The sequence below is a fragment of the Micromonospora sp. NPDC023633 genome (genome assembly GCF_040640035.1).
GTDB lineage: Bacteria > Actinomycetota > Actinomycetes > Mycobacteriales > Micromonosporaceae > Micromonospora.
Genome location: NZ_JBFABB010000044.1, coordinates 1 through 51613 on the forward strand (window position 1 = coordinate 1; position 51613 = coordinate 51613).

At 71.1% G+C, this 51613-nt stretch carries 44 protein-coding genes and 1 pseudogene; 27 read left to right on the plus strand and 18 right to left on the minus strand.

Translation table 11 applies throughout. From position 1 onward, the window contains the following. Together AB0G13_RS15835 and AB0G13_RS15840 are read right to left on the minus strand one after the other, a co-directional pair. The coding region (locus AB0G13_RS15835) for a hypothetical protein (RefSeq protein ID WP_357874479.1) at positions 1 to 296 on the minus strand (296 nt) is incomplete at its 3' end. Between the two features lie 163 nt (positions 297 to 459). Further along, a complete protein-coding gene (locus tag AB0G13_RS15840; RefSeq protein WP_357874482.1) occupies positions 460 to 1617 on the minus strand; it encodes a citrate/2-methylcitrate synthase in 1158 nt (385 codons plus the stop codon). 68 nt (positions 1618 to 1685) lie between these two features. On the opposite strand from AB0G13_RS15840, the gene AB0G13_RS15845 reads away from it, so the two are divergent. Continuing rightward, the gene (locus AB0G13_RS15845; protein WP_357874485.1) at positions 1686 to 2885 is read left to right on the plus strand and encodes a citrate/2-methylcitrate synthase; all 1200 of its coding nucleotides are present in this window, start codon (positions 1686 to 1688) and stop codon (positions 2883 to 2885) included. 20 nt (positions 2886 to 2905) lie between these two features. On the opposite strand, the gene AB0G13_RS15850 is transcribed toward AB0G13_RS15845, so the two are convergent. Beyond that, the gene (locus tag AB0G13_RS15850) at positions 2906 to 3397 is read right to left on the minus strand and encodes an FBP domain-containing protein (RefSeq protein WP_357874488.1); all 492 of its coding nucleotides are present in this window, start codon (positions 3395 to 3397) and stop codon (positions 2906 to 2908) included. A 71-nt stretch (positions 3398 to 3468) separates the two neighbouring features. Between AB0G13_RS15850 and AB0G13_RS15855 the strand changes: the two genes are divergently transcribed. After that, positions 3469 to 4038, plus strand: a complete 570-nt coding sequence (locus AB0G13_RS15855; protein WP_121398575.1) for a TetR/AcrR family transcriptional regulator — start codon at positions 3469 to 3471, stop codon at positions 4036 to 4038. Positions 4039 to 4053: 15 nt separating this feature from the next. Here the strand turns inward: AB0G13_RS15855 and AB0G13_RS15860 are convergent, their stop codons facing one another. Then, positions 4054 to 4797, minus strand: coding sequence for an N-acetyltransferase (locus AB0G13_RS15860; RefSeq protein ID WP_357874491.1), 744 nt, complete (start codon positions 4795 to 4797; stop codon positions 4054 to 4056). Positions 4798 to 5280: 483 nt separating this feature from the next. On the opposite strand from AB0G13_RS15860, the gene AB0G13_RS15865 reads away from it, so the two are divergent. After that, positions 5281 to 5634, plus strand: coding sequence for a hypothetical protein (locus tag AB0G13_RS15865; protein WP_357874493.1), 354 nt, complete (start codon positions 5281 to 5283; stop codon positions 5632 to 5634). 101 nt (positions 5635 to 5735) lie between these two features. Here the strand turns inward: AB0G13_RS15865 and AB0G13_RS15870 are convergent, their stop codons facing one another. Together AB0G13_RS15870 and AB0G13_RS15875 are read right to left on the minus strand one after the other, a co-directional pair. Then, complete coding sequence (locus AB0G13_RS15870) at positions 5736 to 5993, minus strand: GlsB/YeaQ/YmgE family stress response membrane protein (RefSeq protein ID WP_357874592.1); 258 nt, start codon at positions 5991 to 5993, stop codon at positions 5736 to 5738. Between the two features lie 160 nt (positions 5994 to 6153). Then, a complete protein-coding gene (locus tag AB0G13_RS15875; RefSeq protein WP_357874496.1) occupies positions 6154 to 6765 on the minus strand; it encodes a TetR/AcrR family transcriptional regulator in 612 nt (203 codons plus the stop codon). Positions 6766 to 6856: 91 nt separating this feature from the next. On the opposite strand from AB0G13_RS15875, the gene AB0G13_RS15880 reads away from it, so the two are divergent. Next, on the plus strand, positions 6857 to 7903 hold the full coding sequence (locus AB0G13_RS15880) for an aldo/keto reductase (protein WP_357874499.1): 1047 nt from the start codon (positions 6857 to 6859) through the stop codon (positions 7901 to 7903). Positions 7904 to 8096: 193 nt separating this feature from the next. Here the strand turns inward: AB0G13_RS15880 and AB0G13_RS15885 are convergent, their stop codons facing one another. Continuing rightward, entirely contained in the window at positions 8097 to 9359 is a 1263-nt protein-coding gene (locus tag AB0G13_RS15885) for an FAD-dependent oxidoreductase (RefSeq protein WP_357874501.1), read from the minus strand. A 137-nt stretch (positions 9360 to 9496) separates the two neighbouring features. Here AB0G13_RS15885 and AB0G13_RS15890 point away from each other — a divergent pair, with 137 nt between their 5' ends. Further along, positions 9497 to 11074: a helix-turn-helix domain-containing protein gene (locus tag AB0G13_RS15890; protein WP_357874504.1), complete on the plus strand. Its 1578-nt coding sequence runs from the start codon at positions 9497 to 9499 to the stop codon at positions 11072 to 11074. 86 nt (positions 11075 to 11160) lie between these two features. Here the strand turns inward: AB0G13_RS15890 and AB0G13_RS15895 are convergent, their stop codons facing one another. Beyond that, on the minus strand, positions 11161 to 13365 hold the full coding sequence (locus AB0G13_RS15895; protein ID WP_357874507.1) for an ATP-dependent RecD-like DNA helicase: 2205 nt from the start codon (positions 13363 to 13365) through the stop codon (positions 11161 to 11163). A gap of 283 nt (positions 13366 to 13648) precedes the next feature. Here AB0G13_RS15895 and bla point away from each other — a divergent pair, with 283 nt between their 5' ends. After that, positions 13649 to 14608, plus strand: a complete 960-nt coding sequence (bla, locus tag AB0G13_RS15900; protein WP_357874510.1) for a class A beta-lactamase — start codon at positions 13649 to 13651, stop codon at positions 14606 to 14608. On the opposite strand, the gene AB0G13_RS15905 is transcribed toward bla, so the two are convergent. The 5 genes from AB0G13_RS15905 to AB0G13_RS15925 form a co-directional block, all read right to left on the minus strand. Further along, the gene (locus AB0G13_RS15905; RefSeq protein WP_357874512.1) at positions 14605 to 15048 is read right to left on the minus strand and encodes a hypothetical protein; all 444 of its coding nucleotides are present in this window, start codon (positions 15046 to 15048) and stop codon (positions 14605 to 14607) included. The two genes, bla and AB0G13_RS15905, sit on opposite strands and share 4 nt — an antisense overlap. Then, positions 15045 to 17573 (minus strand): AAA family ATPase, encoded by a 2529-nt coding sequence (locus AB0G13_RS15910; RefSeq protein ID WP_357874514.1) that lies wholly within the window; start codon positions 17571 to 17573, stop codon positions 15045 to 15047. Before AB0G13_RS15910 ends, AB0G13_RS15905 begins: the two co-directional genes overlap by 4 nt. 333 nt (positions 17574 to 17906) lie before the next feature. Beyond that, positions 17907 to 18725 carry an RNase H family protein gene (locus tag AB0G13_RS15915; RefSeq protein WP_357874517.1) on the minus strand — a complete coding sequence of 273 codons (819 nt, stop codon included), beginning with the start codon at positions 18723 to 18725 and terminating at the stop codon, positions 17907 to 17909. A gap of 34 nt (positions 18726 to 18759) precedes the next feature. After that, the gene (locus AB0G13_RS15920; RefSeq protein ID WP_357874519.1) at positions 18760 to 19524 is read right to left on the minus strand and encodes a hypothetical protein; all 765 of its coding nucleotides are present in this window, start codon (positions 19522 to 19524) and stop codon (positions 18760 to 18762) included. A 92-nt stretch (positions 19525 to 19616) separates the two neighbouring features. Then, a complete protein-coding gene (locus tag AB0G13_RS15925) occupies positions 19617 to 20150 on the minus strand; it encodes a DUF4352 domain-containing protein (protein ID WP_357874522.1) in 534 nt (177 codons plus the stop codon). 106 nt (positions 20151 to 20256) lie between these two features. Here AB0G13_RS15925 and AB0G13_RS15930 point away from each other — a divergent pair, with 106 nt between their 5' ends. The 8 genes from AB0G13_RS15930 to AB0G13_RS15965 all read left to right on the plus strand — a co-directional run bounded on the left by AB0G13_RS15930 (position 20257) and on the right by AB0G13_RS15965 (position 33017). After that, positions 20257 to 22194: an N-6 DNA methylase gene (locus AB0G13_RS15930; RefSeq protein ID WP_357874525.1), complete on the plus strand. Its 1938-nt coding sequence runs from the start codon at positions 20257 to 20259 to the stop codon at positions 22192 to 22194. Positions 22195 to 22310: 116 nt separating this feature from the next. Continuing rightward, positions 22311 to 24272 carry a class I SAM-dependent DNA methyltransferase gene (locus AB0G13_RS15935; RefSeq protein ID WP_357874528.1) on the plus strand — a complete coding sequence of 654 codons (1962 nt, stop codon included), beginning with the start codon at positions 22311 to 22313 and terminating at the stop codon, positions 24270 to 24272. Positions 24273 to 24304: 32 nt separating this feature from the next. Continuing rightward, a complete protein-coding gene (locus AB0G13_RS15940) occupies positions 24305 to 25531 on the plus strand; it encodes a restriction endonuclease subunit S (RefSeq protein WP_357874530.1) in 1227 nt (408 codons plus the stop codon). A 65-nt stretch (positions 25532 to 25596) separates the two neighbouring features. Continuing rightward, positions 25597 to 28575: a type I restriction endonuclease gene (locus AB0G13_RS15945; protein ID WP_357874533.1), complete on the plus strand. Its 2979-nt coding sequence runs from the start codon at positions 25597 to 25599 to the stop codon at positions 28573 to 28575. Positions 28576 to 28633: 58 nt separating this feature from the next. Beyond that, positions 28634 to 29524 carry a hypothetical protein gene (locus tag AB0G13_RS15950; RefSeq protein ID WP_357874536.1) on the plus strand — a complete coding sequence of 297 codons (891 nt, stop codon included), beginning with the start codon at positions 28634 to 28636 and terminating at the stop codon, positions 29522 to 29524. A 42-nt stretch (positions 29525 to 29566) separates the two neighbouring features. Beyond that, a complete protein-coding gene (locus AB0G13_RS15955; RefSeq protein WP_357874539.1) occupies positions 29567 to 31180 on the plus strand; it encodes a protein kinase in 1614 nt (537 codons plus the stop codon). After that, positions 31177 to 32334 carry a hypothetical protein gene (locus AB0G13_RS15960; RefSeq protein ID WP_357874541.1) on the plus strand — a complete coding sequence of 386 codons (1158 nt, stop codon included), beginning with the start codon at positions 31177 to 31179 and terminating at the stop codon, positions 32332 to 32334. The genes AB0G13_RS15955 and AB0G13_RS15960 overlap by 4 nt, the downstream gene beginning before the upstream one ends. Then, positions 32331 to 33017: a DUF6308 family protein gene (locus tag AB0G13_RS15965; protein ID WP_357874544.1), complete on the plus strand. Its 687-nt coding sequence runs from the start codon at positions 32331 to 32333 to the stop codon at positions 33015 to 33017. The genes AB0G13_RS15960 and AB0G13_RS15965 overlap by 4 nt, the downstream gene beginning before the upstream one ends. Here the strand turns inward: AB0G13_RS15965 and AB0G13_RS15970 are convergent. Genes AB0G13_RS15970 through AB0G13_RS15980 form a run of 3 tightly spaced genes read right to left on the minus strand, consistent with a single transcriptional unit; the run spans position 33001 to position 34339 of the window. Beyond that, positions 33001 to 33198, minus strand: coding sequence for a hypothetical protein (locus AB0G13_RS15970; protein ID WP_357874548.1), 198 nt, complete (start codon positions 33196 to 33198; stop codon positions 33001 to 33003). The two genes, AB0G13_RS15965 and AB0G13_RS15970, sit on opposite strands and share 17 nt — an antisense overlap. A 57-nt stretch (positions 33199 to 33255) precedes the next feature. Then, on the minus strand, positions 33256 to 33459 hold the full coding sequence (locus AB0G13_RS15975; RefSeq protein ID WP_357874551.1) for a DUF397 domain-containing protein: 204 nt from the start codon (positions 33457 to 33459) through the stop codon (positions 33256 to 33258). After that, a complete protein-coding gene (locus AB0G13_RS15980; RefSeq protein ID WP_357874554.1) occupies positions 33452 to 34339 on the minus strand; it encodes a helix-turn-helix transcriptional regulator in 888 nt (295 codons plus the stop codon). Before AB0G13_RS15980 ends, AB0G13_RS15975 begins: the two co-directional genes overlap by 8 nt. Positions 34340 to 34661: 322 nt before the next feature. Between AB0G13_RS15980 and AB0G13_RS15985 the strand changes: the two genes are divergently transcribed. The 11 genes from AB0G13_RS15985 to AB0G13_RS16035 all read left to right on the plus strand — a co-directional run bounded on the left by AB0G13_RS15985 (position 34662) and on the right by AB0G13_RS16035 (position 47937). Further along, complete coding sequence (locus AB0G13_RS15985; RefSeq protein WP_357874555.1) at positions 34662 to 34949, plus strand: DivIVA domain-containing protein; 288 nt, start codon at positions 34662 to 34664, stop codon at positions 34947 to 34949. After that, complete coding sequence (locus AB0G13_RS15990; RefSeq protein ID WP_357874558.1) at positions 34946 to 35197, plus strand: hypothetical protein; 252 nt, start codon at positions 34946 to 34948, stop codon at positions 35195 to 35197. The genes AB0G13_RS15985 and AB0G13_RS15990 overlap by 4 nt, the downstream gene beginning before the upstream one ends. 73 nt (positions 35198 to 35270) lie before the next feature. Further along, entirely contained in the window at positions 35271 to 36827 is a 1557-nt protein-coding gene (locus AB0G13_RS15995) for a hypothetical protein (RefSeq protein WP_357874561.1), read from the plus strand. Further along, entirely contained in the window at positions 36824 to 39337 is a 2514-nt protein-coding gene (locus AB0G13_RS16000) for a hypothetical protein (protein WP_357874564.1), read from the plus strand. Before AB0G13_RS15995 ends, AB0G13_RS16000 begins: the two co-directional genes overlap by 4 nt. A gap of 21 nt (positions 39338 to 39358) precedes the next feature. Further along, the gene (locus AB0G13_RS16005; RefSeq protein WP_357874567.1) at positions 39359 to 40015 is read left to right on the plus strand and encodes a hypothetical protein; all 657 of its coding nucleotides are present in this window, start codon (positions 39359 to 39361) and stop codon (positions 40013 to 40015) included. Between the two features lie 143 nt (positions 40016 to 40158). After that, positions 40159 to 40617, plus strand: coding sequence for a hypothetical protein (locus tag AB0G13_RS16010; protein WP_357874570.1), 459 nt, complete (start codon positions 40159 to 40161; stop codon positions 40615 to 40617). Next, positions 40614 to 43478, plus strand: a complete 2865-nt coding sequence (locus tag AB0G13_RS16015; protein WP_357874573.1) for a M48 family metalloprotease — start codon at positions 40614 to 40616, stop codon at positions 43476 to 43478. The genes AB0G13_RS16010 and AB0G13_RS16015 overlap by 4 nt, the downstream gene beginning before the upstream one ends. A gap of 611 nt (positions 43479 to 44089) precedes the next feature. Continuing rightward, the gene (locus tag AB0G13_RS16020) at positions 44090 to 46555 is read left to right on the plus strand and encodes a nitrate- and nitrite sensing domain-containing protein (RefSeq protein ID WP_357874576.1); all 2466 of its coding nucleotides are present in this window, start codon (positions 44090 to 44092) and stop codon (positions 46553 to 46555) included. Then, a complete protein-coding gene (locus AB0G13_RS16025; RefSeq protein ID WP_357874578.1) occupies positions 46548 to 46970 on the plus strand; it encodes a roadblock/LC7 domain-containing protein in 423 nt (140 codons plus the stop codon). Before AB0G13_RS16020 ends, AB0G13_RS16025 begins: the two co-directional genes overlap by 8 nt. Before the next feature lie 69 nt (positions 46971 to 47039). Continuing rightward, positions 47040 to 47366: a DUF742 domain-containing protein gene (locus tag AB0G13_RS16030; RefSeq protein WP_357874594.1), complete on the plus strand. Its 327-nt coding sequence runs from the start codon at positions 47040 to 47042 to the stop codon at positions 47364 to 47366. Next, positions 47347 to 47937, plus strand: a complete 591-nt coding sequence (locus tag AB0G13_RS16035; RefSeq protein WP_357874581.1) for an ATP/GTP-binding protein — start codon at positions 47347 to 47349, stop codon at positions 47935 to 47937. The genes AB0G13_RS16030 and AB0G13_RS16035 overlap by 20 nt, the downstream gene beginning before the upstream one ends. A 335-nt stretch (positions 47938 to 48272) precedes the next feature. Here AB0G13_RS16035 and AB0G13_RS16040 read toward each other — a convergent pair whose 3' ends face one another. Then, on the minus strand, positions 48273 to 49508 hold the full coding sequence (locus AB0G13_RS16040) for a LuxR C-terminal-related transcriptional regulator (RefSeq protein WP_357874585.1): 1236 nt from the start codon (positions 49506 to 49508) through the stop codon (positions 48273 to 48275). Positions 49509 to 49625: 117 nt separating this feature from the next. On the opposite strand from AB0G13_RS16040, the gene AB0G13_RS16045 reads away from it, so the two are divergent. After that, the gene (locus AB0G13_RS16045) at positions 49626 to 50711 is read left to right on the plus strand and encodes an S-(hydroxymethyl)mycothiol dehydrogenase (protein WP_357874587.1); all 1086 of its coding nucleotides are present in this window, start codon (positions 49626 to 49628) and stop codon (positions 50709 to 50711) included. After that, the gene (locus tag AB0G13_RS16050) at positions 50708 to 51340 is read left to right on the plus strand and encodes an MBL fold metallo-hydrolase (RefSeq protein WP_357874590.1); all 633 of its coding nucleotides are present in this window, start codon (positions 50708 to 50710) and stop codon (positions 51338 to 51340) included. The genes AB0G13_RS16045 and AB0G13_RS16050 overlap by 4 nt, the downstream gene beginning before the upstream one ends. A 33-nt stretch (positions 51341 to 51373) precedes the next feature. Here AB0G13_RS16050 and AB0G13_RS16055 read toward each other — a convergent pair. Beyond that, positions 51374 to 51613 (minus strand): annotated as a pseudogene (locus AB0G13_RS16055) (2-isopropylmalate synthase); the annotation flags it as partial.

Sequence of the window (51613 nt, forward strand, 5' to 3'; positions counted from 1 at the left end):
GCCGCCGCCGCGCCGCCGAACCTCGTCGAGGCCGCCGCCCCGGCCACCCCCGGCGAGCCGGCGGCGTGGGCGACGGGCACGGCGACGTCGGGGGCCGGTGTGCCGGCGACGTCCACCAGGGGCGACGTGATACGGGTACGCGCGCCGATCAGGACGCCGGAACCGGTCTCGACCGGCGGTGTCGCCGCGCCGGCGCTTCCCTCGACGGCGCCGGCGACGGCACCGGTGCCCCCGCCACCCCGGACCAGTCGTCCGGCCCCGACCGCCACCCCGGCCCCCGCGACCCCGGCTCCCACCACCCCTGCCCCCGCCAGCGAACCGGCTTCACCGCAACGGCTCACAGTCGACCTTTGCGTCGACGTCGCGCTGGTGCCACTGGTGCGGTGGCTCACCTGCCCGCGGGACGATCGTGACGGCGGCGCTCCGCCCAATCCTGGGTGACGCGCAGCCGCGCCCCGCCTAGACCAGGGGCGGTGCGGCCTCGGTCGGCAGCGGTTGGGGCGCGTGCGGGCCCACGTAGCGCGAGTCCGGCCGGATGATCTTCGAGTCCTCGGCCTGTTCCAGCACGTTCGCGCACCACCCGATCACCCGACTGGTGGCGAACGTCGGGGTGAACATCTCCCGGGGTAGCCCGCACAGGTGCATGACCACGCCGGCGTAGTACTCCACGTTGGTGTGCAGTTCCCGGCCCGGCTTCAGTTCCGCCAGCAGCGACAGGACCCGCTCCTCGACGGCCACGGCGAAGTCCACCAGATCGCCACCGAGAGACCGGGCGATCCCCTTGAGCAGGCGCGAGCGCGGGTCCTCCGTGCGATAGACGGGGTGCCCGAATCCCATGATCCGCTCGCCGTTGACGATGCGGTCGCGCAGCCACGCGTCGGCCTGGTCGAGGGAGCCGATGGCGTCGAGGGTGTCGAGGGCCCGGCTGGGGGCGCCGCCGTGCAGCGGGCCGGAGAGCGCGCCGAGGGCGGCGCCGACGCAGGCGTGGATGTCGGCGCCGGTGGAGGCGACGACGCGGGCGGTGAAGGTGGACGCGTTGAAGCCGTGGTCGACCGTCGCGATCAGGTAGCGCTCGATCGCGCGGGCGTGCGGTGCGGACGGCTCCTCGCCGGTGATCATGTACAGGTAGTTCGCCGCGTGCGACAGGTCGTCGCGAGACTCGATCGGCTCCAGCCCCGCCCGCAGCCGGAACAGTGCGGCCAGCAGGCTGGGCGTGAGGGCGCAGAGCGCCATCGCCTGCGCCCGCCGTTCTGCCGGCGGGGTGTCGTACAGCGGGCGGGCCCCTGCGGCGAGGCCGGCGACGGCCAGCGCGGCGCGCAGCCCGCCCATCGGGTCCGGCGACGTCGACGCCGCGGCGATGTCGGGCAGCACGGCGGCGACGGCGGGCGGGATGCGGCGCAGCGGCGCGATCTCCCGGCGCAGCGCGGTGGGATCGGCGGGCAAATGACCGTCGAAAAGCAGCGCCCAGACGTCCTCCAGGGTGCGGTGCTCGGCCAGGTCGATGGCGGAGTACTGCCGGTAGTGGTAGAAGCCCTCGGCGCCGCGGACGCGGCCGATCGTGGTGTCGGTGACCACGACCCCGGCGAGCCCGCGCGGAGCGGTGATGGTGTCAGGCATGCGGGCAGCGTCACGCCGCCCGACGGGCGCAGTCAACGTTGATCCAGTCAACATGAGACCATGCCCACATGTCCGGGGAACAGCTGCTGACGACCGCCGAGGTGGCGCTTCGCCTGCGCGTCAAGCCGGAGACGATCTACGCGTACGTCAGTCGCGGGCTGCTCGCCCGGGTCAGGGTCCCCGGCGAGCGGATTAGCCGGTTCCGGCTGGCCGACGTCGAGCGGCTGGCCGCCCGCACGCAGGCGACCCGGCCGGACCGCGACGCCGCCCCGGCGATGCGGACGGCCACCACGTTGATCGCGTACGGGCGGCTGCACTACCGGGGGCTGGACGCCGGGAAGCTGGCACCGGCAACGGCGTTCGAGGAGGTCGCGCACTGGCTGTGGACGGGGGAACGGCACCGGGGCGCCTTCGCGACGTCTCCCGAGACCCTCGACCGGGCCAGGCTGGCGAGCGGCCACCTGCCCGCCCGGGCGCGGCTGTTCGACCGGCTGCCGGTGATCGTCGCCGTCGCGGCCGCGATGGACCCGCTGCGCTTCGACCTGGCCCCCGCGACCGTGACGGCCCTCGCGCCGGCGCTGCTGTCCACCATGGTCGACGCCCTGCCCCTAGCCGGGCAGCCTCCCGCCGACGAGCGCCTCGCGGCCCGCCTCTGGTCGCGGCTGACGGGCGCGGCACCGTCCGCGGCCGGTCTCCGGGCGCTCAACGGCGCCCTCGTCCTGCTCGCCGACCACGACCTGGCCGCGTCGACCATCGCGGTACGCGTCGCGGCCTCCACCCGGGCGAACCCCTACGCGGCGGTGCTGGCGGGCCTCGGGGCGCTGGACGGGCCGATGCACGGAGCCGCCGGCGGCGGCGTCCACCGGATGATCGAGGCCGCCCGGCGGGACGGGGCGTCGGCCGCGATCGCCGAGTGGCTGCGGGCCGGCGGCCTGCCCGGGTTCGGGCATCCGCTCTATCCGGCGGGCGACCCGCGTGGCGCGACCCTGCTCGACCTCGTCGCGGACCTGCCGGTCGAGGGTGATCTGCGGCGGGTCGTGGACGACCTGACGGCGACGGCGGCGCGGCGGGGGGCCCTGCCCAACGTCGACTTCGCGGTCGCCGTGCTGGCGCACGCGGCCGGCATGGGGCCGGGTGCCGCCGAGGTGATCTTCTCGGTCGCCCGGACGGCGGGTTGGCTCGCGCACGTCAACGAGGAGTACGCCCAGCCGGCCAACCGGTTCCGCTGGAACAGCGGCTACACCGGGCCGCCTCCCGCCGCGCCGTGAGTGCGGATCGTCGCACCGGATCAGGCGGTCACGTTGGCGACGAACGCGGCGACGTTCGCCACGGTCCGCTGGATCTTCTCCTCCAGGGTGAGGGACTCCTGCAGCCGTGCGCCGGCGCCCGCGTCCTTCTTGCCCCGTACGTAGAGCGAGCAGGCGAGGTCGCTGCACACGTAGGTGCCGACCGTGTTGCCCTGCTGCCCGGCCTTGCCCGCCCTGGGCGCGACCATCAGGGAGACGCCGCCGCTCGGGGCGGTCAGGCACATCGAGCACATGCCGCGCCGTGGCTGCGCGGGGGTGGGGCTGGGGCAGCGCAGCGCGAGGGCTCTCGGCCGGCCGTCCAGCTCGGCGACGAGGTAGGCCCGGTGGGAGGCCTGGGGATCTCGCCAGCCGAGGTAGTCGAGGTCGTCCCAGGGGTGCTCGGCCAGGTCGCGGGGGACGGACAGGCGCTTCGCCTCGCCCTTGCTGCAGTTCACGAAGGCGGCGCGGATCTCCTGCTCGGTCAGCTGCTTCATGCGAGGCAGGCTAATTTGCCTAAAGACATTAGGCAAATGCATAATCGGTTATGCCTAGTGGGCGGAGGAGCATGGCACGGGCAGGACTGACCACGGAACGCCTGACCCTGGCGGGGGCGGAGCTCGCCGACGAGGTCGGCTTCGACCAGGTGACCGTCTCGGCGATCGCCAGGCGGTTCGACGTCAAGGTCGCGAGCCTGTACTCGCACCTGAAGAGCTCCCAGGACCTGAGGACCAGGATCGCCCTGCTCGCCCTTGAGGAGCTCGCCGACCGGGCCGCCGACGCCCTGGCGGGGCGCGCCGGCAAGGACGCCCTGACCGCCCTCGCGAACGTCTACCGCGACTACGCCCGGGAGCATCCCGGCCGCTACGCCGCGGCCCAGCTCAGGCTCGACCCGCAGACGGCGGCCGCCAGCGCCGGCGGCAGGCACGCGCAGATGACCCGGGCGTTGCTGCGCGGCTACGACCTGACGGAGCCGGACCAGACGCACGCGGTCCGGCTGCTGGGCAGCGTCTTCCACGGCTACGTCAGCCTGGAGCTGGGCGGCGGGTTCAGCCACAGCGCCCCCGACACCGAGGAGACCTGGACACGGGTCCTGGACGCCCTCGACGCCCTGCTGCGCAACTGGCCCGCGCCCTGAGCGCGGCGCGACGACCTAGAGCCGGTGCCTGACCCAAACGTTGGGCTCGACGTAGACGGCGTGGTCGTGCGCCACGTCGCAGTGCACCGGCACGAGGGCCCCGGGCACGTGGACCGGCCCGCTGGTGTCGAACGGCAGGCCCGTCCAGCGACGCCAGTCGGCGAGGGTCCCGGCGATCGTCATCGACCGGGTGGCGACGCGTTCGATGCGTCCGCCCGCGCGGACGTGCACCCGCAGCCAGGGGTCGACCGGCAGGCCGTCCTCGCGGACCTGCGCCGCGTACTGCGTCATCGGCAGTTCGGGCCGGGTGTGCTTGCCGCTCGGTCGGACGGGCGCGACCAGCGTGTCGTAGCCCAGTTTCGCGACGGCCTCCCGCATCGCGGCGAGCATCACGGCGGACAGCCCGGTGCCGCGCCGGTCGGGCCGGATGCAGATCTCCAACGCCGAGACGATGTTCGTGTCCGCGCCGGTCAGGCGGTTGAGGGTGGACCGCTGGACCACCCGGTCCCAACCCCCGTCGGGAAGCTCGGGTTCCGTCCAGCGCAGCGGCACCGCGTACGCCCGGGCGACCGCGCGTGCGGGATCGGCGGGGTCGACGGCGGCGAACACGAACTCGGGATACAGGTCGTGGGCGACGCCGTAGTACAGCGCGCCCATCGGGTCCCACAGCATGAACGGCGGCCACGCCCCGTCGAAGTCTTCGTCGAGCGAACGGGCGAGGTCGGGGCGGTCCGCGAGGCTTACGATGTCGAGGGTCACGGCCGAAAGGTAGAGCGCCGGGGCCGGCGCGCGCACGTCAGTTTCGGGGCCTGTGCGACGCGTCACGTCCGCCCCGGCCGACCCGGCAACCCCACGACGAGGCCCCGAGGCTGCGGACGCTGGCCGGTGCGCGGGCGTTCGGTCTATGGTGACGCCGTGATCGCCCCCGGCCCCTCCCGGCAGCCCCGCACCGCGGCGCACCAGGACCTTTCCGCGCCGTCGCGTACGGCCGCGACGGTCGGGCGGCGGACCCGCCTTGTCGCGGGCGCGATCACCCGTCGCCTCGTCGTGCCGTCGGTCGTCCGCGCCCGCCGGGGCGCCGTCGCGCCGATCGTCGCGCCGCCGACCCGGCGGGCGCCTCGCCAGGGCCGCCCGCCGCCACCCGGTCGAGATCCACAGGACCGGCACACGGCGGGCGGAGCGCATCAGCGCTCCGCCCTTTCTTTTCGTTGCGAGCAGGGAGAAGGACCGATCGTGTACGTCGTGAACAGGCAGGACGAGCTGGGGGTGCTCCGGATCGTCCTGGAGGAGCAGTACGAGCGGCACAGCACCCAGTTGGCGCTGCTGGACCGGCAGGCCCGCCAGGTGCGCTCCGACGGCGCCGATCTCGAGGCCGCCGCCGCGTTGACCGCCGCCACGCGACGGGCCCTCGGTGACATCGCCCGGGCGCTGCACTACCTGGAACAGGGCCGCTACGGCACCTGCGAGGGGTGCGACCGCGACATCCCGATCGAGGAGTTGGCGCACCGCCCGTCGGCCCGGTACTGCGCCACCTGCCGGCCCGCGCCCCACCGGCGCGCCGCCCACGGCCGCACCTGCTGCGACTGTCGTAGCTAGGCGCGCCGCCTGTCCTCGCCGGCGCGGTCCTTCGGGCAGCGCGGCGGACAGGACGGCGCCGGCCCATCGCGAGGGTGGGCCGGCGCCGTCGGGCGCGCAGGTCAGCGGATACGTCGGCGACCGTAGGCGCCGGCGGCGATGACGACGCCGATCGCGGCGAAGACGACCTGGAGGGCCAGCTCGATCCAGTCGATCCCCCGGGTGTCGTCGACGCCCAGGGCCCCGGCGACGAGGGTGCCGAGGACCGCCGCCACCACACCGATGAGCAGCGTGAGCCAGATCGGGATGTTCTGCTTGCCCGGTACGACCAGGCGGCCCAGCGCCCCGATGCGTCGAGCCGGCCGCCGCCCGGCGGGGATGCGGTGCCGCGCCGGTCACGGAGCGTAGGCGGGCGTCTCGTCGCGCCGGGCGCACCTCAGGCCGGGCCGAACGAGGACCTCGTCCCTTTCGTGCCGCCTCGGGTCCGGCAGCGGGCGCGGCGGCCCGCCTCGGGCGCGGCAGCCGAGGGGTGGCGCACCGTCAGTTGCGACCGTTGGTCGGCGTGTAGACGCCGGCACGGGCGGCGGCCGCCGCCCCTTCGGCAGCCCGGTCCGCCGCGGCCTCGTCGACGGGATCTCCGCTGACGAGCAGGCGGTAGTAGAGCGGTGCCGAGACGGCGCGGATGACTTCGGCCGCATCCGTGCCAACGGGCAGCTCGGCCCGCTGCACGGCCTGATCGACGCAGGGAGCCCACTCGGCGATGCGTACGGCGTAGAAGCGATGCAGCGCCTCGGCGGCACGGGGGTCGCAGGTCGCGGCGACGATGACCGCCCGGAACAGTGCGCCCTGGCGCGGATCGACCAGGGTGCGCTGCACGAGCCGGGCATTGGCCCGCAGGTCCTCGATCAGCGAGCCGGTGTCGGCCCGGGGCGACGACTGCTCCGCCATGTCCGCCAGCAGGTCGGCGACGAGGCCGGCGACCGTACCCCAGCGGCGGTAGACCGTCGTCTTGCCCACCTCGGCGCGGCGCGCCACATCGGCGAGGTCGAGACGGTCGAAGCCATGCTCGATGAGCGCGTCACTGGCGGCTCGGAGCACGGCGGCGCGTACCCGGGCGGTCCGTCCTCCGGGCCGGATGGCACCGACGGTCATAACGGGTCTCCAGTTCCCTTAGCTGCGGATGGCTGCTATCGTACTCACCAGCTTAAAGGAACCACAGTTCCGTTAACAGAGGGGTGTGATCGTGGAGTACCGACGACTGGGGGCATCCGGCCTCACCGTGTCCGCACTGAGCTTCGGCGCCGGCACCTTCGGCGGCTCCGGACCGCTGTTCGGTGCCTGGGGCAACACGGACGCGCGCGAGGCCAGGCGCCTCGTCGACATCTGCCTGGACGCCGGGATCACCATGTTCGACACCGCGGACGTGTACTCCGACGGCGCGTCCGAGGAGGTGCTGGGGCAGGCGATCAGGAGCCGTCGCGACGCCGTCCTGATCTCCACCAAGAGCGGCCTGCCGACCGGCGACGGACCGAACGACGCGGGGACCTCACGGGCCCGGCTCATCCGATCGGTCGACGCGGCGCTGCGCCGACTCGGCACCGACTACATCGACCTGTTCCAGCTGCACGCCTTCGACGCCGCGACGCCCATCGAAGAGGTCGTGGCGACACTGGACGACCTGGTGCGGGCCGGGAAGATCCGCTACGTCGGCGCCTCCAACTTCGCCGGCTGGCAACTCATGAAGTCCCTTGCGGTCGCCGACCGGGACCACCGTTGCCGGTACGTGGCGCACCAGGTCTACTACTCGCTCATCGGCCGGGACTACGAATGGGAACTGCTGCCCCTGGGCCTCGACCAGGGCGTCGGAGCCGTCGTGTGGAGCCCGCTCGGCTGGGGACGACTCACCGGCAAGATCCGCCGCGACACCCCGCCACCGCCCGCGAGCCGGCTGCACGCCACCGCCGCCTTCGGCCCGCCGGTCGACGACGAGCACCTCTTCCGCATCGTGGACGTCCTCGACGAGCTGTCCCGCGAGACCGGCCGGGCAGTGCCGCAGATCGCGGTCAACTGGCTGCTGCGACGACCCACCGTGGCCACCGTCATCATCGGCGCCCGCAACGAGGAGCAACTGCGGCAGAACATCGAAGCCGTCGGCTGGTCACTCACACCCGAACAGATCGCCCGGCTCGACACCGCCAGCGCCCGCACCGCGCCCTACCCGTACTTCCCTTACCAGCGGCAGGAGGGCTTCGCCAGGCTCAACCCCTCGCCGATCGCGACCGCCTCCTGATCTCCGCACCTCGTCGACCACCAGGGCTTCCTCGACGGGCGCCGGAAGCGCTGGGCTGCTGGCACGTCCGGCTGTGCTGGTCCGGTGGCCGCGGGCGGGAGACGGGCGGCTCGCCCGTCTCCCGCCCGCCCGCGGCATCCGTCCGGGTGCGGCGAGGCCCAGCCGGCGGCTCGTCGGTTCCGGGCGGCGCCCGTCAGCGCAGCGGGTCGAAGGGGCGCAGCTCCACGGGCTGCCCGCCGCCGGTGATCTGCTCGGCGAGCAGCTCGCCGGTGAGCGGGCCGAGGGTGATGCCCCACATGCCGTGGCCGCCGGCGGCGAAGACGCGCGGCGACCTGGTCCGGCCGATCAGGGGAAGGCCGTCCGGGGTGCAGGGTCGCGAGCCGACCCACTCGTCGGTGCGGGCGTCCAGGTCGGCGCCCCGCAGCAGCGGTCGCGTGGCCTCGGCGATGGCCGAGATGCGGCGCCGGTCCAGCGGCGCCTCGGCGCTGCGGAACTCCATCATCCCGGCGACGCGCAGCCGGTCGCCCAGCGGCGTGCAGGCCACGCGCTGCGCGGGGAAGTAGACCGGACCGGCCGGCAGGTGCTCGATCGCGACGCTGAAGCTGTAGCCGCGACCGGCCTGCACGACGGTACGGACGCCGAAGCGCCGGGCCAGTTGGCCGAGCCAGGTGCCGGTCGCCAGCACCACGGCGTCGTAGCGCTCGTCGGTGCCGGCGGAGGTCGCCACCCGGACCGCGGTTCCCTCGTCGCGGACGTCCACGACGTCGACCCCGGCCACGATCGCTCCGCCCCGCGCGCGGACGGAGTCGGCCAGCGCGTGCACGTACTGCCCCGGGTTGACGTAGCGCTGGTCATGCAGGCGGATGGCGGCGCCGACCGCGTCCGACAGCGAGGGCTCCACCTCCCGGGCCTCGGCCCCGGTCAGGACGTCGAACTCGATCCCCTGACCCGCGGCGTGGATGTGCGCCAGCTCGTCGAGCAGGACCGACCGGTCGGCCTCGGTCCGGTACGCCGCGAGGAACGACTTCGCCTCGTGTGTCGGCGCCGCGACCCCGCCGGTTGCCAGCGCGTCGAACGCCGCCAGCGCCCGCCGGTTCATCGGGATGAGGGCCCGCATCGCGGCCTGCCACTTCGACGCCGTGCTGTGCCGCGCGAAGCCCGCCAGGAACCGCAGGAGCCGGGCGTCCGCGCGCGGCGGCACGTAGACCGGCGAGGACGGGCTCAGCACGGCGCGCACCCCGTAGCGCAGCACGGCCGGTTCCGGTAGGGGAGTGGTGATGCCGGGGGTGAGCCAGCCGGCGTTGCCCCATGACGCGCCCGCTGCCACCCCCATACGGTCGAGCACGGTGACCCGGAGCCCCCGCTCCTGCAGGAACCAGGCGGTGGCCAGCCCGACCATCCCCGCGCCGACGACGGCGACGTGCTGGGGGGCGGGCACTGACTCGACGGGGGACATGTCGTTTTTCTCCTTCAGGCGCAACCGGGATTGCGGCCAATCCTGTCCCCGCCGGGCCGAGAGGTCATTGTCCGTTCCGACCAAGGATCGCCCCGACGGTTGGCCGGGACGCACAAGGCCGAGGCACAATCGCGGGCATGCTCACCGTGGCTGGCGTGGTGGACGCGGCCGGCGCCGCGCTGCTCAAGGTCGTCGTCCCCGCCGACGAGGCGGAGGTACGCGACGTGACCGTCGCCGAACTCGACGACGCCACGACCGGCCAGAGCGGCGACCTCGTCCTCGGCGCGGGCATCGCGACCGCCGAGCAGGCGCTGTCCGTCGTCGCGCGCTGCGGCGAGGCGGGGGCAGCCGGCCTCGTCCTCAAGCCTCCGCTGGCCGCGCACCCCGACGTGACGGCGGCCGCCGCCCAACGACGCCTCACCCTGGTCGAGCTGCAGCGCCACGGCTCCTGGGCCCAGCTCGTCTGGCTGCTGCGCGGGATGATCGACCGGGCCGTCGCGCCCGGCTCGCCGGAGCCCGGGGAGCCCGGCGTGTACGACGAGCTGTTCGCCCTCGCCGACGCGACCGCCGCCGTCGTCGACGCGCCGGTGACGATCGAGGACGCCCAGTCCCGGGTGCTCGCCTACTCGTCGCGCCAGGACCGCACCGACCCGGCGCGCGTGTCGACGATCGTCGGCCGCCGCGCCCCCGGCAACGTGATCGCCCACTTCCGTTCCCGTGGCGTCTTCCGCAAGCTCGCCACGGGCAGCGAGCTGATCTTCGTACCGCAGGGCCCGGACGGGACGCTGCCCCGCCTCATCATCCCGATCCGCGCGGGCGGCGAGCTGCTCGGCTCGATCTGGGCCGTCGTCGAGGGCCCGGTGCCGGACGGGCGGTTGCGCGACCTGCAGGGCACGGCGTCCGTGCTGGCCCTGCACCTGCTCCGCCTGCGCGTGCAGGCCGACGTCGCGCGCCGGGTGTCGGCCGACCGGCTGCGGGCTGCCCTGCGGGCCCCCGGCAGGATGGGTCGGGAGGAACTGGCCCTGCCCGAGGGGCCGTGGCGGGTCGTCGCACTCGGCGCGCACGGCGGGACGGGGGAGATGGTCGACAACCTCGCCCTGTGGGAGTCGATCACCCGCCGGCACGGCTGGCGCCAGCCCCTGCTCGCCGACGTCGGCGACGTCCTGTTCGCCGTCCTGGTCGACGACGGCGCCTCACCCGGGTCGCGGCGGTGGATGGAGAAGCTGATCCACGACGTCGCCGTGCAGGACCCAGGGCTGTACGCCGCGTCCGGCGGTGTCGCCCGGACCCTGACGGACCTGCCGCGATCGCGCGCCGAGGCGGCGGAGCTGCTCGCGTTGCGCGGCCCGGCCGGGCAGCGCGGCCCGGTGTTGCGCTTCGAGGACCAGTGGGCCGAGGTGGTCGTGCACCGGGTGGTCGGCGCGGTGCCCAGCGTCGACCTGCTGGTGGGCGGGCCGCTGCCCCAGCTCATGGCCCACGACCGGGAGCACGGCACCGACTACGTCGCCACGATCGCCGCCTGGCTCGACCAGCAGGGCGACCCGAACAGGGCCGCGCGGCAGCTGCACGTGCATCCCAACACGCTGCGGTACCGGATGCGTCGCCTCACCGAGGTCGTCCCCGTCGACCTCGCGTCGCCGCGCACGCGGCTGGCGTTGCAGATCCAGCTCGCGGCGCTGGGCCCCGCGCCGGCCGCGCTCCGCCCGCTGGCGTAGGACCGCCCCGCGCCGGTCGCGGTCCCCACCGCCGGAGGGCAGGGGCAGGCGGGACCCGGGCCGGCGGTGCGGGGGCGGCGGGCCGCTCAGGCGAGGCGGTGGTCGAGGGCGGTGTGGCGGCGCCCGGCGCCGACGGTACGGACGGCGGCGGCGAGGGCGCGGCGGGAACCGACCAGGACGACGAGCTTCTTGGCGCGGGTGACGGCGGTGTAGAGCAGGTTGCGTTGCAGCATCATCCACGCGCTGGTGGTCAGCGGGATGACGACGGCGGGGTACTCGGAGCCCTGCGAGCGGTGGATCGTCATCGCGTACGCGTGGGCGAGTTCGTCCAGCTCGTCGAAGTCGTAGTCGATGCTCTCGTCCTCGTCGGTGCGTACCGTCAGGGTCTGCTCGTCGGTGCTCAGCGCGGTGACGATCCCGACGGTGCCGTTGAAGACGCCGGCCTGGCCCTTGTCGTAGTTGTTGCGGATCTGGGTGACCTTGTCGCCGACGCGGAACACCCGTCCACCCAGGCGGCGCTCGGGTTGCCCGTCGCGTGCCGGTGTGAGCCGCTGCTGGAGCAGCGTGTTCAACGCCGCCGCGCCGGCCGGGCCGCGGTGCATGGGGGTGAGGACCTGGACGTCGCGGCGCGGGTCGAGGCCGAAGCGGGCGGGGATCCGGGTGCAGGCGACGTCCACGGTCAGCGCGGCGGCGGCCTCGGTGTCGTCGCAGGCGAACAGGAAGAAGTCGCTCAGACCCTCGAGCAGGGGCGGCCTGCCGGCGTTGATGCGGTGGGCGTTGGTGACGACCCCGGACTCCGCGGCCTGGCGGAAGACCTGCGTCAGCCGGACCCGGGGGATGGCCGGGGCGGCGAGCAGGTCCCGCAGCACCTCGCCGGCGCCGACGGAGGGGAGCTGGTCGACGTCCCCGACGAGCAGCAGGTGCGCGCCCGGCGGGACGGCCTTGACGAGCTTGTTGGCCAGGATGAGGTCCAGCATGGAGGCCTCGTCGACGACGAGCAGGTCGACGTCGAGGGGGTTGTCCCGGTCGTGGCTGGCCTCCCCGCCGGGGCGTAGCTGCAACAGCCGGTGCACGGTGGCCGCCGGATGCCCGGTCAGCTCCGACAGTCGCTTCGCGGCGCGGCCCGTCGGCGCGACGAGGGTGACCTTGGCCCGCTTCGCGGCGGCGAGTTCGACGATCGAGCGGACGGTGAAGCTCTTGCCGCAGCCGGGCCCGCCGGTCAGCACGGCGACCCGGGAGGTGAGGGCCAGGCGGACCGCCTGTTCCTGCTCGGGGGCGAGGTCGGTGCCGGTGCGGGCCTTCAACCAGGCCAGCGCCCTGCCCCAGTCGACGCCGGTGAAGTGGGGCAGCCGGTCGGCGCGGTCGCGCAGCAGCCGCAGCAGGGATCCGGCGAGGGACTGCTCGGCACGGTGGAACGGCACCAGGTACACCGCCGTCGTCGGCTCGCCGTCCGGCCCGGGCAGCGTCTCGCGGACCACGCCCTCCTCGCCGACGAGTTCGTCGAGGCAGGCGGTGACGAGGTCGCCCGGCACGTTGAGGATCTTGATGGCGTCGTCGACCAGCTGCGGGCGGGGCAGGTAGCAGTGCCCGTCGTCGGTGGCCTCGGACAGGGTGTGCTGCAGGCCGGCCTTCACCCGCTGGGGGCTGTCGTGCGGGATCCCGACGGCCTGCGCGATCGTGTCGGCGGTCTTGAAGCCGATGCCCCACACGTCGGCCGCCAGCCGGTACGGCTCGTTGCGGACCACGGTGATGGAGGCGTCACCGTACTGCTTGAAGATCCGCACGGCCAGCGAGGTGGACACGCCGACGCCCTGGAGGAAGACCATCACCTCCTTGATGGCCTTCTGCTCCTCCCACGCCGCGGTGATCTTCGCGGTGCGCTTCGGCCCCAACCCGGGCACCTCGACCAGGCGGGCGGGCTCCTCCTCGATGACGCGGAGGGTGTCGAGGCCGAAGTGGGCGACGATTCGCTCGGCGAACACCGGGCCGATGCCCTTGACCAGCCCGGAACCGAGGTAGCGGCGGATGCCCTGGATCGTGGCCGGCAGGACGGTGGTGTACGAGTGCACCTCGAACTGCCGGCCGTACTGCGGGTGCGACGACCACCGACCGGACAGGCGCAGGCTCTCCCCCGGCTGGGCCCCCAGCAGCGCACCGACCACCGTGAGCAGGTCACTGCCGTGGTCGGTGGCCACCCGGGCGACGGTGTAGCCGGTTTCCTCGTTGACGTACGTCAACCGCTCGAGCACCGCGTCCAACACGGCCGACGGTGGGCGGGTGGTGGCAGTCACCCGCCCATCCTGCCTCCTGCCGACGCGTGGGTGCCGCCGGCCCAGCCGCGCGCCACCGCGGAGGAGCCGTCCCGCGCGAGCGGATCGTGAATCCCTCCCGTGATGCAACCGATGGTGGCGGGCGGCGCGTTGGCTCATGGGTGGCCGGGTCGCGAAGCGGTCCGGGCCGGTTCGGGCCGGGTTCGTCGACGTCGAGTCGCCGACAGGTGCCCGACGCCGAAGGCCGGTCGTCGCCGGCCGAGACCCCCGCCCATCCTCGTGACTCGACAACGGAGGCAGGACCTTGGCTTCGACGCAGCCGACCATCACCCGCCGCGCCCTGCTGGGGGCGGCAGCGGCCCTGCCGCTGGCCGGATGCGCGGACGGCAGCACGCCCCCTGCCCCCACGTCCTCCGCGCTCCCCGCTTCCCCTACCGCCACCGCTCGCCCCACTTCCCCTTCCGCCGTCGCGACGAGTGGTCGCCACGAGCGCCTGGCGGAGCTGGAACGCGCGTTCGACGCGCGCCTGGGCGTGTACGCCCTGGCCACGGGCACCGGCGACACCATCGCCCACCGCGCGGACGAACGATTCGCGTTCTGCTCGACGTTCAAGGGGCTGGCGGCCGCGGCGGTCCTGCACCGCCACCCGCTGTCCCACCTGGACACCGTCATCAGGTACACCGAGGACGACCTCATGAGAAGCTCGGTCGTCACCAGGCGGCACGTGGCAACCGGGATGACGATCCGCCAACTGTGCGACGCTGCGGTGCGCCACAGCGACGGTACGGCCGGCAACCTCCTGCTCCGCGACCTGGGCGGGCCGGCCCAGCTGACCGCGTACGCCCGTGGCCTCGGCGACGCGGTCACCCGGATGGACAGGATGGAGCCGACGATCACGACCGCCATCCCGGGCGACCCCCGCGACACCTCCTCCCCGCGAGCACTCGGCACCACCTACCAGCGGATCGTGCTGGGCGACGCCCTGCCACCGGACAAGCGCGCCGTCCTCCGCGACCTGCTGGAACGCAACGCCACCCGCGCGGGCACCCAGCGCATCCGCGCCGGCGTGCCGCGCGGCTGGACCGTGGCCGACAAAACCGGCACCGGCGACTACGGCACGGTCAACGACATAGCCGTCGTCTGGCCCACGACGTCCGCGCCGCTCGTCATCGCGATCATGTCGAGCAAGGCCACCAGGGACGCGGAGTACCAGCAGGCTCTCGTCGCCGACGCTGCCGCGTACGTGGCGGCCACCCTCACCTAGGTCGCGGGCAGGTCATCCTCCGGCTCCGCTGCCTCATCCAGCCGGGCGAGCAGGACGCCCACCTCGGTGTGCAGGCGACGCAGCTCCGCGGCCGTCGGCGCCAGCTCGTAGCAGTGGTGGTGGGCGGCGGCCGACAGGGTCGCCCAGGCGAACGCGACGCGGCGCGCGACGCCCGTGCCCGGCCCGAGCCGGCCGCGCAGCATCAGCTGCTTGGCCCGGCCCTGCCGGCACCGCGCCACCGCCGGCCTGGTCCGCTGCCAGTAGGCGTCGATGCCGCCCTCGAGGGCGAGCCGGATCAGGCAGGCGCAGGCCTGCGGCCACCAGCCGGCGGTGACCGCCGCCGTGCCGAGCGAGCCGGTGCCGCGCAGCAGCTGGTCGGCCGCCGCCAGGCAGTGCTCAGGCGTCGGCGTTGCCGCCCCCGCAGTCGTTCGGGCGGTCACGAGAGGGCCTTCGCGAGGTGGCGGGCGTCCGCAACGAGGCCGGGCAGGTCCGCCAGGGTCGCCCCGTGCACGCCCTCCCGGCACGCCTGGTAGGCGGCCACCGCCCGCGCTCCGTGCCGGCGGCTCAGATACCCGAGTACGTCGCCGCCCTGGTCGGCGTCGTCGAACAGCGCCAACGCGACCGTGGTGGCCAGCCGCCGGGACGCGTCCACGATGGCCGCCTCGATGTCGTCGTGCGGCACCCCGCGCGCCACCCGCCGCCGCCACACCGACCGGTGGCAGGCCGCCTCCAGCGCCGAGCGGCACAGCTCCGCCACCACCGGACCGCGCACCTCGGCCTGGATCTCCTCGTTGCGCGCCAGCGCGTACGCGTCGTCGAGGTAGCGGGTCACCGGGTCGGAGGCGGGCCGCAGCGTCACCACCGACCGCTCCGCGCGGGTCACCTCGACGATCTGGGCCCTGCCCAGGTCGAGCCGGCGGACCGCGTCGGGCAGCCGGGTGTCGTGGGTGAAGACCACCACCTGCCGCTGCTCGGCCAGCGCGGCCAGCACCCGGGCCAGGCCGTCCACCTTGGCCGGGTCCATGCTCTGCACCGGGTCGTCGACGACGATGAACCGGAACGGGCTCTCCGGCGCGCACCCGCGCGGCAGGAACGTCGCTAACCCGAGGGCGTGCATCTCACCCTGGCTCATCACCCCGAGCGCGGTGCCGTTGTCGGCGCCGTCCACGCTGACCGGGAACACCACCCGCCGTCGGGTGTTCGTCCCTTCCAGGGTCATCGCGCCCAGCTCGACGTTGCTCTCCTGCCGCAGCTGCGCCCAGATCCGCTGCGAGTGCTCCCCGAACGGCGCCACCCGCTCGTTGCGCAGCTGCGCCGCGGTGGACTTCAGCCAGGCCCGCGCCGCCTTCACCCGGGCGAGCGTCGCCTCCTGCTCGGGCAGCCGAGCAGCAGCGTCGACCCAGCCGCGCAGCTCGGCCGCCGCCCGCCGCCACCCGGTGTCACGCTGCCGCAGAACCCCTTCGGCGCACGCACGAGCTGCCTCCGCCGCGGCCACGACGATCGGGTACCGCGCGTCCAGGTGCGCCGCCAGTTCCGCCGGTTCTCCGGGTACGCGGCGCAGCGCCGCCACCGCCTCGCGCAACCCGTCCAGCGGCACCTCCGCCGCGTCACCCTCCGCCAAGTCGATCTGTGCCGGGCCGACCTGCGCCGGGTCGACCTCCGGCACGGTGAGGTCGTCGATCAGATGGTGCACCTGCCGCAGCAGAGCGGCCAACTGCGCCGCCGCCGACTGGGCGGCGAGACTGCGGTCCCGCAACTGCGCCAGCGAGGCGCCGGCAGCGCTGCGCCAGTCCCCGTCGAGGGTGCCGGCGGTGCAGACCGGGCACGGGCCGTCGCCGGCGTCCTCGTGGTGCTCGATGGCGAGGCGGAGCAGCTCCGCGCTGCGAAGCGCCGCCCGGGCCCGCCCGCCGTCGTGCCGCTGCGCCTCGGCGGACGCCTCTCGCAGCTGTTCGGCCAGCCGCGTCACCTCCTCCGGCGTCGGCACGGCTAGCTCGACCAGGCGCCGGCACAGCAGTAGCGGCCCGTCGGCGGCGACCTCCTCGGGCTCGTCGAGGATTGCGCCCAGCGCCGCCAGGTCGACGGCGCCGCGCCCCTTCAGCAGCGCGGCCGTCCGTCGGGCCCGGTCGTCGGCGACGTCGGCCAGGTGCTCGGCGAAGGCGGCGCGCTGTGCCCGTACCTCCTTGACGGCCGCGTCCGAAGGCCGGGCGGCGGCCAACAGTCGCTGGTCGGCCTCGGTGATCGCCTCCAGGCCGAGGATCGCGGAGATCGCGTCGAAGAGTTGGCTCTGCGTGCCGGCAGTGAGTCGACCCAGCTCGGCGGCGGTGAGGAACGGCCGGTACAGCTCCAGCGGGCGGGCCAACCCGAGTTCCGCCAGGTCCGCGTGCCGCCCGGCGTCGCTGGTGACGATGACCTCCGCGTCGGCCAGCGCCGCGCCGAGCGGCCACGACCGCGTCACCGTGACCGGCTTCGCCACCCCGTCGACGTGCAGCTGCGCCACGATCCAGCACGGGTCGGGGGAGTGCAGGTTGCGCCACCCCGTACGCCAGACGCTGTTGCGGTCCGCCCACCGGGCGCTGTCGCCGGTCAGCGCCAGCTCGACGGCCTCGGCGAAGCTCGACTTGCCGGAGCCGTTGCGTCCGACCACCAGGGTGAGGCCGGGGCTGGGGTCGATCTGGAGGGTGCGTTCCGGGCCGACGCCACGGAACCCGGCGACGGTGACCGAGGAGAGCCAGATCCGGCCCATCGGCGCTTCGTCGGCCGTGGTGCCCAGGTCCAGGCTGGTCGTCCCGCCGTCGAGCGCGGTGGCCAGGTCGTCCTGCCCGCTCAGCGCGGCGAGCACCAGCTCGGCGGTGTGGTCGGGCACGTCGTCGGCGGTGAGCCGCTCGAAGATCAGCTCGACCAGCGGTTCGGCACGGCGGGCGGCCAGGGCCGGCGTAGTGGGGGAGGGCTGGCGGGGGACGGGCATGGTCGTCTCCAGGCGCGTGCTCCCCGCGGGCCGGCGGAGGTGCCGGCCCACTGCGGGGGAGCAGGGAAGGTGGTTCCGGATGGTGTGGAGCTGATCCGGTGGACGGATCGGAGTGCTGCGTGTCGCTGTCGAGCTGCTTGCGTGGCTGCGTCAGCAGGCGGGAGGGGTGAGGGCGTGTTCCGGCAGGCGGTAGGTCACCGGCGTGCTGGTCCTCCGCAGGATCAGGCCGGGGCCGACCCAGGACGGGAGCGACGGGCCCGTGGACGGGACGGCGGTGTGCTGGGCAGCGAGAACCACGATCATCTCCCGGGTGTGAGAAGGCAGCCGGTGTGGTCAGCTGGCGACGGTGGTGTGCCAGTCGCGGAGGAACGCGTCGACCAGAGCGTGGGCGCGAGGGCGTACGTCGAAGGACTCGCCGAGCCGGCGGCGGGCCATGTGGGACAGGCCGTCGGCGGCCTCGTTGAGGGCGTGGCCGCTGTGGCCCCTGACGTGCGCGAAGGACAGATCGGGCCGCCGGCGCACCAGCTCGGCGAGCCGGACCAGGGTGGGCTGGGCCGACGAAGTGCGCGGGCGCAGGCTGTAGCCGGCCGGCACGACGTCCGTCTCGCCGGCCTGCCAGCGGCGTAGGTAGCGCAGGGCAACCAGACTGTCCAGCAGCACGGTCATGCCGGCCGGGGCCTCGTCGTACGCGGAGAGCAGGAAGTCGACCGCCCGCAGCTCGTTGATCAGCACGCGCGACGCGCCCGTCGGGTCCAGCCGACCGGTGCCCCGGCTGCGCAGGCCGTAGTGGCCGTCGCTGACGACGTACCCGATGCCGCCGGCGCGTCCCTTCCAGCTCGCGTCGGTCGCGGCGACGAGCGGCGCGGACGTCCCCGCCCAGCGGCCGACCCGGCCGCGACCGCGCTGCGGGTCCGGCTGAGAGCGGCAGGCCGAGCTGTGCCGGGCGGCCTCCTGCTCCGCCGTGTCGAGCAGCTGACCGGCCGAGACGATCTCGTCGTAGTGCGCGGCGGTCAGGGCCAGCCGCACGGCATCGCCGATGCGCTGGCAGTCCTCGCAGCGGGTGACGCGGGCGTAGGCGCGCAGCGCGACGGCGCGCTCGTGCAGGGGGGTGGGGAGCAGGTCCAGGGCGCGCAGGAACTCATCGGGACGCACGACGCCTCCTGACGTCTCGTAGGTGGAAAGGGGGTCAGAGGACCTTGATCGAGTCGACCTGGAGCAGCGGCACCGTCGTCTCGCCGCCGATCTGGGTGTCGTAGCTGAAGGCGCTGAGAACGGTGACGTTGGCGCGGAAGATGTCGTCCTCCACCAGGTTGTCGAGGTCCGCCGCCAACCCGGTGAGGAGCGTGTTCGTCTCGTAGTCGTACTGGTCGGCCATCCTCCGGTGCGCGACGTTCGCACGGAAGGTGTCGACGCCCGTCGCGGCGTCGAACTGGGTGACCCGGCCGAACACCACGTAGGTCTTGCCGATGTGCGCGTCGGGATTCTTGGCGACGAGCTTCCACTGCCGCTCGCTCAACGTCTTGTAGGACGGCGGCTTCGGCTTGGGCGGGGGAGTGGTCTTCGTCGGCGACGGGGCCGCGCTGGTAGTCGGCGCGGTAGTCGTGGGGGCGACGGTCATCGGCGCGGCCGTGGTCGGGACGGCGCTGCTCGGAGCGGGCGACGTCGAACTGTTGGCGCGGGCAGCCGGGTCGGTGTCGTCGCCGGCGGCCGCGCCGATGACGACCCCGGCGGCGAGGGCGACGACGAGGGCGACGCCGCCGACGGCCCAGGTCCGAACGTGGGAACGCCGCGGCGCGGCGGTGGCCCCGAGCGCGGCATCGGCCTGCGGGACGTTCTCCTCCGGGGTCGGTACGGCGGCGACGGCCGGCGAGTCCTGCGCCGACGGGTACGGCCCCCGCGCCGGCTGGTCGGTCGGCTCTTCCGACGGCCTCGGGGTGGTCGGATCGGTCACGACGTTCTCTCCTGAACTCTTGCAGCTGGCGGGCGGGATGCCCGGGGAAGAGGGGGCGGGCGGATCGCCCGCCCCGGCGAGACGGCGGGAGGTCAGCTCAGGGCGACGGTGACGCCGCCGGAGAACGGCGAGTCGTGCAGCTCGAGCTTGGTGAGCTTGACCTTCTTCGGGATGTCGAAGACGACCACGCCGGTGACCTGGTTGCCGGGGTTGATGTCGTTGAGGAACGTCTCGGCGTTCTGGTTGGCGTAGATGGCGGCGCCGGTGTCGGCGGAGTACTCGGTGCCGTCGGCCGCGTACGCCTTCTGGCTGCTGCCGTCGAACATCTGCGACTCCTTGCCGATGTTCTTCACGTTGATCGTGATCAGGCAGAACTGGCCCTGCGCCTTCTCGCCGAGCATCGAGGTGCCGACCTTTGCGACGCCGCACTTGGACGACTTCACCGTGAACTCGAACTTCCCGTCGCGGGCCGGCTGGCCGATCTTCGCGGTCTTCGCCGCCTTCTCCTCGCCCTTGACGGCGGCACCGTCGCTGCCCGAGCTGCTCGCGGTGTCGGTGGCGCCAGCGCCGCAGCCCAGCGCGACGACGGCGGTGGCGAGCAGAGCGAAGGTCGTGGTCTTGCGCATTGTTGTCCTCCTGGTGTGAACCGTGGCGGCGTCAATGAGAGCATCATCTGTGAACGCTGTCAACGGACGTGACGCTTGACGGGTGTGACACACTCTGGAGGTGCAGGTGAACCCGACCATTACGGCGGCGGAGATCGCCCGGCTCGCCGGGGTGGGTCGCGCCGCGGTCAGCAACTGGCGGAAACGCCATCCCGACTTCCCGACTCCGGTGGGTGGCACCTCGGCCAGCCCCGAGTTCGACCTCACAGAGGTCGAGCAGTGGCTGCGCCAGCAGGGCAAGCTCCCCGAGCTGTCCCGGGTCGACAGGCTCTGGCGACACCTCGCCGCCGCTGGGGAGACCCCCTCGACCGGGCTGGCCGCCGTCGGGGCCCTGTTGCTCGCCCAGCAGCGCGGCGGACGACCACGTCGTGGCCAGACCGACGCGCCCGTCGTCGCCGACCTGCGACCGGAAATCGAGGCGCTTGCCGACGAACTGGGGCCGCAGGCCGCCTTCGACGAGTTGTGGCAGCGCTTTTCCGCGCCCGGTCCGGGTCGCCCTTGGGCCACACCCGACGAGCTGGCCGACCTGATGGTCGGGCTGTCGGGCGTCAGCGGCGGCTCCGTCCTCGACCCTGCTGCGGGGTCCGGCGCCACGCTGCGGGCCGCCGTCCGAGCCGGCTGCATCGCGGCGTACGGGCAGGAGCTCGACGAGGACCTCGCCCGGTTGGCCGGACTCTGGCTCGCCCTGCGCGAGGTGCCCGGCGAGGTGTGCCCTGGCGACTCTCTGCGCGCCGATGCCTTCGCCGGCCGCACCGTCGACGCCGTCATCTGCCACCCGCCGTTCGGCGTCACGAACTGGGGCAACGAGGAACTCGGCTACGACCCCCGCTGGGAGTACGGCATCCCGCCGCGTACCGAGCCGGAGCTGGCCTGGGTGCAGCACGCGCTGGCCCACCTGCGTCCCGGCGGGCACGCCGTGATCCTGATGCCCCCGGCGGCGGCCGGTCGTCGTGCGGGCCGGCGGATCCGAGCCGAGCTGCTGCGCCGCGGCGCTCTGCGCGCCGTCATCGCGCTCCCGAGCGGAGTGGCCGCACCGCACGGCGTACCGCTGCACCTGTGGGTGCTGCGACGGCCGACGGCCGACACGCCCGCACCGGCGCGAGCATTGCTGGTCGACGCCGCGGAGGGCGATCTTCCCGAACTCTCCGCGCGGGTCCTGGCCACCTGGAGGGCCTTCACCGCCGCACCCGACGCCGAGGTCGAGGAGGTCGGCTTCGCCCGGGCGGTGCCGGTCATCGAGTTGCTCGATGAGGAGGTCGACCTCACCCCCGCCCGTCGGCAGCCCGCCGTCGGGGGCGAGCAGAGCGGAGAGCATCTAGTACGCACCAGAGAGCGGCTGGCCGCCATCGTCGGCGACCTGCCGGCGCTGATGCCGCAAGTCACGCCCGTGCCCGACGGGGTGGCACCGCTCGTCGTGACGGTCGCCGAGCTGGCCCGCAGCGGCGCGTTGCAGCTGATTGGCCCCATCCGGGCCAACTCGTCCTCAGAAGGTGGCGGGTCGACCGGCGGGCCGCCGATGCTCACCGTGCAGGACGTGCTGGCCGGCGTCGACGCCTCCGGCCAAGCCGACGACCGCCTGGGCCAGGAGATCCCGCTGGTGATAGGCGATGTCGTGGTGCCGATGATCGCCCGCACGCTCACGCCTCGAGTGATCACCGCCGAGGGAGCCCTGCTCGGCCGCAACCTCTACCTGCTGCGGCCCAACCCGGCCGCGCTCGACCCGTGGTTCCTCGCCGGACAACTGCGCACCTCGGCCAACGAGAAGCAGGCGTCGAGCCTGTCGGGCACGCTCCGCTTCGACATCCGGCGGGCCCAGGTGCGGCGCCTGCCGCTCGACGAGCAGCGGGCACACGGTGAGGCGTTCCGGCGCCTCGACGCCTTCGAGTCGGCAATCCGACAGGCGGCGTCGCTGGGGGCCGAGCTGGTCCAGCTCACCGCAGACGGCCTCGCGCGTGGATCACTCCAGGCTGAGCAGCGGTCGAGCCGCAAGCGACCGAATAAATAAGGGACCAATCGCCGCCCCTACTGACGAAACGGGCTCCTCGTCCGACCGGGTGGTGGACTGCACCGCCCCGGCGCACCGGCCATACTCCTTCACTTAAGGCAATCGAAAGGAACCTGGTGAGTACCAAGCACCAAGAGCTCACGGACTTGATCTGGAACGTGGCCGACCTGCTCCGCGGCGACTACAAGCGCTCCGAGTACGGCCGCGTGATCCTCCCGCTGACCGTGCTGCGTCGGCTGGACTGGGTGCTGGAGCCGACGAAAGACGCGGTGCTCGCCAAGCACGCCCAGCTCAAGCAGCTCGGCGTGCAAAACATGGATCCGGTGCTGCGCAAGGCCGCTGGTCTGTCGTTCTACAACACCAGCGAGATGTCCTTCCGCAAGCTCCTCGGCGATCAGGACCACGTGGCGTTGAACCTGCGCGCCTACATCGGCGGCTTCTCGCCGGGCGCGGTCGACGTGCTGGAGAAGTACGGCTTCGACGCCCAGATCAGCCGGCTTGCCGAGGCCGGTCTGCTCTACCAGGTGGTCGCCAAGTTCGTTGACGTCGACCTGCGCCCGGACGTGGTTTCCAACCACCAGATGGGCTACGTCTTCGAGGACCTGATCCGCCGCTTCTCCGAAATCAGCAACGAGACCGCCGGTGAGCACTTCACCCCGCGCGAGGTCATCAAGCTGATGGTCAACCTGCTGCTCGCCCCCGACGAGGACGACCTGGTCACCCCCGGCATCGTCCGCAAGATCTACGACCCGGCCTGTGGCACCGGGGGCATGCTCAGCGAGGCCCAGGACCACATCCAGGAGCACAACCCCCACGCCACCGTCGAGGTGTACGGACAGGAGCTCAACGGCGAGACGTACGCGATCTGCCGCTCCGACATGATGCTCAAGGGCGGCGACCCGACGAAGATCGCCTTCGGCAATTCGTTCACCCAGGATGGTCACGAGGGCGAGCGCTTCGACTACATGCTCGCCAACCCGCCGTTCGGCGTGGAGTGGAAGAAGGTCGAAAAGTTCATCAAGGCCGAGCACGAGCGTCGCTTCGCCGGCCGATTCGGCGCCGGCCTGCCCCGGATCAACGATGGCTCGCTGCTCTTCCTCCAACACATGATCTCGAAGATGAAGCGTCCCGAGGACGGCGGCAGCCGGCTGGCGATCGTCTTCAACGGCTCGCCGCTGTTCACCGGCGCAGCCGGGTCGGGGGAGTCCGAGATTCGCCGCTGGATTCTGGAGAAGGACCTCTTGGAGGGCATCGTCGCCCTGCCGGACCAGCTCTTCTACAACACCGGCATCTCCACGTACTTCTGGATCCTCACCAACCGCAAGGACTCGGCCCGCGCACGCAAGCTCGTGCTGCTCGACGGCCGCGACTACTGGACCAAGATGCGCAAGAGCCTCGGTGACAAGCGCAAGATGCTCACCGACGAGCACATCGCGGAGCTGACCCGGACGTACGTCGATGCGCTGTCCATCGCGGACGACCCGGGACACCCGCAGCACGCCAAGGTGAAGGTCTTCAAGACCACCGACTTCGGCTACCAGCGGATCACCGTCGAGCGCCCGCTGCGGCTGCGCTTTGAGGTCACCGAGGAGGCGGTCGCGCTGCTCGCGGAGGCGAAAGCGGTACTCAAGTACGCGGAGCGGGAGTCGCTGCTGGCGGCGGCGAAGTCGCTCATCGGTACGTCCTCTGCGACCCGGGCTGATTTCGCGATGAAGCTGAACCGGCTGGGGAAGCTGCCGGCGGCGGTGGAGAAGGCGGTGTGGGAGGCGTTCTCGGTCACTGACCCGGAGGGCGAGGTGCAGACCGACCGCAAGGGCAACCCGCTGCCGGACTCCGACCTGCGCGACAACGAGAACGTGCCGCTGGACGAGGACATTCACGACTACCTCAAGCGCGAGGTGCTGCCTCACGTCCCAGACGCTTGGATCGATGATACGAAGACTAAGGTCGGTTTCGAGATTCCCTTCACTCGCCATTTTTACATCTATACGCCGCCGAGGCAACTTGCCGAGATCGATTCCGAACTGAGATCCCTCGAAGTCGGAATTCAAGCCCTTCTCGGCGAGGTGATCGGATGACTACGCCAAGGCATCTCCCTTATGGATCTTCGTTGCCCGACTCCTGGGGCGTTGTTCCACTTAAGCATCTCGCTACCCTCTCGAATGGATTTGCTTTTAAGTCGGACGGTTGGGGAGGCGTCGGTACACCAATTATTCGTATCGAGAATCTCAATGGTTCGGAGAATTATAACCACTCTGGGCTTACGTTGGATGACAGGTACGAGGTGGTTGCCGGGGACCTACTTTACTCTTGGTCGGGGAACCCTGGGACGTCCTTCGGTCCATTCAGGTGGCGTGCGCCAGGACGGTACTTCCTGAATCAGCACATCTTCAAGTTGTCCGTTCATGGGTGCGACAAAAACTGGCTCTACTGGGCCTTGAAGGCTGCCACGCACTGGATCGAGCGCGAGCTCACCAGCGGCATGATCGGAATGGTCCATGTGACCAAAGAGGAGCTCGGCGCTGCTCCCATTCCTGTCCCCCCTCCTGACAAGCAGCGAAACATCGCTGAATTCCTCGACAGAGAAACGGCTCGAATCTCGCGGATTTCTGAGCTTCGCGCAGCCGAGAAAGGCCTAGTGCGTGACAGGGCTGACCAGCTCCTAGCCGACTTGTACGAGCAACTTTCAAGCCGCAGCGGTCTAGTCCGCCTGCGACACATACTGCGCGGCATTGAGCAAGGGTGGTCACCCGAATGCGAGGGTCGTCTGGCTGAGGTCGATGAGTGGGGGGTTATAAAGGCCGGATGTGTTAACGGGGGAGTGTTCAATCCGGATGAACATAAGGCGTTGCCTGCAGGCGTGCCGCCTCGACGGCAGTACCGGTTGCGTCAAGGCGACCTCTTGATGTCCCGAGCTAGTGGCTCACCCAACCTCATTGGCAATGTTGCAATAGTCGATCGAGAGCCGGGACGTTTGCTTTTATGTGACAAGATCTACCGGCTGGCTGTGGACGACAGGCGGGTGGTGCCAGAGTTCTTGGCGCTGATGATGAGGTCTCCCCAACTGCGGGAGATGATCCGCCTCGGCATCTCTGGAGCCGGCGGCCTAGCAAATAACTTGCCAACTTCTGTTGTGCGTGATCTCCCAATCCCCGCCATCCCACTCATCGAACAAATCCGATTTGTGCGCGAAATGGCATACCATGCCGAGTGGGCCAATCGGGCCGTGAAAGATATTGATCAACAGCTAAGCCTGCTTGTGGAGCGGCAGCAGGCGTTGATCGCTGCGGCCGTTACAGGTCAAATCGACGTGACGACGGGGCGGGGGGTAGTATGAGACTGGCGCATCAGGAGCGACCGTTTGAGGCGGCGATTGAAGGTGTGCTGCTCGGCTCGAGGTGGGTGCCCGCTGTCCCCAGCAACTACGAGCGGCAGCTTGGGCTTGATAAGGCGGAGCTAATTGCCTTCATCAGTAGGACTCAGCCGGACGAGTGGGCAAAGCTGCTGGCGTACCACGGGAACAACCCGGACGAGGGGCAGCGGCAGTTCGCCCAGTACCTGGCCAAGCAGATCGACGAGCGCGGCCCTCTCGACGTCCTCCGCCGTGGCGTCAAGGACAAAGGCGTTCTCATCCGGCTCGCCTACTTCAAGCCCGCCCACGCCATCACCGACGATGCGCTCAAGCTCTATCGCGCCAACCGCCTAACCGTTACCCGCCAGCTCGCGTACTCGACCAGCAACAACAACACCCTCGACCTGGTCCTCTTCGTCAACGGCATCCCGCTCGCCACGGCTGAGCTGAAGAACCCGTTGACCGGCCAGACCGTCGAGGATGCCAAGGAGCAATACCGCAAGACGCGTGACCCAAAGGAACTGCTCTTCGCGCGGCGTACCCTCGTGCACTTCGCCGTGGATCCCGACTTGGTCTTCGTGACGACGAAGCTTGCGGGGGAGAAGACCCGGTTCCTGCCCTTCAACACCGGCTCGGACGGGCCGGGTGTCTCCGGCGGCGCCGGCAACCCGCCGGCCGGCGCATCCGGTTACCGCAGCTCCTACCTGTGGGAGCAGATCTGGCACCCGGACACCTGGATGGATCTGGTGCGGCGGTTCCTGCACACCGACAAGGAGTCGCGGAGCCTGATCTTTCCGCGCTATCACCAATGGCACGCGGTCACCCAGCTCACCGATCATGCAGCCCGCCACGGCTCCGGGCACAACTACCTGGTCATGCACTCGGCCGGGTCGGGCAAGTCGAACACCATCGCCTGGCTGGCGCACCGGCTGTCCAGCCTGCACACCGCGCCCGTGGTCGACGACGAGCGGCTGCGGCCCAACGAGCCGGTCTTCGACAAGGTCATCATCATCACCGACCGGGTGGTGCTGGACCGGCAGTTGCAGGACACCGTCTTCCAGTTCGAGCACGTGCCGGGCGTGGTGCAGCGGATCGACAAGGACTCCGCGCAGCTCGCCGCCGCCCTCCAGGGCGAGACGGCCAAGGTGGTCATCACCACCATGCAGAAGTTCCCCTACATCCTCGACAAGGTGCAGGGGCTCCGCGGTAAGCGGTTCGCCGTGATCGTCGACGAGGCGCACTCGTCGCAGTCCGGCGACTCGGCCGCCGCGCTGAAGAAGGTGCTGCTGAAGCTCGGCAGCGACGACGTGGACGAGTCGGGTGACCTGCTCACCGCCTCCGCGCTGGCTCGGGGCCGGCACGAGACGCTGTCGTACTTCGCGTTCACCGCCACCCCGAAGCCGAAGACCCTGGAGCTGTTCGGCACGCCGCACCCTGTCTCGGGGAACCCGCAGCCGTTCCACACGTACTCGATGCGGCAGGCCATCGAGGAGGGCTTCATCCTCGACGTGCTGCGCAACTACGTGACCTACAAGTCGTACTGGAAGCTGGCCAACGCCAACCCCGACGACCCGGACGTCGACCCGAAGAAGGCCGGCGCCCAGCTCGCCCGCTTCGCCAGCCTGCACCCCACGATGCAGGCGCAGAAGGCGGAGATCATCGTCGAGCACTTCCGCAAGCACACCGCGCCGCGCCTCGGCGGTCGCGCCAAGGCCATGGTGGTCACGGGCTCCCGCGAGGCCGCCGTCCGCCTGCACACCGCCATCAAGAAGTACGTCGACATGCAGGGCTATGCCGGCTGCGACTCCCTGGTCGCCTTCTCCGGTGAGCTGGGAGTCGACGGCGTCGAGCACACCGAGGCGCGGGTCAACGGGTTCAGCGAGGGTGAGCTGCCCGAGAAGTTCGCCTACACCGCCGCCGACGACAAGCATGCCGGCACGCCGAGGGCCAAGCAGGACACCGAGTACCGGATCCTGGTCGTCGCCGAGAAGTACCAGACCGGCTTCGACCAGCCGCTGCTCACCACGATGTATGTCGACAAGCTGCTCAAGAGCGTCGCCGCCGTGCAGACCCTGTCCCGGCTCAACCGCACCCACCCGCTCAAGGCCCAGGGCGACATCTTCGTCCTCGACTTCGTCAACGAGGCCGGCGACATCGCCGAACAGTTCAAGCCGTACTTCGAGACCGCCGCCACCACCCCCACCGACCCGAACCTGCTCTACACCGCGCAGAACGAGGTCACCGGTTATCCGGTGCTGGTCGACTCGGAGATGCAGGCGTACGCCGAGGCGCTGCTCGCCGCGGAGCGCAAGGCCACCAGCGACACCGGCCTCCAGCGGGCGCACGCCGCGCTCTACCGCTTCACCGAGCCGGCCGTCGACCGCTACAAGGCCCTGGCCGCCGACGATCCCGAGGCCGCCGACGGCTTCCGGTCCGCGCTGCGCGACTACACCCGGATGTACGCGTTCCTCAGCCAGGTCGTGCCCTACCACGACGAGGACCTAGAGCGCCTCTACCTGTACGGGCGGGCGCTGCTCAACCGGCTGCCCCGGCGGCAGGACCCGTCCGTCGACATCGGCGAGGTGCAGCTGACCCACCTGCGGGTCAGCAAGACCGGCGAGCACGACGCGTCGCTCACGCCCGAGGGCGAGCAGATGCTGCCCGGCTTCGTCGGCGGTGCGGCGGGCCGGCAACACGACCCGGAGAAGGTCGCCCTGTCTGAGCTGATCGACGCGTTCAACGACAAGTTTGGCATCGGGCTAGGCGAGGCGGACAAGGTCTGGGTCGAGCAGCAGATCGTCGCCCTCGCCGAGGACGGCACCCTCGAAGCCGCCGCGATGGTCAACGACGAGAGCAACTTCGGCGTCGTCTGCGACAAGCGCATCGAGGACGTGATCCTGTCCCGGCACGACGACAACGGAAAGCTCATGCAGCGCTACCTCGACGACGACGCGTTGCGGTCGCAGCTCAACCAGTTCGCGCGCCGGCAGGCGTACCAGATGATCCGCCGCCGCAAGGGAATCGCCTGAGCGGTTACCCGCGCCGGACAAGCGGTGAGTCGAACCCCTCTGAGAAAGGCAACGTCTCGTGACGTCGTCGGAGAACTACGTCCACCTGTGGATCGCCAGTGACGCGAAGACCACAGCGGTCGCGCTGACCGAGGTGGGGGTCAGCGGGCGGGCACGGGTGCACGAGTGGGGCAGCGTGACCGACGTCAGCCCCGACGCCCCCATGAGTCGGGAAGCGGCGAACCGGCGGGCGTCCCAGCAGATGATCCTGATCGCCGTCATCTCGATCGGGATCTGCCTGGCAGGAGGGGCGCCGTACGCCGGAGTGATCTTCGTGGCCGCCTTCGTTCTTGCCGCCGCGGCCATCGTCGGCGCGATCAGGGCTGAGCGGCAGGGCACAGTCCGCACGCCGGACCTGCGCAAGTTTCCTGACATCCACCGCGTGCTGACCACGCCGCAGGAACAGCGTTCCTTCCGGGCGCTGGTCACGCTCGCCGAGCGGGTGGGCCGCACGCTCCCCGAACTCGACGAGCTCGTCGAGCCCAACGAGGCCGGTGAGCTCCTGGCGCAGGCGCTCTGGGACGGTGCCAAGAACCTGGCGCGAAAGCAGGACATCCGGACGGTCCGCGACGACCTGCGGCGGCACGAGAAGGACACCACCGACAATTCGAGCCGCGCGTACCGGGACTTCGTGCACCAGCGGCAACAGGCCGACGAACTGTGGAAGGAAGTCCGCAGCGAACTGGCGACGCTCGTTGCGCAACTGACCGCCGCCGCAGAGGCCGGAGAGCGGTTCATCCGTGACCGTGACCTGGACGAGACGCTTCAGCGGACCGAGAAGGCGCTCGCTGAGCTTCTGATCGACCCCATGTCGGGACCGTCGGGCGCGAGCGAGCAGCTCGCGGACGAGACGACGGCTGTGCTCGACGCCTACCGCGAACTGAATGACCTGTACGGCGGCAAGCACTAACGGTATCGACGACGCCAGTAGACCGATTGACCTGGGGGTTTGATGCGGGCGCAGGACCGCGTGGCCGACCGCTACGAACTCACGTACGCGGTCGGTCACGGTGGCATGGGCGAGGTGTGGGCTGGCTTCGACGAGAAGCTCGACCGGCCCGTCGCCATCAAGTTCCTCCGCAAGCTCTCCATTCCGGACGGCGAGCGGGAGAACGCGGTCGAGCGGTTCATGCGGGAGGCACGGGTCACCGCCCGGCTCGACCACCCCGGGGTGCCCAGCGTGCACGACGTCGGCGTTCAAGGCGACGACATCTACATCGTCATGCAGCTCGTACCCGGCATGCTCCTCTCCGACCTGGTAGCGGAACGCGGCTGGCTCTCCGTGCCGTGGGCCGCGGCGATCGGGGCGCAGATCTGCTCCGTCCTGGCGACGGCGCACGCGGCCTCGCTGGTGCACCGTGACCTCAAGCCGCAGAACCTGATGGTCACACCCACCGGCTCGGTCAAGGTCCTCGACTTCGGGGTGGCCGCGCTGCTCGGTCCGGCCGACGTACCCCGATTGACTGCCACCGGCCACACCCTCGGCACGCCCACCTACATGGCGCCCGAGCAGGCGTTGAACAGCACGGTAGGCCCGAAGGCCGACCTGTACGCGCTCGGCTGCGTGCTGTTCGAGCTGCTGACCGGCAACCCGCCCTACCGGGCGGACAACCCGCTCGGCATGCTGCACCGGCACATGAACGACCCGATCCCCTTGGTGACGGACCACCGCGACGGCGTGCCGGACGCGCTGGTGCAACTCGTGGTGCGGATGCTCGCCAAGGACCCGCAGCACCGTCCCGGGTCCGCCGCCGAGGTGTACGAGATCCTGATGCCGCTCGGTGCCGTCGAGCCGGACCTTGCCGCCGACCGGGCAACGACGGTCGCGGACGGCCAGCGGATCGATCCAACGACGCCGTACCGCTATCCCTTCGGACCGCTGCCGCCCCGGGCACCCCTCGCCCCCACGAAGATCGACGTGGTGCGGCCCCGCAACGCTCCGGAGGTCATCCACGTCCCCTCTCCCGACGAGCTGGCGGAGGTCGAGGAGCGAGCCTGGGAGTTGGCCGAGGAGGAGCGGTTCACGCAGGCGGCCGAGCTGCTGGAGGCGGCGCTACGCCCGATCCGCAAGGCCCACGGCGCGGCCAAGCAGCCGAGGATCCTGGAGCTGCGCGTCAACCTGGCCAACCTGTACGTCCTCGCGGGCGCGTTCCGGCAGGCGCTGCCCGAGTTCCAGCGGCTCATCCCCGATCTGGCCGAGCGACCGGTGCCCGACCAGGAGCTGATCTGGCAGTGCCGGCAGCAGGCCGCCGTCTGCCAGGCGGAGCTAGGCGAGGCTGCCGCCGCGATGGCTGAGCTGCGCTCCCTGCTCGCCGAGGAACAGGGGGCCATGCCCCCGGACGCGACGGAACTGTTCCCGTTGCGGCAGCAGATCGCCATGCTCGCCGCCGGGATCGGTGACGTGACAGATGCTCGGCGTCAGCTCACGGACCTGCTGCGAGACGTCACCGACCGGTACGGGCCCGAGTCGCCAGCTGCGGAGGAAGTCGCGGCGCTGCTCCAGCATCTTCACCGGCTGGGCGAGAACCTGCTCGGTGACACGAACGGACGGAGTGAGGGACGATGAGCACGTTCGAGCTGGAGGACGTCCTCAAGCAGTGCGTCGAGCGGGTAGCCCGATTCCGCCGTCAACACCAGCGCATCGGCGAGCAGAACACCAAGGCGGGGCTCATCGAACCCGTCATCGGAGCGCTCGGGTGGGACCTGTTCGACCCGGACGAGGTGCACCGTGAATACCGGCGACGCGGCACGGACAACCCCGTCGACTACGCCCTGCTCCTACTTCGTACGCCACGGCTGTTCGTCGAGGCCAAAGGACTCGGAGAGAATCTCGACGATCCACGATGGGCCAATCAGACCATCAGCTACGCCGCGGTGGCCGGTGTCGAATGGGTGGCGTTGACCGATGGCGCGGAGTGGCGAATCTACAACGCCCATGCGCCCGTACCCATCGAGCACAAGTTGTTCCGCGCCGTCCGACTGGAGGAGAGCCTCGACGAGACCGTGGAGTTGCTGTCGTTGCTGAGCAAGGACAACATGCGGGACAACCGCATCGAAGAACTCTGGAAGGGCTACTTCGTCGACCGACAGGTCCACGGTGAGCTGCTCGAAATGTTCGGGGATGGGGAGCCGGCAGCGGAGTTGGTGGCGATGTTGGACCGTCGCCTGTCGAGGCTCACTCGGGACGAGGTTCGTGCGAGCCTCATCCGCGTTCGTGCCACCTTCGACTTTCCGTCGTCGGCAGCGTCCACCGGCGTGACGTCTGTCAGCCCTCTTGGCGCTACGCAGCATGCCCAGGCGGTGCCCGTCGTGCCTCCTACGGTGACTTCCGCGTTGCCTCAGCAGCAAACTCCGGTCCGCCCTGCCAAGAGCCGTTCGCACAAGCGGCCGGTGTCGGAGGGGGAACGTGCGCTGAAGGTGATCGACTTGATCAGGGCCGGACGGTTGCGCCCGGGCAGCAGACTCTACGGGAAGTACCTCGGCAAGCAGTACGTCGCCGAGTTGCTGGCGGATGGCAGCATCCGCTACGGCGGGCGGACTCTCGGCTCCCCGAGTGCGGCCGGCGAGGCAGTAAAGATCGAGGTGCACGGCCCATCGATCCCAGCTACCCGCCGAGCCACCGACGGGCTCGACTTCTGGTCTGCGGAGGATGCCCGAGCCGGTGATGTGGTGTCGCTTAAGGAAATCCGGCGACGGCTCGCGACCGAGGGGGAGGCATGAAACAGCCGCTGACCCTCGCGGAGATCCTCGCGATCCTCGGCGACCCGCAGTCCGTCACGGACCTGAAGCGGTACTTCGCGGTCGCAGGCGAAACGGCTTTCACCGGCGGGCAGTTCGAACGGCTCGGAGGCGGTGGCGACCGGCCGGAGACCTGCAACCTCGTTACGGCGGAGGACCTCATCGCGGTCGAACTACTCAGCGTGCGGGTGCCGCCGCGCACCGCCCTCGACCTGTTGCAGGGCGCGCTCGGAGAGGCGGTGTCGGCGCAGCTGGGCGAAATACCGACAACCGTTGCGCTGGGCCACCCCGGCGCGCTGTCTCTCATTGGAGAGGGGCAACCAGCCGACGGGGCGTGGCGGTTGTTGCGGAATGCCGACGGGATCGGCTGGGTCGTGGCAGGGAAGCTGCTTGCCCGCAAGCGGCCCCACCTCGTACCGGTCTACGACGAGGTTGTTGCCTGCGCCTTTCGCACGAGCAAGGACTTCTGGCGCTGGTTGCACGACCGTCTGGGGGAGCAGGACGCGATCCTCGCCGACCGACTCGCCGATCTCCGGCGGCAAGCCGGACTGCCGTACACCATCTCCCTGCTCCGGGTCCTCGACGTGGTCGTGTGGATGCGCCACCGTGACGAGCACACCGGCTACCGCTGCCGGGGCGTTCGGCTCCCTACGAGCGGCTGTTAGCGTTGCGCCCCTGGGGCTGTCGAGGATCGTAGCGACCCTCCAGGAACGCAATGAAGCGCTCTGGATGCTGAATGTAGGTGCCGATCGTCGACGGTCGGTGGTTGCCGGCGGCGAGGAGTGCCTGCTGATACCTGGTCAATTCCTGCCGAAGCTCGTCGAGCGTCGAGCTCCGCTGTGTCATGCCGTCATCATGCAGCTTGCGGTGGCTCTGCCACAGCAGAGATGCGGAGGGCGTGGTTCAAGACGTGAGGCCGCCGCCCTTCACTTCGTTCACGAAGATCTGCCAGCCATCCGGGTTGAAGGCCAATGCCGGCCCGGTGTCGTCCTTCGAGTCGCGGACGGCGACGATGCCGGGAAGGTTGGTGGCGACCTCGACGCAGTCGCCGCCGTTGTCGCCGCTGCGGGTGCTCTTGCGCCACACGGCGCCGGTCAGGTCAGTCATGTCGCATCTCCCCGATGAGCCGCTTGATCATGTCTCTCGATTCTGCCTCGCTGAGGGCAAGCGCATCCAGGCCCCTCCAGACGCGGTCGTAGGCGGCCATCTCGTCCGGCTTGTCGAGGTAGAGCGCGCCGGTCAGGGACTCGCTGTAGACGACTGAGGGTTCCGGGGCGGCGCGGCCACCTTTGGTCGGTGGAAAGTCGAGGATGACGAAAGACCCGGCTACCGCTCCGGGCTGAGGACCCGCCGCCAGCGGCAGCACCCTGACCGACACGTTTGGAAGGCTCGAGAGCTTGACGAGCTGGTCGAGTTGGAGGCTCATCACCTCGGGGCCCCCGAGAATCCGTCGGAGCACAGCCTCCGACAGCACGGCATCAAGCCGGGGGGCGGCCGGTAGCCGCCGGACGAGAAGTGCCTGTCGCTGGAGCCGAACCTGCACCGCCCGCTCACGTTCCTCGTCGCTCAACCGCCCACCAAGACGGTAGAGGGCGTGGGCGTACTGCTTGGTCTGAAGGATTCCGGGGATCAGTGATTCGTCGTACCGGCGGAGGTACGCGGCTGCGGATTCCAGGCCGACGTACAGCTCGAACCAGTTCGGTACCGCATCCCCGTACGCGTGCCACCAGCCCTTCGACTTCGTCTCTGCGGCCAGCCCGCGCATCGCCTCGGTCATCTCCGGCGACACGCCGTACAGCTCGCACATCGCCTTGACGTCGAGCACCCGCACCGGACCCATGCCGCACTCCAACCGCCAGATCTTCTGCCGGCTGTATTCGAGGGCTTCGGCGGCGGCGTCGAGCGTCACCCCCGCCTCGTTGCGGAACTGCCTCAGCAGGCGGCCGAGCTGCCGGCGCGGCACCGTCGATCCGAGGTCGTCAACCATCCGCACACTCCCTGGTTCCAAGACGCAACACTGCGTGATGTGCTCGTGCAACTCTTAAACCGTTCAGGAAAGAAAGTCAATGCATCTCAGGGAAATTGCGCTATGAAACGTTGCGCATCCACTGCGGACTGTCACAGGATGACGACAGCGCGGCGGCCGGGACATTCCCCCGAACCGGCCGCCGTGCTTCCCGGCCACACCCTCGCTGAGCAGCCCGGATGCCGTACCGCTGATCGAAGCTGCGGTGTTCGGGCGGGGCGGGTCCGCCCGTGCGGGGAGGGCGGGTGGACCCGCCCCATCCACGACCAGAAGGCAGGTAGAGATGAGCGCCCGCAACCAAAGGTCCTTTCCGGTGGGCGGTGGGACGACCTACCGCTCCCGCGCGTACCCCAGTCTGCTGCCGTGGCAGGTGCGCGAGCGCCGGTTCCCGACCGCCCGGCTCGGGCGCCGGGGCCTGAACCCGGATGAGGTGTACGCCTTCCTCGACCGGGTGGCCGTCGACATGGCCGCCGTCTACGACGCGCTCGCGCAGAGCCGGCGGGAGGCCGCAGTCGTCAAGCACGCGCTGCGCCGGTTGCAGTCCGAGCAGGCCGAGGGCGGTCGGCGGTGAGCGGGCGTTACGTCATCCACCTGCCGGTCGTCGCCGCCGACCTGCCCGCCGCGCAGCGCCTGGCCCGGGTCGTTGGCCGCTGGATGTCCGTGCTGCCGATGACCGACCCGGGGGAGACCACCGTGTCCGAGGAGGACCAGCAGTTCCTCCGGTACCGGGTCTTCTGCGACGTGCGGCTGCCGGGTGGTCGGCGCTGCGTGCTCCGTGACGGCCACGATGGCGAGTGCTCCCGCCGCCTGCGTCGATGACGGTCGCCACGGCCGACTGTCGGCTTTACGTCATTCCGACGGCTCGGCTGGCAACGTCTGCTTCTGTGGCGCGGTGGATCTTCTCGGGGGACCGCTGAGCGGGAACAGCCGGCTGACAGGTGTTCTCGGCCCGGCGTGGACGGCCAAGCCCGACACTCCGGAGGACACCGGCCGTCAGCCCCTCGCCGTGGAAACGGTCATCGGCTCCCACGCCGCCGCGCTGGTCCCCGGCGTCATCACCACCACCCCGCACGCGCGGTACGTCGCGCTGCACGCCCGCCTCGCGATCGAAGCGCGTAGGCGGGGCTGGACCGAGAAGCACGACCAGGACCGCTTCCGTGACCTCGTCCGCCGGGCCGAGGTGGTCCTGGGTGCCGTCTCGGTGGCCCACGGCCTCGACGAGCCCGACGAACACCGGGCCAGGGCCGGTGACTTCGGAGCCCACGGCGTCAACACGATCGGCAAGGAGCTACGCGAGACGAACGCCGCCGACATCGGCCGCCTGGCCGACACCTACAGCCAGGTGCCGGGCGGCTATCTGCAGACGTACGCGGGAATCGAGTCGCTCGTCGGGCTCACCGATGGCCGCCGGGTTCCCGCACCGGGACCGGCGGCGGACGAGGGGCTGCTCTCGGCCCTGGACGAGGTGGTGGCCCTCGCCGGCCGTGAGCAGCCGCTGTCCCGCCAGCAACTGCGGAAGCTGCAGCATCTGTGCCTGTGTGGCATCGGTGACGCGCCGGACGGGGAGTGCGTGCGGCGGGCGTACTTCGTCGATCGGGACGGCGACGAGGCAGTCGCGAGGACCCATCGCCGCAGTGCCGCGCTGCTCGTCGGCGCGCTGAACGGCCGCGAGGTGGACGTCTCGCTCGACATGGCGATGGACGAGTGGTGCTGCTTCACCACCGGACTCCGTGACCTGCTCGGCAGCGACGAGCTGCATGACCACGCCCGCACCTGGCGAGGTGCCCTGCTGCGGAACTGGTCGGTGTGGGCGTGGCGGCTGATCTGGGCCGAGCTCGTCTCGCCTCTCGCCTTGCGCCCCGGTACGCGCGAGGAGGCCATCGAGCAGTTCGCCACGCAGCTACCCGACGCCACCGTCAAGCAAGCCCTTGTCGCCGAGCTTCCCGCGATGCTCGATGCCGGCACCGGCACACTGCTGCCGGCGGAGCACGAGCTCAACCACCATCCGCGCAACGCCGACGGTTGGACGGTGCCCGACCTGTTGCGGCTGCTCGCCGTCGGAGCCGCGCGGCTCGACCACCTCGATCCGGCCAGCCGGGCGGCGTTCGTCGGTACCCTGCCGGATGACCTGGGCCCCGAGTACGTGGCGAAGTGGTTGCACCAGAACGCTGATCGTCCTCTGGCCGGCGCAGCCGCCGACCTGGCCGGTCACTTGTTCCAGCGGGCCGAATCGGTGAGCCGCCAGAAGATGCAGTGGACACGGGCCGGGCTCCGCCTGCCCACCCGACTCCGTCGGCTCGGTGACCGGTGGCGGCTGGAAGGGGAGGAGGGCAGCGGCGCGGTGTCGCTACGGCTGCCCACCTTCACCAGCTTCCTGCGTCAGCTGGGCGTCCTCGCCGTCTCCGCGGACGCCTGGACGGCTGGTCGCCACGTGGAGGTGATCCGGTGACCGACTGGGAAGACCTGCTCGGCGCCGCCCCGCCGGCGGTGCTCCACGCCCGGCTGATCCCCGACGCGGAGGAGGTCCTGGTGCTGTCGTACACCTGCGACCTGTCCTTCTTCGAGGACGTCTGCCTACGCGACGCGCAGGCCGTGCGAGCCCGCACCACCGTGCTGTTCGACGCCCACCACCTCACCGAAGGCCCCCGCCGCCCCGGACCCGCCGACTACCTGGCTCTGCCGGTGGTCTGCAAGGGCGGAGGTGCGTTCCACCCGAAGCTGGTGGTGATCGCGTCGGAGACCGACGCAGTCGTGGCCATCGGCTCCGGCAACGCGACCGCCTCAGGGTGGCACCACAACGCTGAGGTCTGGACGCTGACGCGCGGCGATGGGCCCACCGTGCCCGCACTCTTCCACCAACTGGCGGACTGGCTACGGCGGCTCCCCGAATACGTGTGGATGGAGGACCTCGGCCGCGACCGCCTCGATCGGGTCGCCGAGCTGCTCACCGCGCGGCCGGCCGATCCCGGCGCGGACCAGCCGGTCCTGGTGACCACGGCGCTCCGCCCGATCATCGAGCAACTACCGCGTCCGGCCGGGCCGGCGACGCAGCTCGCGGTGGCCGCGCCCTTCTTCGACCCCGAAGCGGGAGCGCTGCAACGTCTCGTCGACCGCTTTCGACCCCAGCAGATGCGGCTGCTGCTCACCCGGGACGTGCAGTGCGACCCGGACAGCCTTGCCCGAGTGGTCAAACGCGTCCCGGACGCCGCCGTGAGCACGCCGGAGAGTTCCCGTTACCACCACGGCAAGGTCGTCGAGTGGTGGTCCTCCGACCAGGGTTGGGCCCTGACCGGCAGCGCCAACTGCAGTCACGCCGCCCTCACCAGGACGATGCCGGCGGGTGGCAACTGCGAGCTCGGCGTCGTCTCGCCCCTCACCGCCCCTGTGGTGACAGCGGTACCCGCCGAGGCGGTGGCCGTGTCGGACCTGGCGCGGCTGCCCATTCGGGAGCCCTCACCGTCGGCCTCCACCGCGACGGAGAGCCTACGTGTGCTCGGCGTCCGTATCGGCGCCGACCGGGTGGAGGCGACCGTGCTCGTCGGCTCGGACGGCACGCCGCCGAGCTGGCTCGCCGTCAACGGACTTCGACTCGACCACGATCGGGCGACGGGCAAGCTCCACGTGTACGCGGCCGTACCGGCTTCCGACTGGACGGCGACCAGTGACGGGCAGGCGGTCAGCCAGGTCGTCACCGACGACGGTACGGAACTCCGCGACGTGCTGGTCACCGACGTGGCGGCCGCGCTGTCGCGCATCGACCGCCCGTCCCCCCTCGAACACACGTCCCTGCCGCAGGTCCTGGCGGACTCGGCGCACACGGCAGCGCTGCTCGAAGCGTTGCACCACCTGGCCTCGGTGCGTCCGGACCGGATTCCGCAAGCGCCGGTCGGAGGCCGGCGACGCCAGGTGGAGAACCGCGTCAGGTCCGCCGTGGGCCCAGCGCTGCTCCGTTTCGCCCTCGGCCTGAACGACGCCCACACGCAGACGTCCGCTGACGACGAGGACATCTTCGAGGGGGCGGACCCGGAATCGTCGCCATCCCCCGCCCGCCGTACGCGACCGGCACCGGCCACTCCAGCCTGGCCCGGAACCCTCGCCAGCGTGCTGGACGCGCTCACCCCGGGGCAACGTGCCCGGCTCCGACGCGATGTCACGGCGCTGGTCGACACCTCCCAGGCATGGCCGCTGCCGGCGAAGCTCGCGGTCAGCCGGCTGGTGCTCCTCCTGGTCGCCGGTGGACTGTGGCCGGAGGCAGCGGACTGGGCCGACCTCCTCTACTGGGTCCTGGTGCAGCTGTGGGACACCGAGCAGGAAGAGAGCCTCGACGGTGAGCACGCGGCGTTGGCCACCATCGGTCTCGTCGCGCTCCGCCGTGGCATCGACCTGCACGACGAGCCGGACGGCCGGCAGGCCGGACAGTTCGACGAGCTGCGCATCGCGTATCGGGAATGGACGGACTGGCTCGCGACGGCACCGCCGGACACCATCCAGCGGTATCACGACGGACTTGGCGGGCACACCCTCGGGCTGCTGTTCGAACAGACCCACTTCACGGCCGAACTGGGGTGGATTCTTGGCCGCACCGCACTGCACGACGCGGTTGACCGACTCGACGGCGCTCACGTCGACGCGAACGGCATCGTGTACGTCGAGGCCCGTCGGAGCGCGCGCCACTCGCTCATCGCGGCGTTGGATGCGCTCCGTGACTTCCCGGACGTCCACGTCGTGGCCGAAGGGGGGCCGGAGACCCATGGCTGGTGGAATGGCCGGCGACTGCTGGTCGTGACCCGATCGGGACCGGCATGGCGGGCGGAACTGTGGAGAGGGCTGCTGACCGGTATCGCCGTGTTCGCCCGTGGCACCCCCTTGCGCCCTGCCGACCAGAGATGGACGGCAGCCACGCCCGAGGAAGCCCTCACGCAGGCATCGGCGGGGTCGCCAGGTGCCCTGCTTCGATGAACAGGGGTAGAGGAGCAACGCATGGCAGACCTCACCGTTGCCGAGCGGGTCATGCAGGAGTTGCAGCGGACGCGGCTTCCGCTCGACGACGACGAGCTTGCACGGCGGCTCGGCGTGCAGCCCCGGCAGACGATCAACCAGGTGTGCCGCAGGCTCGAAGAGAACGGACGGATCCGTCGCTACGTCGGCCCGAGGGGGAAGATCGTCAACGAGCACCTGGCTGGCACACGTCCCGCGGGCTCAGTGGTGCAGCAGGAGGTACTGCCGGAGCCGGCGGCAGGCGACAGCGCAGCACAGCGACGCGCCGAAGGAGTCATGCTCAGGCTGCTGAGTGATCGGCTCGGTCGTGAGTTGAAGCCGCGTAAATTCATGGTGGCGGACGGGGCCCGCGTGGAGGTCGACGGCGCTGACGAGGATCTGACGGTGCTCGTCGAGGCTTGGGCCCATCAGGGGCGCCGAAGTCCGCTCAGAAGCACAAGGTCCTGGCTGATGCCATGCGACTCCTCTTCGTCGCCTCGTCCGTGGCTACCACACCCCGCCTGGTGCTCTGCCTCTCCGATCAGGCGGCGGCCCGGCACTTCACGACCGCCCGCTCGTGGGCAGCAGCCGCACTCCGCACCTTTCACGTCGACGTCGAGGTGGTCGAGCTTCCATCCGAGCTCAGAGGTGAAGTCCTGACGGCCCAGGAGCGCCAGTACCGCTGACGTTCGATCCCTGTGCCACGAACCGCCCGCACTCTGGGCCCGGGAGCGTCAGATATTGGTGCCGGAAACCTTACTGTCGGGTTTCCGGGGCTGGCGTTGTACCGGCACGATGGCATCGTGACCGAGCACCAAAACGTCGCCGCCGATCTGGTCGTGGGCGCTGCCCACGCGGCGGTCAGTCGAATCGCCCCCGAGGAACTTCCGGTCTTCGACGAGGTGGCCGCTGACTGGCGACGGCAGCTGTCGAAGGGATCGGTGGGCTGGTCCGTCCCGCCGGGCGGGGTCGGCTTCGGCATCGACGTCACCCTGGTCACCGAGCTCGTGCTCCAGGTGGTGGCCGCCGCCGTGGGCGAGGTGTTGGTCCTTGGCGCCGCCACCGTCCGGGCCGGCCTGCTGCGTCGCCGCCGGGAGCTGCCCGCCCCGCCCGACGCCCGACCGGGGCTGGATCCCGCACAGGCACGTCGACTGCGGGAGGCGTGCCACCGGCACGCGTTGGCGCTGGGCCTGGACGCCGGGCGGGCGGAACTGCTCGCCGACGCGGCCGTCGGCGCGATGGTCGATCCACCGGACGCATGACCGCGCCCGGCGCCGGCGGGGCCCACCATGACGGCGGTACGGCCGCGGACGGCACGACCGGCGGCGATCGTGGCGGCGGCGCCGGTGGCACCGGTGGCACCGGTGTCGGCCCACGCCTCCCGCCGGACCGGCTCGGCTGGCTCTACGCGCTCGTGCTGGCGTCCCTGATCAGCGTCGGGATCAGCGCGGGTGGCCTCTACTTCCTCGCCGACCGCTCGCTCTCCCGGCCCTGGGCGGCCGCCGTCGACGTCTGCACCCGGGCCCACCCGGTGGCGGCGGCGCAGCAGTCGGCGGCCCGCGACCGCTGCCTGGCCGGGCAGTTTCGCCGGCGTGGAGTGGTCATGCTCGCCGGTGCGGGGATCGCGCTGGGCGCGGCGGCGGCGCTCGTCCTGGTGCTGCCGCTGGCCGACCGGCGTCGGCTTCGCCGCCGGCTCACCGTGCCGGGCGCGCAGGAACGCTTCGTCGATCTCTGCGACCGCAACTGGTTGGCCGCGCGACACCGGCCGAGGCTGGTCGTCGCCGCCCCGCCCGCACGGCAGGCGTACACCACCGGTGGCGTGGTCGGCAGGTCGACGGTGGTCCTCCCGGCGGCCGTCGCGGTGGCCCACGCCGATACGGCGCGGTTCGACCCCGTGGTGGCGCACGAACTCGCGCACGTCCTCGCCCGGGACGTGGCCTGGGCGTCGGCCGTCCGTGCCCTGGTCTGGCTGCCGGTGCCGGCGGTGCTCGCCGCCGGCCTGTTCGAGGTGGTCTTCTTCGGGCTGAACGCGACCTACCTGACGGCGCTCGGCCGCGCGGCGGTCGTCGCGGTGCTGACGGCGCTGCTGGCGGCCGGGCTGCTGCGGCGGCGCGAGCGGGAAGCCGACCGGTACGCCGCCGATGCCGGCCACGCCGGGCACCTGGCCGCGCTGCTGCGCGCCGGGACCGCTCGTCCCACGCGGCGGCGCCGGCTGCTCGCCCGGCATCCGGATCCGGCGATCCGGGCGGCGGCGCTGGGCCGGCCGGCGGACCCGCCGGGTGGCGTGACCCACGGGCTGGCGGTCGGCGCGGTCGCGATGCTGGCGATGAGCGCCGCCGACGCCCTCGTGCGTGACCTCTTCCTGACCGTGCAGGCGACCGTCGGCCCGCCCGTCGCGGTCTGTGTCGGCTCCCTCCTGCTGAGCCTCGGCCTGCTGCCCACGCTGGTCCGCCGGGCCGCCGGGGCGGGCGGCTGGTGGCGTCCCGTGCTCGGCGCGGCCGTCGGCTTCGCGGTGACGGCGTTCCTCGCCACCGCGCTGCCGGTGCCGGGCAGCTCGGGTGTGTCGGCCCGGCCGGACGTCTCCGTCGCGCTGCTGGTCGCCGCGTTCGCGGGACCACTCGCCGCGTCGGTGGCCGGCCTCTGCGTGCTGCTGGCGCGGCTGGTGGTGGCCCGCCGGCCCGGGTCGGTGGGCTGGCGGTCGGCCACGTACCTGGTCGCGGTGGCCGCCGGTGTCGCGGTGCTCTGGCCGTTGCCGGCGCTGGCGTCCGTGCCGACCGACGGCCACGCGGCCCGCGCCTGGCTGGTCTTCGCGCTGCCCCGCAGCGGTTGGCCGCTGCTCGCGCTGCTGGTCCCGGTGCTGGTCGGAGCGCTGCTGCGCGGTGCCGGGCAGGGGCGCCGGCGTCCGGCGCGGCGGTGGGACCGGGGGGTCGTGGCGGTGGTCCTGACCGCCGTGCTGGTCGGTGCGGGGGCCGCCATGTGGTGGACCGAGCTGTTCCCGCCGCACACCCTGGCCGAGGCGAACCGGCTGGCCCAGCAGCGCTGGCTGCTCTGCGCGCTCACCGGCTGGGCGGTCCTGGTGGTGCTCGCGCTCGGCCGCCGCGCCGGTGTCGGCGGGGCGCTGACCGCCGGCTGGGCGGCCGGCACGGCGGCGGCGCTGCTGCAGTACGCGCACGCCCTGGCGACCGGGCGGGCGGACGGGCTGGACACCGCCGAGGCGCACCTGCTGGCCCCACTGGCCTGGCTGGGCTACCTCGTCGCGGTCACCCTGCCGTTCCTGGTGTCCCGGCCGGCCGTGCCCGGACCGACCCCGTCCGCTCCGGGCAGCGCCCGGGCGCCCGTCGCGGCGGTCGGGGCGCTGGCGGCCCTGCTCGCGGTGGCGGTGCTCGGGCCGGGGGTCCCCGGGGCGTACGCCCCGCTGCCGGTGGCCGCCCCGACCGGAGCCGCGGCGGCGTCGACGGCTCCGGTCGCCCCGCCGACGCCCGATGCCACCCCGGGGCCCACACGGTCCGCTCCGGGGCGACCCGACCCCGGTCGGCTGCTCACCCGCGCGGAGGCCCGCCGGGCGGCCGGCGCGGTCAGGGCGGTGCTACCGCCGGGCTGGCGGGTTCCACTCCAGCGGGGCGACGGCGGCGGCTCCCGGATAGACCCGTCGGCCTGCCGACCCCTGGCCGAGGACGCCTACCTGGACCGGCTCGGCGGAGTCGAACGGGTCCGGGAGCGGGCCCGCTACGCCACGGTGCCCGGCCTCACCGCCACCGCGTCGGCCGAACTGGTGATCGAGATCAGGTCCCACGCCGAACCGGTGCCCGCGTCGGTGCTCGCCGAGGCGGAGTCGGCGCGCCGGGACTGCCCCCGGTTCACCGCCCGGGGCGCGGACGGCTCGGCGGTGGGGTTCGCGGTCGACGCGCAGCCGCCGCCCGCGCTCGGTGAGCAGTCCTGGCGGGTGGACTACCGGCTCAGTGCGGGCAGCGGGCGGACGCGGATCACCGGACGGTCGGCCTTCGTGATCGTCCGGGCGGGGCACAACCTCGTGACCGTCTACGCCAGCGCGATCATGGAGTCCCTGGACGAGCGGCTGCTCGATGCGGCGGTCGAGGCCGCCGTGGCGGGACTGACCGACTGACCGACGACCGTCGACCCGCCTACGGCGGGGCGATGGCCGAGGGGACGACGACCCGCGCGCGGGCTGTCTTCCCCTGAGTGGTGCGGTCAGCACATCGGTTCGGCCCAGATGTTGCGGTAGTGACGTTGAGGCGGGGGTCACCGTGGTCCTGCAGCCGGATCGGTCCCCCGGAGGGCCCTCCGGCGCACCGTTGCCCGTGGGCCGCCGCCGCGGTGTCCCGCCACGCCACCCGCCGATCCGACGCGTGACCGACTGCGCGGTGCGGACCCTCGACGCTACGTGCCCGGTCGAGCGATTCGTGCCCGCCTGGATTGCTTGCGCTTCGATTGGGCGGAACGGGAAATAGCTCCCGTGAGATCGGGCCGCTGCGCTTCATGTCACCCAATTTGAATGCGATGCCTCACCCCGTTTCGCTGAGTCCGCGTCGGCACACGTAGCTCATTCATGCTTCGGTGCACCAGGGTCGATGTAACTGTGCCCGCCCCGACGGCTACCCTCAGTTGCATTTTGCGAGGCGTTGGCGGGCCCTTATGATCTAGCCGTGTTGATCTATCATCTCCGGCCCGGGAGACGGCTGCCGACCGGGTTGCAGAGCACGGGAGCCTGGACCGTTGCCTGACGAATCTGCGCACCCCCGAACATCGACGGATGCCAATAGGTCGGATATGTCTCGGCTCGGCGGTGACAGGCGACGTCTCCATCGTCGGTCGGTACGTTTTCAGATCTGGTCGCTGCTGGTGGTGGCGTTCGCGACGCTCCTTCCGCTGTGGGCCTTCGGCATGTATCTCACGGTCCCGAGTGCCGTGTCGACCAGCCAGAGTCAGCAGCGGAATCTGGAAATCGGCGTGCCCACCGACGCACTGGACGCTGCGCTGAGTGCGGAACGCAAGGCGTCGGTGGTGTATCTGGCAAACCGTGAGTCGGGCCGGCCCGCGCTCGACGCAGCGCGCGCCGTCACGGACCAGGCGGCCGAGAAGTATCGCAACGGTGCGATGGATATGATTGGCAGGATCGGCGAGGGATCCACTCCTCGGTTGGCGCGGGAAATGGATGACCGCCTCGGGCAGTTGTCCCGTCAGCGATCTGCGATCGACAGTGGCAGTGCAGAACCGGAGCAGGTATTCGCCTACTACAACGCCGCCATCGACAACGGCATTCGTGTTCTGAACTCTCTCACGAGTGTCGACGACGCGACGGTGCACAGTTTTGGTGAGGCGCTGTCCCGCCTCGCCCGCTCCCGAGCGCTGTTGCAGGAAGTGGACGCCCGGGTGTCCGCCGCGATCGCCGCCGGAACCCTCACCCGCGACGACTGGTACGCCCTGGTCACCAACATCGGCGCCGTCAACGGTTCGTACGCGACCGCGCTGCCCAACCTGCCTGCCCAGGTTGCAGCGGAGTACAACGAGATCGCCAGCAGCGAGGCATCGCTTCGGCTGCGCGCGTTGGAAGAGACCATTGCGCAGACGCGGCCCGGCACCCGCATCAGGGTGACCGCGGCGGAGTGGGACGACGCGACGAAGGCCGTGCTCGACCAGGTGCACGCCTTCGAGTTGCGGACCGCCACGGTGTGGGGCACCAGTGCCGAGCCGGTCGCGCGCTGGACCCTGATCCGGGCCGCCATCGCCACAGGGTTCGGTCTGCTCGGCGTCATCGCGCTGGTGAGCGTCTCGATCCGCATCGGCCGGACCCTGATCCGGGAGAGCAGCCTGCTTCGCAACCGGATGGATGACGTGGCGACCGTGCGGCTGCCGGAGTTGGTGCAGCGCCTTCGGGCCGGCACCGGCGTCGACCCTGACGACATCACTCAAGGCCGAGCCCCCGAACGGCCACGTACCAGGGAACTCGACGACCTCGGCGGCTCGTTCAACCGGGTGTACCGGGTCGCCATCGAGGCGGCCAGCGGCGAGGCGAAGCTCCGCCAGGGCGTGTCCCGGGTGTTCGTCAATCTTGCGCGACGTAACCAGACGCTTCTCCACCGCCAGCTCAAGCTGCTGGACGAGATCGAGCGGCAGAGCAGCGACCCTGATCAGCTCGCACAGTTGTTCTCCCTGGACCATCTGGCCACCAGGATGCGACGCCACGCCGAAAGCCTGATCATCCTGTCCGGTGAAGCGCCGGGCCGGGGCTGGAGCAACCCGGTGCCGCTACAGGACCTCGTGCGCGCGGCAGTAACCGAGGTGGAGGACTACCGCCGGATCACCGTCCACGTGCCGCCGTCGGTGGGCATTGTCGGCTCGGTGGTTGCCGACCTCATCCACCTGCTCGCCGAGCTCATCGAGAACGCGACGCTGTACTCGCCCGCCGACACGCAGGTGCAGGTGCGGGGCATGAGGGCAGCCAACGGCTTCGTGGTCGAGGTCGAGGACGCCGGTGTGAGCATGAGCGAAGCGGCGATGGCGAAGATCAATTCGCAGCTCGTGAATCCGCCGGAGTTCGATCTGACGGACGGGAGCCAGCTCGGGCTGTTCGTGGTCGGTCAGCTCGCCGCTCGGCAAGGCATCCGCGTCTCACTGCGCGGCTCGCCCTACGGCGGTACCACCGCGATCGTGCTGCTGCCTCCGGCCCTGCTCGCCGATGTCAACGCCGACCCCCCTCTCGAGCGTGTGCCGGTCGGGCGCCTCGCTGCGGTCGACTCGTATCCCCAGCGACGTGCGGCCGCCAGCGACCGTGCTTCTTTCGAGGCGGCGCGCCGTCGCGGCTCGCCGCTGACGGTTCCAGCGGAGCTGGGCGCGCCACCGAGACCGGTGCCGGACCTTCCCTCGCTGATCCTGCCGCCGGCCCCGCGCAATCCGGTAGAGGTCGTACCCGACATCGGCCGGCCGGCGCTGCCCCGACGGTCCCGCCAGGCAGCATCCGCTCCGCAGCCTCGGGCCGGCTCCAGCGGTGCGGAGAGCGCCCCCGCGCGGCTCGGACCGGCGCACGACCGGAACCCCGACGAGGTCCGGTCGCTGATGTCCGCCATCCAGCTGGGATGGGACGGGATGCGTCCCCCGAAGTCCAGGACCGATAATGACGCCGGCGCGAGTTCCGGTGCGCCGTCATCGCACCCGCTACAGGAGAGTGATCAGAATGACTGAGACGGTTGCGGACGCCGGCGGCCTTGCCTGGCTGCTGGACAGCTTCGCGGACCGCGCTCCCGCCGTCCGGCACGCAGTCATCCTGTCCGGTGACGGTCTCCTCGTGGCGCGCACGAGGAATCTGGATCGCAACGACGCCGACCACCTCAGTGCCGTCGCGGCCGGCTTCCACAGCCTCGCCAACGGCGCCGGCGACCATTTCGGCTGCGGTGAGGTTCGCCGGACGGTGGTGGATCTGACCGGTGGTTTCCTGTTCGTGACGGCCGCCGGCGACGGCGCCCGGTTGGCCGTACTGGCGGAACCGGACGCGGATGCGGGCCTGGTCGCGTATGAGATGTCGATGCTGGTACGTCGGATGGGGGAGCACATGGCGATTCTTCCGAGGTATGAGAACGCCCCACACGAGAATCGGTGACCTCTGATGGCGGTATGGCGGAGGCCGTCTGAGGGTAACGAGTGGCTCGACGACGAGGCGGGGCCCTTGGTGCGACTCTACGGTGTGACCTCTGGCAGGACCCACGCTGCGAAGATCACTCTTGATCTGCTCAGTGTGGTCGCCGCCGTGCAGGGCCATCCCGCCAGCGCCCAGTATCTCGGCCCGGAGCATCTCGCGATCCTACGGTTGTGCATGCGCCCGACCGCCGTGGTCGAGATCGGCGCCGACCTCGATCTGCCTCTGGGCGTGCTCCGCGTACTGCTCGCCGATCTGCACGAGTTGGAACTGATCACCATTCGCCCGCCGAACCACGGCGCACTGCAGGCCAGTGTGCATCTTCTGGAGGAACTGCTCGATGGTCTTCAGAGACTCTGAAACCCAGGCATCGTCGCAGCAACCAGCCTCGCTGAAGATTCTCATCGCTGGCGGGTTCGGCAGTGGTAAGACGACGCTCGTCGGCTCGGTCAGCGAAGTCCGCCCCTTCCGTACGGAGGAGACTCTCAGCGACCGGTCGGTCGGGGTCGATTCGACCGCCGGCGTCGAAGCCAAGCGCACCACCACGGTGGCGATGGACTTCGGACGGATCACGCTCAGTCCGCGACTCGTCCTGTACCTGTTCGGCACGCCGGGGCAGGACCGGTTCTGGTTCATGTGGGATGAGCTGACGCGCGGCGCGCTCGGTGCGATCGTACTGGCGGACACCCGCCGGCTACCCGACTCGTTTCCCGTCGTCGACTACTTCGAACGGCGCGGCACGCCCTTCGTGGTCGCCGTGAACTGTTTCGAAGGCGCACCCAGGTATCTGCCGGAAGAGGTCTCCGACGCGCTGGAGCTGCCGCCCTCGGTCCCGGTCGTCCTGTGTGACGCCCGGGACCGGGAGTCGACCAAGTACGTTCTCACCACACTGGTCACCCACGTGCTCACGGCCAGGGCCCACGCTTACTGACCCTCCCGTCTGCGACGACACGCCACCCGCTGTCGTGGCAGCGGGTGGGTGATGCGGCCGAGTCCGCCCGGACGGCGCCGGTGATCGTCCACGACGCCGAGCAGGCCCCCCGGGCCACGACCCGCGTCGCCACCAGTCGACGGCGACCGCCGCCTCGCCTCGTCTCCACCTCGTTCAGACGGTCGACAGTCGTCGACGCGGTGCGGCACCACCGTGGATCAAGCCACGGTGGTGCCGCACGGGTGTGTCCACAGCAGACAGACGATCACGCGGTGGCCGCACCTCGTCTACCCGGCCCACCAGCAACATCTCAAACGGCGGCTGGAGTACTACAACTAGATGCCCGCCTCGAGCGCCAGTGCCGTTGCCTCGCCGCGGGAGCTGACTTCCAACTTCTTCAGCAGACCGGCGACGTGGAACTTCACGGTGCTTTCGGTGATGCCGAGCTCGATGCCGATGGCCTTGTTGCGCTTTCCTTGGGTGACAAGGCGAAGTACCTCGAGTTCCCGCCGGTTCAGGCTGCTCAGCTTGCTTCCGTCGGAACGATCGGGAGCTGGAGCGAGTGGAAGGCTGATGGTGGCGCGGCTGCCCCAGTCGGGCACGGCGTCGAGCTCGACGGTGGCGCCTAGCGTACGGGCACGGCCGTCGAGCTCGCGGCGTAAGGCGTGGGTGTCAAGGCGGCCGGCGCCCTGGTCGCGTACATCGACCTGCAGCGACGTGCCGTCGCAGTCCCAGGCGATACGCAAGCGTGTGAGTCCCGGCTGGGCGGTGAAGGCCAGCACGACCGTACGGGTCATGGCGTGCGCCGCGCGGGCGATCTCGCCGGGCACTGGGCGTACGTCCTTGGGCGGTGGCACGAAATCCAGCTGCGCCTCGTGGTGGCGCAGTACCTGGCGGATCTCCTTGCGCAGCTTGGCGAACACGGCGGGTGCCGGTTCCTCGGACGAGGCCAGGTCGGACTCCTGAGCGGTGCGCAACGCCACGAGCGCGGCGGACGCCGAGTCGGTGGCGGCGAGACGGGCGCGGCGATCGTCGAGGCCGGTGGAACGCAGCGTCGTGAGAATGGTGACGAGCGCGGTCTCGTGGGCCGCGGCCATCTCCGCGATCGTGCGTGCCCGCTCGGTCGACGCCGCGCGCGACTCAGCGAGGTAGTCCGGACTGGCCTGGGCAACCTGCTGCCGGATCGACGTCGCGACGATACCGAAGAGCTCCGCCAGGACCTCAGACTGAGGAAAACGCCTGGCCGCGCTGCGAGGGACGAGGACGAGCAGCGTATCCACCGGATCCCGCACCACCCACACCGCGCGGGCCTCCCCGGCTATCGTCGCCGTGGTGCAGAGCGGACGGCCGGGTTCGGTGCGCGCCTTGAGGTCCTCCAGCTCCGCGAGAGTGACCTTGTTGATCATCTCGATTGCCCCGGCCACCTTGCGAGGGCGACCGGTGCACTCGCGGGTGAAGATGATCAGTGCGGTATGCGGCCAGCGGTTTGCCAGGAACCGGGAGAACCGCCCGGCGATCTCGTGCAGCGGCCCCTCGATCGCCTCACGCAGCCCGGCAAGTTCCGTTCCCATTCGAACACCCTAGCCGAAGGACCAGGTTTCTCTCGTCCACCGGCCAGGTCGCGTACGGGGAAAGCGCAGCTAGTGTCGCTGTAGCATCAACCGCCGATCGAAAGAGGAACCATCTCCATGCCACAGCAGGTGCGCGGTGTCATCGCCCGTTCCAAGGGCGCGCCGGTCGAGCTGACGGACATCGTCATCCCCGACCCCGGTCCCGGTGAGGTCGTGGTCGCGGTGGCCGCCTGCGGGGTATGTCACACGGATCTGACCTACCGCGATGGCGGGATCAACGACGAGTTCCCGTTCTTGCTGGGCCACGAGGCCGCGGGCACCGTCGAGAGCGTCGGCGAAGGCGTCGAGTCGGTGCGACCCGGCGACTTCGTCATCCTGAACTGGCGAGCGGTCTGCGGTCAGTGCCGGGCCTGCAAGCGGGGCCGCCCGCAGTACTGCTTCAGCACGTTCAACGCGACCCAGAAGATGACCCTGACCGACGGCACGCAGCTCACCCCGGCCTTGGGCATCGGCGCATTTGCGGACAAGACGCTCGTGCACGCCGGCCAATGCACTAAGGTTGACCCGTCCGTAGACCCGGCCGTCGCGGGCCTGCTCGGCTGCGGGGTCATGGCCGGCATCGGCGCGGCGATCAACACCGGTGGTGTGGGACGCGGGGATTCCGTGGCCGTCATCGGCTGCGGGGGAGTGGGCGACGCCGCCGTCGCCGGCGCTCGTCTGGCCGGCGCCTCGACGATCATCGCCGTGGACCGTGACGCACGCAAGCTCGAGTGGGCCCGGGACCTCGGAGCCACCCACACCGTCGACGCCTCAGCCACCGACGCCGTCGCCGCGATCGCGGAGCTGACCGGCGGGTTCGGTGCCGACGTCGTGATTGACGCGGTCGGGCGGCCGGAGACCTGGAAGCAGGCGTTCTACGCCCGCGACCTCGCGGGCACCGTCGTGCTCGTCGGCGTGCCCACCCCGGACATGCGCCTGGAGATGCCGCTGCTCGACATCTTCTCCCGCGGCGGCGCGCTGAAGTCCTCCTGGTACGGCGACTGTCTGCCTGAGCGGGACTTCCCCATGCTGATCGACCTGTACCTGCAAGGCAGGCTGCCGCTGGACAAGTTCGTCACCGAACGTATCGCGATCGACGACGTCGAGAAGGCGTTCCACACCATGCACGCCGGCGAGGTGCTGCGCTCGGTCGTGACGCTATGAGTGGCATGCTGCGGATCGACCGCGTGGTCACCTCCGGGGTGTTCCAGCTCGACGGCGGCACGTGGGAGGTGGACAACAACGTCTGGCTCGTCGGCGACGACGACGAAGTCGTCATCATCGATGCCGCTCACGACGCCGAGCCGATCACCGAGGCCGTGGGCTCCCGTGCCGTCGTCGCCGTCGTGTGCACACACGGGCACAACGACCACGTCACCGCCGCGCCGCGTCTCGCCAAGGACCGCTACGCGCCGGTCCTGCTGCACCCCGGCGACGAGAAGCTGTGGCAGCAGAGCCACCCGGACGAAAAGTTCTGGCCGGCGACCGACGAGCAGCGGATCGCCGTGGCGGGCACGGAACTGCGGGTGATCCACACCCCAGGGCACTCACCCGGGTCGATCTGCCTGCACCTGCCCGAAGCGGGGGTCCTGTTCACCGGCGACACCCTGTTCTCCGGCGGCCCCGGCGCCACCGGCCGCTCGTTCTCGGACTTCCCGACGATCATCTCCTCGATCCGGGAAAGGCTGCTCACCATGCCCGGCAACACCCGGGTCCACACCGGTCACGGTGACGGCACCACGATCGCCGCCGAAGCCCCGCACTTGGACGAGTGGATCGCCCGCGGTCATTGACTCGGGCACGTCAGCCCACCAAGACTAAGAGATCATCAGGTCGACGTTGCCGGTGCGCTCGCCGTTGCCGAACAGGCAGCCCTCGACGCGGTCCGCGCCGGCCAGCAGGCCAAGCTCGGCGGCGGCGACGCCGGTGCCCCGGTCGTTGTGCGGGTGCAGGCTCAGCACCAGGCTGTCCCGCCGGGGCAGGTGCCGGTGCATCCACTCGATCGAGTCGGCGTAGACGTTCGGCATGGCCATCTCGACGGTGGCCGGCAGGTTGACGATCAGCTT

Bases quoted from the DNA above. Each gene is read 5' to 3' on its own strand.
- AB0G13_RS15840 (WP_357874482.1), bottom strand. From the start codon at position 1,617: ATGCCTGACACCATCACCGCTCCGCGCGGGCTCGCCGGGGTCGTGGTC.
- AB0G13_RS15845 (WP_357874485.1), top strand. From the start codon at position 1,686: ATGTCCGGGGAACAGCTGCTGACGACCGCCGAGGTGGCGCTTCGCCTG.
- AB0G13_RS15850 (WP_357874488.1), bottom strand. From the start codon at position 3,397: ATGAAGCAGCTGACCGAGCAGGAGATCCGCGCCGCCTTCGTGAACTGC.
- AB0G13_RS15855 (WP_121398575.1), top strand. From the start codon at position 3,469: ATGGCACGGGCAGGACTGACCACGGAACGCCTGACCCTGGCGGGGGCG.
- AB0G13_RS15875 (WP_357874496.1), bottom strand. From the start codon at position 6,765: ATGACCGTCGGTGCCATCCGGCCCGGAGGACGGACCGCCCGGGTACGC.
- AB0G13_RS15885 (WP_357874501.1), bottom strand. From the start codon at position 9,359: ATGTCCCCCGTCGAGTCAGTGCCCGCCCCCCAGCACGTCGCCGTCGTC.
- AB0G13_RS15890 (WP_357874504.1), top strand. From the start codon at position 9,497: ATGCTCACCGTGGCTGGCGTGGTGGACGCGGCCGGCGCCGCGCTGCTC.
- AB0G13_RS15910 (WP_357874514.1), bottom strand. From the start codon at position 17,573: ATGCCCGTCCCCCGCCAGCCCTCCCCCACTACGCCGGCCCTGGCCGCC.
- AB0G13_RS15925 (WP_357874522.1), bottom strand. From the start codon at position 20,150: ATGCGCAAGACCACGACCTTCGCTCTGCTCGCCACCGCCGTCGTCGCG.
- AB0G13_RS15955 (WP_357874539.1), top strand. From the start codon at position 29,567: ATGCGGGCGCAGGACCGCGTGGCCGACCGCTACGAACTCACGTACGCG.
- AB0G13_RS15960 (WP_357874541.1), top strand. From the start codon at position 31,177: ATGAGCACGTTCGAGCTGGAGGACGTCCTCAAGCAGTGCGTCGAGCGG.
- AB0G13_RS15965 (WP_357874544.1), top strand. From the start codon at position 32,331: ATGAAACAGCCGCTGACCCTCGCGGAGATCCTCGCGATCCTCGGCGAC.
- AB0G13_RS15970 (WP_357874548.1), bottom strand. From the start codon at position 33,198: ATGACACAGCGGAGCTCGACGCTCGACGAGCTTCGGCAGGAATTGACC.
- AB0G13_RS15975 (WP_357874551.1), bottom strand. From the start codon at position 33,459: ATGACTGACCTGACCGGCGCCGTGTGGCGCAAGAGCACCCGCAGCGGC.
- AB0G13_RS15980 (WP_357874554.1), bottom strand. From the start codon at position 34,339: ATGGTTGACGACCTCGGATCGACGGTGCCGCGCCGGCAGCTCGGCCGC.
- AB0G13_RS15985 (WP_357874555.1), top strand. From the start codon at position 34,662: ATGAGCGCCCGCAACCAAAGGTCCTTTCCGGTGGGCGGTGGGACGACC.
- AB0G13_RS16005 (WP_357874567.1), top strand. From the start codon at position 39,359: ATGGCAGACCTCACCGTTGCCGAGCGGGTCATGCAGGAGTTGCAGCGG.
- AB0G13_RS16015 (WP_357874573.1), top strand. From the start codon at position 40,614: ATGACCGCGCCCGGCGCCGGCGGGGCCCACCATGACGGCGGTACGGCC.
- AB0G13_RS16025 (WP_357874578.1), top strand. From the start codon at position 46,548: ATGACTGAGACGGTTGCGGACGCCGGCGGCCTTGCCTGGCTGCTGGAC.
- AB0G13_RS16035 (WP_357874581.1), top strand. From the start codon at position 47,347: ATGGTCTTCAGAGACTCTGAAACCCAGGCATCGTCGCAGCAACCAGCC.
- AB0G13_RS16040 (WP_357874585.1), bottom strand. From the start codon at position 49,508: ATGGGAACGGAACTTGCCGGGCTGCGTGAGGCGATCGAGGGGCCGCTG.
- AB0G13_RS16045 (WP_357874587.1), top strand. From the start codon at position 49,626: ATGCCACAGCAGGTGCGCGGTGTCATCGCCCGTTCCAAGGGCGCGCCG.
- AB0G13_RS16050 (WP_357874590.1), top strand. From the start codon at position 50,708: ATGAGTGGCATGCTGCGGATCGACCGCGTGGTCACCTCCGGGGTGTTC.